Source organism: Reyranella humidisoli (assembly GCF_019039055.1).
GTDB classification, from domain to species: Bacteria; Pseudomonadota; Alphaproteobacteria; order Reyranellales; family Reyranellaceae; genus Reyranella; species Reyranella humidisoli.
On sequence record NZ_JAHOPB010000001.1, the window covers coordinates 2,617,235 to 2,670,676 of the forward strand.

Annotated in this window: 60 protein-coding genes (2 of these 60 only partly in view); 34 read left to right on the plus strand and 26 right to left on the minus strand. The window is 68.2% G+C overall.

The window, feature by feature from the left end:
- A protein-coding gene (locus tag KQ910_RS12545; RefSeq protein WP_216960409.1) for a hypothetical protein crosses the window boundary here: on the minus strand, positions 1 to 884 show its 5' portion. Its footprint begins 76 nt before the window's first position; 884 of the gene's 960 nt are visible here — the first part of the coding sequence; its start codon is at positions 882 to 884; its stop codon lies off the left edge, out of view.
- 171 nt (positions 885 to 1,055) lie between these two features.
- On the opposite strand from KQ910_RS12545, the gene KQ910_RS12550 reads away from it, so the two are divergent.
- Both KQ910_RS12550 and KQ910_RS12555 read left to right on the plus strand, forming a co-directional pair.
- Positions 1,056 to 2,051, plus strand: coding sequence for an AraC family transcriptional regulator (locus KQ910_RS12550; RefSeq protein WP_216960411.1), 996 nt, complete (start codon positions 1,056 to 1,058; stop codon positions 2,049 to 2,051).
- A gap of 163 nt (positions 2,052 to 2,214) precedes the next feature.
- On the plus strand, positions 2,215 to 4,599 hold the full coding sequence (locus KQ910_RS12555) for a M10 family metallopeptidase C-terminal domain-containing protein (RefSeq protein WP_216960414.1): 2,385 nt from the start codon (positions 2,215 to 2,217) through the stop codon (positions 4,597 to 4,599).
- A 37-nt stretch (positions 4,600 to 4,636) separates the two neighbouring features.
- On the opposite strand, the gene KQ910_RS12560 is transcribed toward KQ910_RS12555, so the two are convergent.
- A complete protein-coding gene (locus KQ910_RS12560) occupies positions 4,637 to 5,227 on the minus strand; it encodes a hypothetical protein (RefSeq protein WP_216960417.1) in 591 nt (196 codons plus the stop codon).
- A gap of 191 nt (positions 5,228 to 5,418) precedes the next feature.
- On the opposite strand from KQ910_RS12560, the gene KQ910_RS12565 reads away from it, so the two are divergent.
- Complete coding sequence (locus tag KQ910_RS12565; protein ID WP_216960420.1) at positions 5,419 to 5,814, plus strand: hypothetical protein; 396 nt, start codon at positions 5,419 to 5,421, stop codon at positions 5,812 to 5,814.
- Positions 5,815 to 5,850: 36 nt separating this feature from the next.
- Here the strand turns inward: KQ910_RS12565 and KQ910_RS12570 are convergent, their stop codons facing one another.
- Both KQ910_RS12570 and KQ910_RS12575 read right to left on the minus strand, forming a co-directional pair.
- Positions 5,851 to 7,122: a type II toxin-antitoxin system HipA family toxin gene (locus tag KQ910_RS12570; RefSeq protein WP_216960423.1), complete on the minus strand. Its 1,272-nt coding sequence runs from the start codon at positions 7,120 to 7,122 to the stop codon at positions 5,851 to 5,853.
- The gene (locus KQ910_RS12575) at positions 7,112 to 7,450 is read right to left on the minus strand and encodes a helix-turn-helix transcriptional regulator (RefSeq protein WP_216960426.1); all 339 of its coding nucleotides are present in this window, start codon (positions 7,448 to 7,450) and stop codon (positions 7,112 to 7,114) included. Before KQ910_RS12575 ends, KQ910_RS12570 begins: the two co-directional genes overlap by 11 nt.
- Positions 7,451 to 7,826: 376 nt before the next feature.
- Between KQ910_RS12575 and KQ910_RS12580 the strand changes: the two genes are divergently transcribed.
- Together KQ910_RS12580 and KQ910_RS12585 are read left to right on the plus strand one after the other, a co-directional pair.
- The gene (locus tag KQ910_RS12580; RefSeq protein ID WP_216960429.1) at positions 7,827 to 8,792 is read left to right on the plus strand and encodes a hydroxyacid dehydrogenase; all 966 of its coding nucleotides are present in this window, start codon (positions 7,827 to 7,829) and stop codon (positions 8,790 to 8,792) included.
- A gap of 83 nt (positions 8,793 to 8,875) precedes the next feature.
- Complete coding sequence (locus KQ910_RS12585) at positions 8,876 to 9,664, plus strand: HpcH/HpaI aldolase family protein (protein ID WP_216960432.1); 789 nt, start codon at positions 8,876 to 8,878, stop codon at positions 9,662 to 9,664.
- A gap of 35 nt (positions 9,665 to 9,699) precedes the next feature.
- Here the strand turns inward: KQ910_RS12585 and KQ910_RS12590 are convergent, their stop codons facing one another.
- Together KQ910_RS12590 and KQ910_RS12595 are read right to left on the minus strand one after the other, a co-directional pair.
- Positions 9,700 to 9,984 carry a hypothetical protein gene (locus KQ910_RS12590; protein ID WP_216960435.1) on the minus strand — a complete coding sequence of 95 codons (285 nt, stop codon included), beginning with the start codon at positions 9,982 to 9,984 and terminating at the stop codon, positions 9,700 to 9,702.
- A gap of 23 nt (positions 9,985 to 10,007) precedes the next feature.
- A complete protein-coding gene (locus tag KQ910_RS12595; protein WP_216960438.1) occupies positions 10,008 to 11,354 on the minus strand; it encodes a S8 family serine peptidase in 1,347 nt (448 codons plus the stop codon).
- 241 nt (positions 11,355 to 11,595) lie between these two features.
- On the opposite strand from KQ910_RS12595, the gene KQ910_RS26975 reads away from it, so the two are divergent.
- Positions 11,596 to 11,727 (plus strand): hypothetical protein, encoded by a 132-nt coding sequence (locus tag KQ910_RS26975; RefSeq protein WP_255560194.1) that lies wholly within the window; start codon positions 11,596 to 11,598, stop codon positions 11,725 to 11,727.
- Positions 11,728 to 11,923: 196 nt separating this feature from the next.
- Positions 11,924 to 12,259, plus strand: a complete 336-nt coding sequence (locus KQ910_RS12600; protein WP_216960440.1) for an H-NS histone family protein — start codon at positions 11,924 to 11,926, stop codon at positions 12,257 to 12,259.
- A 297-nt stretch (positions 12,260 to 12,556) separates the two neighbouring features.
- On the opposite strand, the gene KQ910_RS12605 is transcribed toward KQ910_RS12600, so the two are convergent.
- The 4 genes from KQ910_RS12605 to KQ910_RS12620 all read right to left on the minus strand — a co-directional run bounded on the left by KQ910_RS12605 (position 12,557) and on the right by KQ910_RS12620 (position 15,314).
- Positions 12,557 to 13,420 (minus strand): class I SAM-dependent methyltransferase, encoded by an 864-nt coding sequence (locus tag KQ910_RS12605; protein ID WP_216960443.1) that lies wholly within the window; start codon positions 13,418 to 13,420, stop codon positions 12,557 to 12,559.
- Between the two features lie 55 nt (positions 13,421 to 13,475).
- The gene (locus KQ910_RS12610; RefSeq protein WP_216960447.1) at positions 13,476 to 13,892 is read right to left on the minus strand and encodes a hypothetical protein; all 417 of its coding nucleotides are present in this window, start codon (positions 13,890 to 13,892) and stop codon (positions 13,476 to 13,478) included.
- Between the two features lie 14 nt (positions 13,893 to 13,906).
- Positions 13,907 to 14,542: a hypothetical protein gene (locus KQ910_RS12615; protein ID WP_216960449.1), complete on the minus strand. Its 636-nt coding sequence runs from the start codon at positions 14,540 to 14,542 to the stop codon at positions 13,907 to 13,909.
- A gap of 259 nt (positions 14,543 to 14,801) precedes the next feature.
- Positions 14,802 to 15,314, minus strand: coding sequence for a hypothetical protein (locus KQ910_RS12620; RefSeq protein WP_216960452.1), 513 nt, complete (start codon positions 15,312 to 15,314; stop codon positions 14,802 to 14,804).
- A gap of 146 nt (positions 15,315 to 15,460) precedes the next feature.
- Here KQ910_RS12620 and KQ910_RS12625 point away from each other — a divergent pair, with 146 nt between their 5' ends.
- Positions 15,461 to 16,318, plus strand: coding sequence for a transglutaminase family protein (locus KQ910_RS12625; RefSeq protein ID WP_216960455.1), 858 nt, complete (start codon positions 15,461 to 15,463; stop codon positions 16,316 to 16,318).
- A gap of 89 nt (positions 16,319 to 16,407) precedes the next feature.
- Here KQ910_RS12625 and KQ910_RS12630 read toward each other — a convergent pair whose 3' ends face one another.
- On the minus strand, positions 16,408 to 16,623 hold the full coding sequence (locus KQ910_RS12630) for a cold-shock protein (protein ID WP_216960457.1): 216 nt from the start codon (positions 16,621 to 16,623) through the stop codon (positions 16,408 to 16,410).
- A gap of 655 nt (positions 16,624 to 17,278) precedes the next feature.
- Here KQ910_RS12630 and KQ910_RS12635 point away from each other — a divergent pair.
- The 3 genes from KQ910_RS12635 to KQ910_RS12645 all read left to right on the plus strand — a co-directional run bounded on the left by KQ910_RS12635 (position 17,279) and on the right by KQ910_RS12645 (position 20,141).
- Positions 17,279 to 18,715, plus strand: coding sequence for a YcjX family protein (locus tag KQ910_RS12635; RefSeq protein ID WP_216960460.1), 1,437 nt, complete (start codon positions 17,279 to 17,281; stop codon positions 18,713 to 18,715).
- Positions 18,712 to 19,653: a YcjF family protein gene (locus KQ910_RS12640; RefSeq protein WP_216960463.1), complete on the plus strand. Its 942-nt coding sequence runs from the start codon at positions 18,712 to 18,714 to the stop codon at positions 19,651 to 19,653. The genes KQ910_RS12635 and KQ910_RS12640 overlap by 4 nt, the downstream gene beginning before the upstream one ends.
- Before the next feature lie 173 nt (positions 19,654 to 19,826).
- Complete coding sequence (locus KQ910_RS12645; RefSeq protein WP_216960466.1) at positions 19,827 to 20,141, plus strand: hypothetical protein; 315 nt, start codon at positions 19,827 to 19,829, stop codon at positions 20,139 to 20,141.
- Between the two features lie 1,413 nt (positions 20,142 to 21,554).
- Here KQ910_RS12645 and KQ910_RS12650 read toward each other — a convergent pair.
- Together KQ910_RS12650 and KQ910_RS12655 are read right to left on the minus strand one after the other, a co-directional pair.
- Entirely contained in the window at positions 21,555 to 22,214 is a 660-nt protein-coding gene (locus KQ910_RS12650; protein WP_216960469.1) for a hypothetical protein, read from the minus strand.
- A 291-nt stretch (positions 22,215 to 22,505) separates the two neighbouring features.
- Positions 22,506 to 23,261, minus strand: a complete 756-nt coding sequence (locus KQ910_RS12655) for a S24 family peptidase (RefSeq protein WP_216960471.1) — start codon at positions 23,259 to 23,261, stop codon at positions 22,506 to 22,508.
- A 95-nt stretch (positions 23,262 to 23,356) separates the two neighbouring features.
- On the opposite strand from KQ910_RS12655, the gene KQ910_RS12660 reads away from it, so the two are divergent.
- Together KQ910_RS12660 and KQ910_RS12665 are read left to right on the plus strand one after the other, a co-directional pair.
- Positions 23,357 to 23,551 (plus strand): hypothetical protein, encoded by a 195-nt coding sequence (locus KQ910_RS12660; protein WP_216960474.1) that lies wholly within the window; start codon positions 23,357 to 23,359, stop codon positions 23,549 to 23,551.
- A complete protein-coding gene (locus tag KQ910_RS12665; RefSeq protein ID WP_216960477.1) occupies positions 23,551 to 23,802 on the plus strand; it encodes a hypothetical protein in 252 nt (83 codons plus the stop codon). The genes KQ910_RS12660 and KQ910_RS12665 overlap by 1 nt, the downstream gene beginning before the upstream one ends.
- Here the strand turns inward: KQ910_RS12665 and KQ910_RS12670 are convergent.
- A complete protein-coding gene (locus KQ910_RS12670) occupies positions 23,775 to 24,500 on the minus strand; it encodes a hypothetical protein (RefSeq protein ID WP_216960479.1) in 726 nt (241 codons plus the stop codon). The two genes, KQ910_RS12665 and KQ910_RS12670, sit on opposite strands and share 28 nt — an antisense overlap.
- Before the next feature lie 84 nt (positions 24,501 to 24,584).
- Entirely contained in the window at positions 24,585 to 25,139 is a 555-nt protein-coding gene (locus tag KQ910_RS12675; protein ID WP_216960482.1) for a thermonuclease family protein, read from the minus strand.
- Between the two features lie 116 nt (positions 25,140 to 25,255).
- Between KQ910_RS12675 and KQ910_RS12680 the strand changes: the two genes are divergently transcribed.
- The 3 genes from KQ910_RS12680 (at position 25,256) to KQ910_RS12690 (ending at position 26,262) form a co-directional block, all read left to right on the plus strand.
- Positions 25,256 to 25,522: a hypothetical protein gene (locus KQ910_RS12680; protein ID WP_216960485.1), complete on the plus strand. Its 267-nt coding sequence runs from the start codon at positions 25,256 to 25,258 to the stop codon at positions 25,520 to 25,522.
- On the plus strand, positions 25,522 to 25,929 hold the full coding sequence (locus KQ910_RS12685; protein WP_216960488.1) for a terminase small subunit-like protein: 408 nt from the start codon (positions 25,522 to 25,524) through the stop codon (positions 25,927 to 25,929). Before KQ910_RS12680 ends, KQ910_RS12685 begins: the two co-directional genes overlap by 1 nt.
- A 156-nt stretch (positions 25,930 to 26,085) precedes the next feature.
- On the plus strand, positions 26,086 to 26,262 hold the full coding sequence (locus KQ910_RS12690) for a hypothetical protein (protein ID WP_216960490.1): 177 nt from the start codon (positions 26,086 to 26,088) through the stop codon (positions 26,260 to 26,262).
- A 219-nt stretch (positions 26,263 to 26,481) separates the two neighbouring features.
- Here KQ910_RS12690 and KQ910_RS12695 read toward each other — a convergent pair whose 3' ends face one another.
- Positions 26,482 to 26,856, minus strand: coding sequence for a hypothetical protein (locus KQ910_RS12695; RefSeq protein WP_216960493.1), 375 nt, complete (start codon positions 26,854 to 26,856; stop codon positions 26,482 to 26,484).
- Positions 26,857 to 27,192: 336 nt separating this feature from the next.
- Here KQ910_RS12695 and KQ910_RS12700 point away from each other — a divergent pair, with 336 nt between their 5' ends.
- The 4 genes from KQ910_RS12700 to KQ910_RS12715 all read left to right on the plus strand — a co-directional run bounded on the left by KQ910_RS12700 (position 27,193) and on the right by KQ910_RS12715 (position 31,564).
- Positions 27,193 to 28,113 (plus strand): carboxypeptidase-like regulatory domain-containing protein, encoded by a 921-nt coding sequence (locus KQ910_RS12700; RefSeq protein ID WP_216960495.1) that lies wholly within the window; start codon positions 27,193 to 27,195, stop codon positions 28,111 to 28,113.
- The gene (locus tag KQ910_RS12705) at positions 28,110 to 29,660 is read left to right on the plus strand and encodes a hypothetical protein (protein ID WP_216960499.1); all 1,551 of its coding nucleotides are present in this window, start codon (positions 28,110 to 28,112) and stop codon (positions 29,658 to 29,660) included. The genes KQ910_RS12700 and KQ910_RS12705 overlap by 4 nt, the downstream gene beginning before the upstream one ends.
- A gap of 8 nt (positions 29,661 to 29,668) precedes the next feature.
- Positions 29,669 to 30,712, plus strand: coding sequence for an autotransporter outer membrane beta-barrel domain-containing protein (locus KQ910_RS12710; protein ID WP_216960501.1), 1,044 nt, complete (start codon positions 29,669 to 29,671; stop codon positions 30,710 to 30,712).
- Positions 30,713 to 30,778: 66 nt separating this feature from the next.
- Positions 30,779 to 31,564, plus strand: coding sequence for an alpha/beta hydrolase (locus tag KQ910_RS12715; protein WP_216960504.1), 786 nt, complete (start codon positions 30,779 to 30,781; stop codon positions 31,562 to 31,564).
- A gap of 222 nt (positions 31,565 to 31,786) precedes the next feature.
- Here KQ910_RS12715 and KQ910_RS12720 read toward each other — a convergent pair whose 3' ends face one another.
- Positions 31,787 to 32,242, minus strand: a complete 456-nt coding sequence (locus KQ910_RS12720) for a YccF domain-containing protein (protein WP_216960506.1) — start codon at positions 32,240 to 32,242, stop codon at positions 31,787 to 31,789.
- Positions 32,243 to 32,420: 178 nt separating this feature from the next.
- Between KQ910_RS12720 and KQ910_RS12725 the strand changes: the two genes are divergently transcribed.
- The 8 genes from KQ910_RS12725 (at position 32,421) to nhaA (ending at position 41,121) form a co-directional block, all read left to right on the plus strand.
- Positions 32,421 to 33,038 (plus strand): class I SAM-dependent methyltransferase, encoded by a 618-nt coding sequence (locus tag KQ910_RS12725; RefSeq protein ID WP_216960509.1) that lies wholly within the window; start codon positions 32,421 to 32,423, stop codon positions 33,036 to 33,038.
- A 76-nt stretch (positions 33,039 to 33,114) separates the two neighbouring features.
- Complete coding sequence (locus tag KQ910_RS12730; protein WP_216960512.1) at positions 33,115 to 33,861, plus strand: SOS response-associated peptidase family protein; 747 nt, start codon at positions 33,115 to 33,117, stop codon at positions 33,859 to 33,861.
- Positions 33,862 to 33,874: 13 nt separating this feature from the next.
- Entirely contained in the window at positions 33,875 to 34,762 is an 888-nt protein-coding gene (locus KQ910_RS12735; RefSeq protein ID WP_216960515.1) for an SGNH/GDSL hydrolase family protein, read from the plus strand.
- Positions 34,763 to 35,111: 349 nt separating this feature from the next.
- The gene (locus KQ910_RS12740; RefSeq protein WP_216963812.1) at positions 35,112 to 35,330 is read left to right on the plus strand and encodes a hypothetical protein; all 219 of its coding nucleotides are present in this window, start codon (positions 35,112 to 35,114) and stop codon (positions 35,328 to 35,330) included.
- An 11-nt stretch (positions 35,331 to 35,341) separates the two neighbouring features.
- Positions 35,342 to 36,292 (plus strand): SGNH/GDSL hydrolase family protein, encoded by a 951-nt coding sequence (locus tag KQ910_RS12745; RefSeq protein ID WP_216960518.1) that lies wholly within the window; start codon positions 35,342 to 35,344, stop codon positions 36,290 to 36,292.
- Positions 36,293 to 36,412: 120 nt separating this feature from the next.
- On the plus strand, positions 36,413 to 38,002 hold the full coding sequence (locus KQ910_RS12750; protein ID WP_216960521.1) for an ABC transporter substrate-binding protein: 1,590 nt from the start codon (positions 36,413 to 36,415) through the stop codon (positions 38,000 to 38,002).
- Between the two features lie 17 nt (positions 38,003 to 38,019).
- A complete protein-coding gene (locus KQ910_RS12755) occupies positions 38,020 to 39,516 on the plus strand; it encodes a M81 family metallopeptidase (RefSeq protein WP_216960523.1) in 1,497 nt (498 codons plus the stop codon).
- Between the two features lie 405 nt (positions 39,517 to 39,921).
- A complete protein-coding gene (nhaA, locus tag KQ910_RS12760; RefSeq protein WP_216960526.1) occupies positions 39,922 to 41,121 on the plus strand; it encodes a Na+/H+ antiporter NhaA in 1,200 nt (399 codons plus the stop codon).
- Between the two features lie 277 nt (positions 41,122 to 41,398).
- On the opposite strand, the gene KQ910_RS12765 is transcribed toward nhaA, so the two are convergent.
- The 3 genes from KQ910_RS12765 to KQ910_RS12775 all read right to left on the minus strand — a co-directional run bounded on the left by KQ910_RS12765 (position 41,399) and on the right by KQ910_RS12775 (position 42,752).
- The gene (locus tag KQ910_RS12765; RefSeq protein ID WP_216960529.1) at positions 41,399 to 41,599 is read right to left on the minus strand and encodes a hypothetical protein; all 201 of its coding nucleotides are present in this window, start codon (positions 41,597 to 41,599) and stop codon (positions 41,399 to 41,401) included.
- A gap of 30 nt (positions 41,600 to 41,629) precedes the next feature.
- Positions 41,630 to 42,031, minus strand: coding sequence for a hypothetical protein (locus tag KQ910_RS12770; RefSeq protein ID WP_216960533.1), 402 nt, complete (start codon positions 42,029 to 42,031; stop codon positions 41,630 to 41,632).
- Between the two features lie 82 nt (positions 42,032 to 42,113).
- Positions 42,114 to 42,752: a cell envelope biogenesis protein TolA gene (locus KQ910_RS12775; RefSeq protein ID WP_216960536.1), complete on the minus strand. Its 639-nt coding sequence runs from the start codon at positions 42,750 to 42,752 to the stop codon at positions 42,114 to 42,116.
- A gap of 288 nt (positions 42,753 to 43,040) precedes the next feature.
- Here KQ910_RS12775 and KQ910_RS12780 point away from each other — a divergent pair, with 288 nt between their 5' ends.
- Positions 43,041 to 43,433, plus strand: a complete 393-nt coding sequence (locus tag KQ910_RS12780) for a hypothetical protein (RefSeq protein ID WP_216960539.1) — start codon at positions 43,041 to 43,043, stop codon at positions 43,431 to 43,433.
- A gap of 10 nt (positions 43,434 to 43,443) precedes the next feature.
- Here the strand turns inward: KQ910_RS12780 and KQ910_RS12785 are convergent, their stop codons facing one another.
- Both KQ910_RS12785 and KQ910_RS12790 read right to left on the minus strand, forming a co-directional pair.
- A complete protein-coding gene (locus KQ910_RS12785; protein ID WP_216960542.1) occupies positions 43,444 to 45,936 on the minus strand; it encodes a YbcC family protein in 2,493 nt (830 codons plus the stop codon).
- 53 nt (positions 45,937 to 45,989) lie between these two features.
- Positions 45,990 to 47,561: a proton-conducting transporter transmembrane domain-containing protein gene (locus tag KQ910_RS12790; RefSeq protein WP_216963815.1), complete on the minus strand. Its 1,572-nt coding sequence runs from the start codon at positions 47,559 to 47,561 to the stop codon at positions 45,990 to 45,992.
- Positions 47,562 to 47,724: 163 nt separating this feature from the next.
- Here KQ910_RS12790 and KQ910_RS12795 point away from each other — a divergent pair, with 163 nt between their 5' ends.
- On the plus strand, positions 47,725 to 48,624 hold the full coding sequence (locus KQ910_RS12795) for a LysR family transcriptional regulator (RefSeq protein ID WP_216960545.1): 900 nt from the start codon (positions 47,725 to 47,727) through the stop codon (positions 48,622 to 48,624).
- Between the two features lie 224 nt (positions 48,625 to 48,848).
- Here the strand turns inward: KQ910_RS12795 and KQ910_RS12800 are convergent, their stop codons facing one another.
- The 4 genes from KQ910_RS12800 to KQ910_RS12815 all read right to left on the minus strand — a co-directional run bounded on the left by KQ910_RS12800 (position 48,849) and on the right by KQ910_RS12815 (position 51,573).
- Entirely contained in the window at positions 48,849 to 49,223 is a 375-nt protein-coding gene (locus tag KQ910_RS12800; protein ID WP_216960548.1) for a hypothetical protein, read from the minus strand.
- Between the two features lie 226 nt (positions 49,224 to 49,449).
- Positions 49,450 to 50,634 carry a sensor histidine kinase gene (locus KQ910_RS12805; protein WP_216960551.1) on the minus strand — a complete coding sequence of 395 codons (1,185 nt, stop codon included), beginning with the start codon at positions 50,632 to 50,634 and terminating at the stop codon, positions 49,450 to 49,452.
- A 90-nt stretch (positions 50,635 to 50,724) separates the two neighbouring features.
- Entirely contained in the window at positions 50,725 to 50,907 is a 183-nt protein-coding gene (locus tag KQ910_RS12810; protein WP_216960554.1) for a hypothetical protein, read from the minus strand.
- A gap of 114 nt (positions 50,908 to 51,021) precedes the next feature.
- Positions 51,022 to 51,573, minus strand: coding sequence for a hypothetical protein (locus tag KQ910_RS12815; RefSeq protein ID WP_216960557.1), 552 nt, complete (start codon positions 51,571 to 51,573; stop codon positions 51,022 to 51,024).
- A gap of 424 nt (positions 51,574 to 51,997) precedes the next feature.
- Here KQ910_RS12815 and KQ910_RS12820 point away from each other — a divergent pair, with 424 nt between their 5' ends.
- The 4 genes from KQ910_RS12820 to KQ910_RS12835 all read left to right on the plus strand — a co-directional run.
- Positions 51,998 to 52,273: a hypothetical protein gene (locus tag KQ910_RS12820; RefSeq protein WP_216960560.1), complete on the plus strand. Its 276-nt coding sequence runs from the start codon at positions 51,998 to 52,000 to the stop codon at positions 52,271 to 52,273.
- On the plus strand, positions 52,270 to 52,464 hold the full coding sequence (locus tag KQ910_RS12825; RefSeq protein WP_216960563.1) for a hypothetical protein: 195 nt from the start codon (positions 52,270 to 52,272) through the stop codon (positions 52,462 to 52,464). The genes KQ910_RS12820 and KQ910_RS12825 overlap by 4 nt, the downstream gene beginning before the upstream one ends.
- A gap of 166 nt (positions 52,465 to 52,630) precedes the next feature.
- Positions 52,631 to 53,077: an Hsp20 family protein gene (locus tag KQ910_RS12830; protein ID WP_216960572.1), complete on the plus strand. Its 447-nt coding sequence runs from the start codon at positions 52,631 to 52,633 to the stop codon at positions 53,075 to 53,077.
- 127 nt (positions 53,078 to 53,204) lie between these two features.
- Positions 53,205 to 53,442, plus strand: partial view of a response regulator gene (locus KQ910_RS12835; protein WP_216960576.1) — the start only. 293 nt of this gene lie beyond the right edge of the window; 238 of the gene's 531 nt are visible here — the first part of the coding sequence; it begins with the start codon at positions 53,205 to 53,207; its stop codon lies off the right edge, out of view.

A 53,442-nucleotide genomic window follows, 5' to 3' on the forward strand; every position in this document is an offset into this window, starting at 1 on the left:
GTGTTGTAGTTCACGCCGAGCGCGCGGAAGCCGAGCAGGGCGGCGATCTGGTAGCCGGTGAACTGCCAGTCGTAGGAATAGACGGCGAGCGCCTGCCAGCTCAGCGAGTTGGCGAGGTTGAAGCCGCCGATGTCGCCGCGCAGCGTGATCATCTGGTTGGGCGCGAGCTGGTGGCGCAGCCGCAGGCCGACCAGCGGATCGACCCATTGCGTGGTGCCGCTGTCGGCCAGCGCGAAGCCCGCGCTGCGGCTGAGATTGAAGCGCGTCGTATTGGCGGTGATCAGCGCGTCGAAGGTGCCGGCCAGGTTGACGTTCCAGTAGCGGAAGCCGCCCACCGCCTCGAGCGTCGTCGCGTTGCCCGAACCGCCGTTCCAGCGCGCGAGTTCGTAGACGCCGCCCACCTCCATCACGAACATCTGCATGGTGAGGGCGGCGTTGGCCGTGGCGCTGAGCTTCAGACCCGCGATCGGATTGCGATAGGCCGCCTGGCTGGTCGTGAAGCCCATCTTGGTGAAGACGAAGTCGGCATAGACGCCGACCGGTCCCTTGTCGGCCTCGAGATAGGCCATGAAGCCGATCAGCGAATCGCTCTTCTGCATCAGGTCAATGAAGCTCGCATTGGTATCGACCGTCTGGCCGTGCGTGGTCGTGCTGCCGCTCACGCTCATCAGCCAGCCATAGGTCGCGGCCTGGAAGCGCCAGCCGTCCGAATCGGCCAGAGGAGCGGGGACGGGAGCGGGGACGGGCGCGGTCATCTGAGGCACGGTCGCGACCTCTGTCGCGGCCCCTGTGTTGGCAGCCGCCGGATCGCCCGCCATCGCCGCGCAGGCGCAGACCAGGCCTCCCCCGAAGGCAAAAGCGGCGGCCGCCAACTTCCTGATCACGAGACCTCTCGAAAGCTACTGGACAAAGGTCGAAGCCGGGATTTGCCAAACCGTCCGGCGGGAGGCCATGATATTTTGCGCCAAAAGTGCAATCATCCACGCGTGACACTTCAGGAGACTCTGGCAAGCGGCCACGAGGCACTGCGACGGACCGGGGACAAGAACCGGACGATGCGGGTCGGCCCCATGATGGGGCTACCCGCTCTGCTGGCAGGGTTCGGCGTCGAGCTTGCGCCCTTGCTCGCCGAGAGCGGCCTGCCGCCCGACAGTTTCGGGGACCCGGAGAATCGCTGGCCGGTCGACCGATTGCTGCACCTCGCCTCGCGCGGCGCCGAGGCGACGAACTGCCCGCATCTCTGCCTGCTGCTGGCCGCGCCGGTCGGGCCATCGGCGCTGGGCGCGCCGCTCGCCCGGCTGCTGGCCGGCGCGCTCTCGGTCGAGCGGGCGCTGCGCGGGCTCACGATGAACCTGCATCTCAACGGCGAGGCGCTGGTGCCGGCGCTGGCCACCGGCCCTGACGGGGCGCGCTTCAGCATCATGCCCTACGCCCTTCATCGGCAGGGCAACGACCAGCTCGAGGATTTCGCGCTGGCAACCGTCGCCAACATCCTGCGGTTCCTGTGCGGGCCGCGCTGGGCGCCGCTGCGCGTCACCTTTGCGCGGCGCGAACCCGCCGATCGCCGGCCCTACGATTCCTTCTTCAGGGCGCCGCTGGAATTCGACGCGCCGCTCGGCGCCGTGTTCTTCGATGCGGCGTGGTTGTCACGGCGTCCCGAGCCGTCGCCGCACGGACTGGCCGCATCGCCGCTGCCGCTCACGGCCGAGGATCTCGATATCGCAATCCGCGCGCGCCGGGCCGTCATGGTCGGCCTTGCGCAGGGCAGCGTCGGTGTCGATGCCGTCGCCGTCGCGCTCGGTCTTGGTCGGCGCACCCTCAACCGCCGGTTCACCGAGCGCGGCACCTCGATCCGCGAACTCATCGCGACGGTCCGGCTCGAGATCGCCCAGCGTCTCCTGCGCGACACCGACCTCACCATCGCCGACATCGCCAGCACGCTTTGCTATTCCGACGTCGCTGCCTTCTCGCGCGCCTTCAGTGCGGGCATCGGCCGGGCGCCGGCGGCGTGGCGCAACGCCCAGCGGGCACCGCTCTCCGACCAGGGGTGATTCGAACCCTGCATCGGCGGCGCTTCAGAGCGTCCGCAATCCGCGGACGGATCGTCGCGGCGCGCCGCAATCGAGCGACCTTGCGGGCCCACATCATTGACAAAAAATACACGCAGCCAAAGGGTTTCTGCCAATTCCCCTCCGGATTGTAAGGACGTGAACCATGGCCGCTGTCTACAACACACCCAAGGGAGGCCTCTACGGAGGCCCCTTCGATTCTTCGGGTCTCGAACCCAACGTCCGCGCCGTCCTGATGGATTATCGCTGGACGACGGCCTATGGCGGCGACACCGCCGCGACGCTTGCCACCTTCTCGTTTCCGAAATCGGCGCAGGATTATCTCGTCGTGCCGGGCTATCCGAGGGTCGAGCAGGTCTCCGAATTCTCACCGATGAACCAGTACGAGAAGGACGCGACGCGCATCGCCTTCAACCTGGTGTCGTCCTACACGCAGCTCAAGTTCACCGAGGTCGCGTCGGGGCTTGCCACGGATGCGACCTTCCGCCTGGCCCGCGACATCTCGATGTCGATCTCCAATTTCCCGCCGAACGAGGGCACTTACTCCGCTTCGGACAGTCGGGCCGCCGGCGACACGTTCATCGGCAAGGACAATGGATGGATCGTGCCGGAGCCGGGCGAGGTGCCGATCTTCTTCGGCACCGACCAGTTCACCACCATCATGCACGAGATGGGGCACAGCTTCGGCCTGAAGCACGGTCATGACGACAGCTTCAACGGCAAGCTCGCGGACGCGCGCGACGACGTCGAATTCTCGATCATGACCTACGCCGCCTATATCGGCGCCGACGTGGGGGGCGCCGAGCCGGCCCATATCGGCTCGTCGGCGCAGAGCTACATGATGTACGATATCGCCGCGCTGCAGGCCTATTACGGCGCCAATTTCGACGCCGTCGGCGTCGCGCGCACCTACACCTGGGACAACTCGACCGGCCAGCAGTACATCAACGGCAGCGTGGCGGCGAACACCGGCACGACGGCGACCGGTAAGATCTTCTCGACCGTGTGGACGCAGGGCGCGACCACGACCTACGACCTCAGCAACTTCAGCGGCAACCAGGTCGACGACCTGCGGGCCGGGCAATGGCTGAATTTCTCCAAGGCGCAGATCGCCGACCTCAACATGAACGCCGCGCCCGGCACCACCGCCTACAACAACCTGGCCAACGGCAACATCTACAACACGCTGCTCTACAACGCCGACACGCGCTCGCTGATCGGCAACCTGATCACTGGCGCCGGCAACGACCAGATCACTGGCAACGAACTGAACAACATCCTCACGGCCAATGGCGGCAACGATGGGCTGAACGGCGGTGGCGGCATCGACGTGCTCTATGCCGGCGACGGCGACGACAGCCTGGCCGGCGGCACGGCGATAGGCGGCGTCAACCAGCTTTGGGGCGGAAAGGACACCGACACCGTCACCTACGAAGCGCAGACCGTGGTCGTGTATGTCGATCTCGGCGCCGGGGCCGGCTATCTGAAGGAGGACGGCGTGCTGGTCCTCACCGATGCGCTGGACTCGATCGAGAACGCCACCGGCGGCAGCAACAACGACACGCTGATCGGCGACGAGGGCAACAACTTCCTGGACGGCGGCGCCGGACAGAACGCGCTCTACGGGTTGGACGGCAACGACAGCTTCGCCGGCGGCACCGCGACCGGCGGCACCAACCAGCTGTGGGGCGGCGAGGGAACCAACACGGTCGACTATACGGACATGGCGGCGGCGGTGCGGGTCGATCTCGGCGCCGGCGCCGGCTACGTACTGAGCGGCAGCGTCTTCGTCCTCGCCGACCAGATGAGCAACATCGACAACGCCATCGGCGGCGCGGGGAACGACCGGCTGATCGGCGACGGGGGCAACAACCGGCTGGAGGGCGGCCTCGGGTCGAACGCGCTCTACGGTCTCGGCGGCGACGATACCTTCGTGGGCGGCCTGGCCGCCGGGCTGGGCAAGACCGCCGATCCGGACGCCGACCCGGTGTATCCGCCGGCGGCCGATATCGACGTCAGCCAGCTCTGGGGCGGGACCGGCGTGAACACCGTCGACTACTCGGCGCAGACGCGCAGCGTCTATGTCGACCTGGCGCAGCAGCTCGGCTGGGTCTGGTACAAGGGCGTGCTCACGCTCACCGACCAGATGAACTCGATCCAGAACGCGATGGGCGGCACGATCGGCGACACGCTGATCGGCAACGGCGCGATCAACTACTTCGAGGGGCTGGGCGGCGCCGACAAGCTCTATGCCGGTGGCGGCGTCGTGACCTTCGGCTACCAGAGCTATGACGACAGCAACCTGGAGACGGGCTACGACACGATCGTCGATTTCATCCTCGGCACCGACAAGATCGACCTCACCGCGTTAAACAAGGACTTCGAGCATGTCTGGATCGAGAACGCCGGCACGTCGCACTCGGTCTATGTCGTGCAGACGCCCGGCGAGTTCAACATCCTGACCGACCTCGCGATCAGCATCAGCAGCACCGTCGCCGGCCAGCTGACGGAGCAGGACTTCCTCTTCTGAGGGCCGGGATCGGCTGACGGCGGGGATCTTCCGGCCGTCAGGCCGGGCCGGTTTCCCCGCCCACGGCGCCGCCGCCCGTGCCGGCTGCCGCGAAGGCGCGCGGCCGGTCCTTCGCGGAGTGGCGGAACATCAGGTTCCACAGCACGTCCTTGCCCAGCACGCGGCTGATCTCGCGCAGCGCGAAGAACGGCAGCAGCGACACCGCGATGGCGGCCCACGCCGCGGCGATGCCGCTCCACGAGCCGCCGCCGATCTTGGGAATGCTGGCCCGTGCCGTCGCGCCCGAGAGCAGGCCGACCGCCATGCGTTCGACAATGTGGAAGAGGATGAACACGACGGCGAACAGGCAGGATTTGTAGAGCACCGACCAGAACAGCGGCAGGTGCTCGAAGCGCCGGCCGAGCTTCAGGTCCTCGGCGACCAGCATCACCTTGCCCAGCACGGCGGCATTGATGACGGCGAAGCCCTGCAGCATGAGATGGCCGTGCTGGTGGCCCAGCGCCACATACTCGTTCAGCAGGAACAGAGCGAAGACCACCCAAAGATAGAGGAACATCACCGTGAAGCGGTGGAATTCCTCGATGCCCTTCTCGGCCAGCCGGTGCATCCGGCCCTTGTCCTGTTCCATGGATCGCAGTCTTTCGTCGCGGCGGGAGTGCTGCCTTAGCGGGCGAGGCCCCACGCCCGCAAGCGGGCGGGCGGGCGCAACTCCGGCGGCCCGAAAGCGTTTTCGGGGAGAGACGATGGCCGACCCCGCCTTGGTTTGGCCCGAGACCTTTCCGATAATGGCGCTGCCCGCGAGCGGGCCTGGAGGGAGCGATGCCGAGGATTTCCGTGGGACGTGCGTCTTTGAACCTCATGCCCGTGCGACTGGCGCTGGTGGCCGGCCTCGGCCTCGCGCTGGCGGCCTGCCAGGGCGACGGCTACGGCGCGCCGAGCGGCGCCTATCCGGCCGCGCCGGGCTACTACAACACCAACTACGCCCCGCCGCCGGCCCCGCGCTACGGCTACGCCCAGCCCGCGCCCAATTACTACTACGGCAACCAGCCTCAGCAGAACGTCCGGTACAATCAGGCCGACGGCCGCCGCTACACCAGCGTGACCGTGGTCAACCGCGGGCAGAACGGCTACCGCGACGACGTGGTCCAGCAGCAGGTCGTCTGCGGCAGCCAGTATTACGACGGCTACCGCACCCGCACCGCGCCGCGGTGCTGAGCGCACGTAGTCTCCTCGACGCATGGAAGAGGAGGGCTACGTCTTCAGCGAAGAGGGCAAGCCCTCGAAAGCAAACGGATTGAGGAACTGCCGCCGCCAGAAATAGCGGCGGTCAGTGGTCGACAGATTTGCCTCGTCGCAGATGGCGTCCCATCGCTTCTTCACGACGTCGACCTGGTGTTTCACGATCCGGCGCGCCTCGGCGGGTTTGAGCAGGAACGAAGACGCGGCCTCGAGGCAGAGCGAAAGCTGGCTTTGCCGCTCGTTGCCAAGGATGAGCATTGCCTGCCCCGCTTCGGTGCCTGTTCGGGGCTGCGGGCAGATGTCGTAGGCCGGCGTCAAGGCGAGTTCCCGTCCATCCCAGAAGGCGGCGTGGTTGCGCGCATGATCGTCAGTGTTGCCGCACAGGACGTTGAACACCATGCGGGAGAAAAGTTCGCGGAGCGTTTCCCGCGGTCCGACGAAGCGATGGCGGACGATCGAAGCCAGGTCCTCGTAGCTGGCATAGCGCGCCAGCATCTCGTCCAGGGCCAAGAGCGTGAGCGCGGACACCATGGCACGCCTCGTCCAGCCGGACGCCTGCCGGCGGCGATCGAAGCGCTTGATCAGCAGAACATCCTTGCCGTCGACGCGTTGCAGGCGGACCGGCGCGACGTCCAGGCCCGCCTCGGCCGCGAGGCGCATCGCCACATACTCTGCCTTGACGACGCTGTAGACGTCGCCCTGCGCGGAGAATTTCGCGATGTACTTGCGGTCGCCCTCGACAATCAGCGCCTTGGGGCGCGCACCGCCGATCGAGGTGCCGTGGAACAGCGCCTGGTCGAGATCCGGATTGAGCGGCACGCCGCGCTCGACCTTGGCCGCGGCCGTCAGCAGTTCCTTCATCGTGGCGTTCGATGCTTCGCGCGGGACGTACTCCGTTGGCGAGTGCTGGAAGTCGAGAGCGCCGATCCGGTCCGATCCCGAGTCGAGCAGGTAGGTCAGCTCGTCGAGCCGGGCCGTGTCGATGTTCCGCCCGTGCATGCCCAGCTTGCGGTTGATGATGACGCGGCGGCCCCAGGCGTCTGGCGCCGCGTCGCGCAGGCAGCCCGGCATCGAAAGGTTGTCGAGCAGCGGCAGGCTTCCGCGTCGCAGCGGCAGCTCGGGGTCGTAGATCGCGATGGCGTCGTCGCGCGCCAGATAGCTGCGGCCATATAGGAACCGGAGCGTGTTGCCGTCGGCCGACAGCCGGCCGGCGACGACCGGCCCGGTCGCGCCGGGAAGCCAGATCCAGACATAGGCTTCCCGTGGGGTCTCCCTAGAAGTCATCCTCCTCCTCCTTCCGCGAGGGGCGGACGGACTTGGGGAGCAGGCCGAGCACGGTGTCGTTGGTGCCGATCGCTTTCCTTATGGTGCTGGCATCGGCATCGAAAAGGCGGACGCCGAGGATGGCGGCGATCTCGAACACCGCGCCGATGGTGCAGCCCGGATCGCCCCGCTCGATGCGCTGGATGAGCCCACGCGACACGCCGGCCCGCGTCGCCAGTTCCCCGGCGGTTAACTTGCGGTCGATGCGGGCGCGCCGGATAAGCTGCCCCAGCAGCGTCAGCGCATCCCGGCTGTAGCGGGAATAGGGCCGGTCAGATGGCTTGGACATGATGGTCTGTTAATAGATCATAAACAAATAATAAGATCTATTTATAGATCAATTTCACTTGAATTCAAACAACGTGTTCTATTAATCGGTCTTTAAATCGATATATGCTCTGTTCATTAATCATATTCCTTTATCCACGCATAAGGTTGTTCTCGTCACCTGAAGTGTACTTTCTTGACGAGATACCTTTCGAGAAAGGTCTGCCTTTACTTCTTCTGCCCTTCGTCATTGTCACGCTCTCCCTATTGGCGGTTTGACGTGCGCGAGAAGGGCGGCCCGGTGTCGGATGCCGAAAGCGGCGCGACCCACCCTCTCGCTCCAACCCGCCAATCCCGCTAAACACCACCCTCATGCTGCGTCGGGGGAGGGTGCGCCAATGAGAAACGGACCGCGGATTATCGTGAATTCGGACGTGCTGGCACCCGCCGCGATGGCGTTGCTCGAGGCGCGCGGCGCCGAGGTGCGGATGTTGCCGACGCGGGCCTCCGAGGCCGAGATGATCGCGGCGGTGTCCGAGGCGCCGACCCATGCGATCCTGGTGCGCACCACGCAGATCACGCCGGCCGTCTACGACGCCGCGCCGGACCTGCGCGTCGTCTCCAAGCACGGTGTCGGCTACGACAATATCGACGTCGCGGCCGCGAGCGCGCGCGGCATCGCGGTGCTGCGCACACACGGCGCCAATGCCCGCTCGGTGGCCGAGCTGGCGCTGGGCATGATGCTCTCCGTGCTGCGCTACATGGTGCCGTTCGACACGGCGCTGCGCCAGGGCACCTGGCCGCAATCGGCATTCATGGGCCACGAACTGTCGGGCTCGAAGCTTGGCATCGTGGGCTGCGGCGCCGTCGGCTCGTCGCTGGTCGCGCTCTGCCGTCCGTTCGATCTCGAGATCCGGATCTACGATCCCTACCTCTTGCCCGACGCGATCCCCGAAGGCGTCGGCCGCGTTTCGGTCCTCGACGAGCTGCTGGGCTGGGCGGACATCGTCACTCTGCATTGCCCGCTGACCGATGAGACCGACCGCATGATCGACGCGGCGGCGCTCGCCCACATGCGCAAGGGCACGTTCCTGGTGAATGCCGGCCGCGGCCCGCTGGTCGACGACGTGGCGCTGGTCGCCGCGCTGGAGAGCGGCCACCTGGCCGGCGCCGCGCTCGACACCTTCATCGTCGAGCCGCCCGATCCCGACCATCCGCTGTGGAAGCAGAAGAACGTGGTCTTCACGCCGCATATCGGTGGCTCGACGCGGCAGTCTCTGGAGCGCGTCGCCGTGCAGGCGGTCGAGAACATCTTCTACGTGCTCGACGGCAAGCCGCCGCTCGCGAAGTGCGTGGTCGGGTGACGATCGATCCGTCATGTCCCTCTCCCCCGAGTGGGGGAGAGGAGTCTGAAAGCAGAATCCAAAGTACAGAGAGGAACAGCCAGATGGCCATCCGCCAGAACGTCATGAAGGCCGCGATGAAGAGCGGCCGCACCGTCGCCAGTTTCAACGTCAACCGCTGGCGCAGCGTCGATGCCGCCGAGATCGCGAAGTTCGCGGGCTTCGAGTGGATGTTCCTCGATCTCGAGCATTCGACGCTGAGCGAGGATCTGGCGGGGCAGATGTCGATCACCGCGCTCGCCACCGGCGTGACGCCGATCGCCCGCGTCGGCATGGACCAGTTCTACCAGGCGGCGCGCCTGCTCGATGCCGGCGCCCAGGGCATCGTCTTCCCGCATGTCGACACGGTCGAGCAGGCGACGCTCGCCGCCGCCGCCACCAAGTATCCGCCGATGGGCACGCGCTCGCTCACCAGCCCGCTCGCCCAGGCCGAGTTCCAGCGCAGCGGCGATCCGCAGTCGCTGGCCCAGCTCAACGCCGAGACGCTGACCATCGTAATGATCGAGACGCGCACCGCCGTCGCCAATGCCGCCGCCATCGCCGCCGTCCCGGGCGTCGACGCGCTGATGATCGGCACCTCCGACCTCACCGCCGACTTCGGCATCCCCGGCAGTCAGGGCCACGCCGACATTGCGGCGGCCTATGCGACGGTCGGCGCGGCGTGCAAGGCCAGCGGCAAGTTCTTCGGCATGGGCGGCGTTTATTCGAAGGAGCTGATCGAGAAGTTCCTGAAGCACGGCGTCCAGTTCCTGCTGGGCGGCGCCGACGTCTCCTTCGTCATGGACGGCGCCAAGGCCCGCCGCGAGATGATCGCGGCCGCGGGAAAGGCATAGAGGGCGCGGCTCCCAGGCCGGGCCCCGCCGGCATTTCAGGATTTGGAGTCAGGGTCCTTGTCTCCCGACGCGGGCGACAGGGGTTCGATGCGCGGATTGGAGAAGGGCCCGCGATAGGGAGCCGTGCCGGTCGGTTCCTGCGGCAGGCGATCGGCTCGGACCTCCACCACATAGGTGCCGAGAGACCTGTCGATGGGAACGACACCGAATTCCGGATTCAGGTCCGCCGAGGCAACGCCGAGCAATGCCGCCGCTTCGGCGATGCTCGGCGACACCTCGCCGGCCGTGATGGTCATAAGCGCCATTGCAGGAACTGGCATTGGCGTGCCCTCCAAGGAGGCGGTCAGACACCCAGGCTATGGGCGGCCGCATCCGGGTCGAGAATGCCATAGCCGTAGTCGCCATTCCATCCGGCTGGCATGCCGGCGGCAGGTCGCGCCGTCGTCCGAAGCTGGGAGAAAAGATTTCCCGGCGGAGCGGCAGCGGGCGAGAGCCGGGTACGGAGGGCTGCGACACAGCCTGCTGCGACGGGACAGGCGGCGGACGTGCCGCTGTCCGGCGAGCCGGCGCCGAAAGCCTCGGAACCAAGGAAGTGCGTGTAACTCACCAGATCAGGCTTCTGGGGGAACATGTTGGGGATCGAGGGTCCTTGCGAGGAGTAGCCGACGCGCAGATTCGTCGTGTCGCAGCCGCCCACGGTCAGGACGTCCCGGTAAGCGCTCGCGCCCATGATCGAATGGACCGTGCGATTCTGGCACCGGCCATCGGGGCAATTGCTGCCACAATTGCCCGCCGCGAAGAGGATGTCCGCGCCATTGCGGGCCAGGAGGGAGAGAAACGCGTAGAAGGGGTGGCCGGGATTGTCGATGAACCGGCCCGGGTGACCGACCGGGAAGTCCCAGCTGGGATGGAATATCCCCCAGCTGTTGTTGACGACGAGACCGCTGTAGAGCGGTGCTCCTCCGGGAGAGAAGGAGACGGCCCAGAACGCAATCAAGTGCGCGTAGGCCTGAACAGCGACACTCAATGTACTGCCGACCATTGCCCCGCCGGGCGCATTGCCGCTCAGCACCGGATAGTCGAGAAGCGTGGCCTGGGGGGCGGCAATCAAGGCGTCAAACGCGCACATCGTGCCGTGATGCACGGGGTGCAGGCCCGGCGCGGTTGGATTTCCGGGAGCCGACCACGAGTTGGCGGCATCGAATCTGGGAGGCGCGCCTCGCTTTGCCGCGAGATGGGCGAGATTGATGCCGGTGTCCATGATGGCGACGGCGACCTTCTTGCCATCGAGACCCCGTGCGGCCAGTGCGGCGATGTTCAGCCGGGCCTGGACATTTGGAACGCCCCCTACCGGCGGGTCTCCACCGCAGGTGAGGAACGGTGCAATCGGCGGATCGGCGAAAAGGCGCACACCATCGACAGCTTCCGGAACGGCGTCAGCGTTTTCCACTTCGACCGTGCCTCGAACGACGAAGTTCTCCGACGCTTTGGGCTGGATGGCCTCCAGCGAAAGAAAGTCCCGGTTCGCGGTGCCCACGGGTACGGCTGGAAAGCTGTAGTCCACCTGCAGTCGCGCGGGTGTCCGTGCCGTGTCCAGCGGGATAGCGGGTTGTCGTCGCAGGGCCGAGGCAATAGCCGATTCGACCAGAGGCTCTTGCGACGGTAGCACGGCCAGGACTGGAATACGCATGTTGAAAGTCTCCCTTCTTCAGCTCGTCGGTTCCGCCACACTTCATCCCTCATGGGTATGAACCCAGGCCGCGCGCCCCTTGTGGCTCCCCGTATGGTGGAACCCGCTTGGGAGTGACGCCTGCGCGAGAGTGTCGGACGCTCAGACGAGTTTGCGCCTCTGTGCTTCGATGGGATGTGAGAAATGCCACCTTGCGCCAGACAAAGAGACGGGAGCCGGTTACGACTGGCGATACCGCGTCATGACGTTCCTGAAGGAAATGGAACCGCGCGATGGCGGTTGTTTCCTCGGCAGGATCGGCGCCGACGTCTCCTTCGTCATGGTCGGCGCCAAGGCCCGCCACGAGATGATCGCCGCCGCGGTGAAGGCGTAGAGGGCGCGGCGTTAGGTGATTCGCTCGCTTTCGTGATGCGGGAATGGTGTAGCGGCAAAGCTTTGCGAAAGGCTTTCTTGAGCCTTTTGTGACACACTCTGTGCGGAAACCGGAAAGAGACGGGCTTGCATGGGCCCTGTTTCATCACTAGACGAAAGCGCGCGGGGCTTTCCCTCAAACCAATTTGGTGTTTGCAATGAAGCGACTGGACTCGATGGACTTCGACGAGCTGCTGGCCCTCAAGGCGAAGGTCGAGGCGGCCATCGCGGCGCGCGTCGAGAAGGAGCGCAAGCGGCTCACCGCGTCGCTCGAGCGTCTCGACGCGATCGGCATGGGCGGTGCGCCCGCGCGCGGCAAGCGCGGCCCGCGCGCCGGCGCCGGCAAGGGGCGCAAGATCGAGCCGAAGTATCGCAATCCCGAGAACGCCGACGAAGTCTGGGCCGGCCGCGGCAACCGTCCGCGCTGGCTGGTCGCCGCGCTGAAGGGCGGCCGCAAGAAGCTCGAAGACTTCGCGGTCGCCGCCGCGAAGTAAGACGCCTCTCATGCTCCTCCCCCTTCACAAGGGGGAGGGCTATCGCCTATGACCTGGAACGTCGGAATGGCCGGCGTTCCTGAAGAAGGCCAAGGGTCCCTCACTGCGTTCGGGATGACAATGTTGCTGGGACTGGCGCAGTGCGCCGATCAGGCAAACGCTGTCATCGCGGGCGGGGCAGCCCCCGCCTTGGAGCGGCGCGAAGGAGCTTAACGCCCGCGGCGAAGGCCTTCGGTCGTTCCGTCAGGTCCTTCGCTGCGCTCAGGACGACAGTTGGCAGCCTGACGGCATTGCGCCTCAGGCGGCGGCGTCGAGGACGTCGAGCAGGCCGGGGCGGACGCCCAGTTGCTCGACGAGCTGGTCGAGCTTGCGGCGCGCGAGCGGGTTGGCCTGCTGGTGGCGCGTCGCGAGGATCAGCTCGTTCTTCAGCGAATGTTCGAGGCCGGTGAACTCGGTGACCCTCACCTTGTAGCCGTGCGCCTCCAGCACCAGCCCGCGCAGCACGTTGGTGGCATGCGCGCCGAACTCGCGGCGGTGCATCGGATGGCGCCACAGCTGGTCGATCGGCGCGGGCTTCGCGCCCTCCAGCAGCGACGCGACCTCGGCCTGGCAGCACGGGATCAGCGCGACCACCTTCGCCTGGTGGCGCAGCGCGAAGCGGATCGCGTCGTCGGTGGCGGTGTCGCAGGCATGCAGCGCCGTCACCATGTCGGCGCGGCCGCCGGGCAGCGCGATGTTCACGATCTCGCCCGCGACGAAGGACAGGCGATCGAAGCCGCATTTCTGCGCCAGCGCCTGCGCGCGCTCGACCAGTTCGGCACGCACGTCGACGCCCACCAGCGAGCCGTGGCCGGCCGGCCCGACGACGAGATCGTAGAGCAGGAAGCCGAGATAGGATTTGCCGGTGCCGAGATCGGCGAGGATCGCGTCCGGCCGCTCGGCCAGCAGAGCGTCGAGCGATGGGCGCAGCAGCTGCACCAGATGCAGCACTTGCTTCAGCTTGCGCCGCGAATCGAGGTTGAGCCCGCCGTCGCGCGTCAGCACGTGCAGCGCCTTCAGCAGCTCCACCGAACTTTTCCGCGCGCCACCGGGCCAGACCTCGGCCAGGACCTTCTGCGCGGCGATCACGTCGGGACGTTCGCGGGATGAATGCTTGGACATGAGGGTGCTTGTGGGCGAGCAGCAGCGCGGGCGCAAGTCCGCGCCCTGCCGCGTGTCAGGGTCCCGGCGGCGGCAGGCGGAGCCAGGCGTTGATGTCGGCGACGTCGTGGATCCAGGGCGGTTCCTCCTGCGGCGGCAGGTCCTCGGTCGTCATCATCTGCGTGACCTGCACCGTCTCGGGGCCGGGCAGCGAATCGCCCGGCTCGTCCTCGGGCTCCTCGCCGCAGATATAGAGCAGGTGGAAGCGGCGGCCGTCGGTGAGGCTGACGACGCAGCCGAGGAACGACAGCTCCGCCTCGAGCTGCGACCAGTAGGCTTCGACCCGTTCGAGATCCTCGACGCCGAATCCGTACGGCTGCTCCGACGCGAGTTCCATCGCGCGCAGGATCAGGTCGGCCTCGATCTCGTAGGAGTCGGGCGCGCCGGCATCGAGTGCGTCGATGTCGGGCTGCAGGAGGGGAAGGACGGACATGGCCTCGCTCGCTTTCACAGGTGATGGTTGCCGCGGCAGCCGTTCCAGAACCAGGCACGGTGTTCCTTCTCGGCCCACACGATCATCACGCCGGCATGGTTCACGGGATCGCCCACGGTCGGATGCGTCTTCTCGATCAGCCGCCCGGCCGAGAGATGGGCGGTGTAGGACCAGGCGCCGGTGCTGCGCTCGAAGCGGTAATGCTGCACGACCTCGCGCAGCATGCCGGTGGTGCGGCCCCAGGCGAGAATCTCCTCGTGCTCGGCCTCGCGCCGCTCCCATTCGATCGCCACTTCCTCGCGCGTCGCGCCCTTGTGGCTGTTGGCGCGCAACCGGTGCAGCCCGTTGGCCAGCGCATGTTCGGCGAACAGAGCGGCGGGCTCCGGTTCGAGGAAACGGATGGTGGTGATGCCGTTGAAGTTGTTGAGGCGGTATTCGCCCAGCTTCTGCAGCGTCACGTTCACCCCGGCCTGCTCGTAGGTGAGCCAGTGGCCGCGCTGGATGACCTGGGTGGCATGCGGATAGACGCGCTCAATGTCGGCGGCGTTGACGAGATAGCCGCGCGCGGTCGGACTCTGGTCGCGCGGGATTCGGCCGCGCTGGGGTCCGGGCGGGCGCACGAAGGGAGGAGGGGGCGAGGTGTCGGTCATGGCGCGCCTCACCGCGCCCGGATGAAGGAGCGCGCCTGCGCGAGCGTGCGCCGGTCGCATTCGATGTCGACGGGCCGCGTGCCCGTGGCGACGTCATGAAGCGTCAGTCCAGCCATCCGTCACCTCCTTTCTGGAGGTGACTCGTAATGGAACAAAACAAGAACAACAAGCCACGGGATATGGGGCGTGAAAGCCATGAAAGCACGCCAGATATGGGTTTTTTGCGTGTGGGCCGAGGGTGAACCGGTCTCTGTCGCCGTCACGCCGCGCGGATCGGCCGCTCCGGGTCGCGGCGATCGGAGGATCCGAGCTTGCCGTCCGGCATGAACTGCAAGATCAGCACGCAGAGCGCGATCGCGAGCGCGGCCCAGGCAAGCCAGGCCGGGAGTCCGGCGCGCGGCTTGGCCGAGGCCGGCGGTGGGCCTGCGGTGGCTGATGCGGCGCGCGCGGCCTGGCGCATCTCCGCAGTCTGCGGGATGGCGGCGACGGCGCCCTTGGGCAGCAGCGCGATCAGGCGCGCGGCGATCTTCACCGCCTCGACCGCCGACCACGGATGGTCCGGCAGTTGTGCGATGTGGCGGGCCAGCGCCTCGACCGCGGCCTCGCGCGGCAGCGCGGCCAGACGCTCCGCCTCCTGCCACGGATCGAGGCCGAGCCGCGTCAGCGCCGAGAGCACGGTGAGGTCGATGCCCGAAGAGTCGGCGCCCAGCGGACCGAACAGGAAATCGTTGTAGGCCGAATGGCCGAGGGAATATTCCGGACGCAGGGTCATGGGTCTCCTCCGGACAGGGGTCGCAGACCATGGCCGCATTGCCGCCGGTTGCCAAGCGGTGCTGCGCCTGCGATGCCAGTCGAACTCTTCGGGCACGGGCCCTCGGGGCCAGGGCGCGCGCAGGGTGCGCCGCAGGTGGAGATCGCATGCTCACGCTCAGGATCCGCCACCGCACGACCTATCTCTATCATTCGCCCGTGCGGCTGGGGCCGCACCGGCTGATGCTGCGGCCGCGCGAGAGCCGCGAGCTGCGTCTGGTGTCGCACGCCGTGACGGTGACGCCCGACGCCGCCGTGACCTGGGCACACGACGTGTTCGGCAATGCCGTGGCGACCGCATCGTTCGAGGGCACGGCCGACCGGCTGGTGGTCGACAGCGAGGCCGAGCTGGTGCTGGGCGCCGACCCGTGGCCGGTCTTCGACATCGCCGCCGCCGCGAGCTCCTATCCCTTCGCCTACACCGACGCCGACTGGCGCGATCTCGGCGCGCTGGTGGTGCCGCAATATCTCGATCCCGAGCGCCGGCTGCTCGCCTGGGCCGAGGGCTTCGTGCGCAGCCGGCCGACCGACACGCTGTCGCTGCTCAAGGACCTGAGCGCGGGCGTGGCGGCGCGCGTGGGCTACGAGAGCCGCGAGAGCGAGGGCACGCAGACGCCGCTCGAGACGCTGGCGCGCGGCCTGGGCTCGTGCCGCGACCTCGCCGTCCTGTTCGTCGAGGCGGCGCGCTGCCTGCGCTTCGGCGCGCGCCTCTGCTCGGGCTATCTGTACCGGCCCGAGCGCCTCGAGTCGGAGATGGAATCGACCCATGCGTGGGCGGAAGTGTTCGTGCCGGGCGCGGGCTGGATCACCTTCGATCCGACCAACCGCAGCGTCGGCGGGCGCAATCTCATCCCCGTCGCGGTGGCGCGCGAGATCTGGCAGGTGACGCCGGTCTCGGGCGCCTTCACCGGCGCGGGCAACGCCTATCGCGGCCTGTGGGTCGAGGTCGCCGTCACGCCGCTCTGAACACAAGAAAAAGCCCGCCCCCTTCGCGAGAAGGGAACGGGCCCGGCAGTCGTCGGGGGAGCGCCCGCGAGGGCGGCTCCCGAAGAGGCTTACGCCTCGACGTTGCGCAGATTCTCGGCCGACATCTTGCCGCTGCGGCGGTCGGCGACCAGCTCGAACGAGACCTTCTGGCCCTCGTTCAGCATGCCGAGGCCCGAGCGCTCGACGGCGCTGATATGCACGAAGGCATCGGCGCCGCCCTGGTCCGGCTGGATGAATCCGAAGCCCTTTTGGGCGTTAAACCACTTCACGGTTCCCGTCGTCATGGGATACCCTTTCACTACAATAGAAATGCGCTCCCGCCGCACCTGCAGGCGTGGCTGGAGTGTCGAACTTGCGATTTTTCAGGATCAAACGCGGTGGAGCGAGCTGCCCGGCTCTCACCGGTAACGCGGACCAAAATCAGATGTCCGTCTTTCGACGGCCGCTGTATGCGCTCTTCGGCCGGCGATGGCAAGCGAGGTGCGGAAAGCGAAAGATCCCTCGCTCACGCTCCGGGGCCGGGGGGTAGCCCGCCCGCGATGACAACATTGTTGGAGCGGGCACCGTGCGCCGATGCGTGGGAATTGGCGCAGTGCGGCGGGGCCACGCGTTCGGGTAAGCGCCCCAAACTTCACCTCATCCTGAGGAGGCCGCAGGCCGTCTCGAAGGATGGGCACGCGCACCTTGCCTGTTGCCCATCCTTCGAGACGCGCCGCTTCGCGGCGCTCCTCAGGATGAGGCTATCGGGGCTTTTCATGGCCTGTTGTTTTGGCTCCTTTGATTTCGAGTCAGACTCTCGGGATGAGGTCGTTGTCGAAGTGCCGGAACGCCGGACGCCGCGGGCGCGGTGCGCCTGCGAGGCAACGGCCGCCTTTCTTCTGACACGGTGGGTTCCCACATCGGCGGCCGGGCTGGCCGAACCTCGATGGGCATGATTTCGTGACACCGCTTTCGCGTCTGAAGACCGTGGCCGACGCCGCGCTGGAGAGCGTGGGCGCGGCGCTCGACGCCTCGCCGCTGTCGCACCGCCGGCATCGCATCGCCGTCACCGGATTGCAGCGTTCGGGCAAGACCGTGTTCATCACCGCGTTCGCCCATGCGCTGCGCACGGCCGCGCAGGCGCCGATGGCGGCCTTCCCGTTCTTTCCCTGGCGCGAGCATGTGCGCGCGGTCGAGCTGCTCGAAATTCCGGGCGTGCCGCGCTTTCCCTTCGAGGAGCGCTTGGCCCAGCTGCTCGGCGAGACGCCCGCCTGGCCCGCGCCGACCACCGGCCTCAGCGGCCTGCGCGTGCGTATCCGCCACGACGATGTCGGCCTGCTGCGCTCGGTCGTCTCGTCCACCGTCACGACCGATCTCGATCTCATCGACTATCCCGGCGAATGGCTGCTGGACCTGCCGATGCTCACCCAGTCGTTCCGCGACTGGTCGCGGCAGATGGAGGAGCTGGCCCACAGCGCGGGCCGGCGCGATCTCGCGGCGCCGTGGCTCGACGCCGTGCGCGCGCTCGATCCCGACGCGCCCGAGAACCAGGCGGAACTCACGCGCATCGCCGGGCTCTATCGCGACTATCTCGTGCGCTGCCGGCAGGAGCGCGGCCTCTGCTTCGTGCAGCCGGGGCGCTATGCGATTCCCGGCGACGCGGCGGTCCTCGATCCGCACGCGCTGTTCTTTCCGCTCTCGACCGTGCGCCCGGGATTCGGCGCAGGTCTGGGCGCGGCGAAGCGCGGCACCATGGGCGCGGCGCTGCTGCGCCGTCACGCCACCTATCTGAAGCAGGTGCGCCAGTTCTACGGCGACGTCTTCGGCCGCCTCGGCAAGCAGGTGCTGCTGGTCGATCTCCTGTCGGCGCTGCAGCAGGGCCGCGAGCCCTTCGCCGATCTCGGCCTCGCCATCCGCAGCATCAGCGACGCCTTCGAGGACCTCAAGCATCCGCTGCTCAAGCTGCTGCCGATGGCGAAGGTGGAGCGGCTGGCGCTGGTCGCGACCAAGGCCGACCACGTCACCGCCGACCAGCACGCCAACCTGGTCAACCTGCTGCGCGACATGGTGGGCGAGCCGTTCCTGCTCGCGACCGCGCGCCAGTCGGGGCTGCTGGCCGTGGCCTCGGTGAAGGCCACGACCGATCTCAAGCTCAAGGTGAACGACCTCGCCACGCCCTTCCTGCGCGGCATCCCCGCCGGGCGCGCCGAGGTTCTGGACATCCAGCCCGGCGTGATCCCCGGCACGATCCCGGCGGCCGACCAGTGGGACGAGACCGGCTTCAACATCCGCCGCTTCGAGCCGCCGCGCCTCGGCCCCGGCTTCGCCGACCGGCCGCTGCCGCACGTCAATCTCGACAAGGTCCTCCAGTTCCTTCTCGCCCGGACAGGCCCATGAGCATCACGCCCACCACCGACGCCTCCACCCCGCGGCCCCGCCGCCTCGTCGACATGGAGTTCCGGCCGGGCGAGCTGCCGCCCGCGGAGACGCCGTCGATCGACGCGCCACTGTCGGGCCTGCCCGACGCCGCGCCGCGCCCGCCGGCGATGCGCTGGCCCGCGCGCCTCGCGCTGGGCTCGGCTGCGCTCCTGCTGCTGCTGGTGGTCGTGGACGGCGCGGTCTCGCTGCTGCGCGGCGCGATCGAGCGCGGCAGCCTGCTCGACCTCGCGCAGTTCGCCGTGCTGGTGGCGCTGCTGGGCTCGACGCTGTGGCTGGTGGCAGGCCAGGCCCGCGCCTATGCGCGCCTGAAATCGGCGGAGCGGGCGCGCGAGCTCGCCGAGCATCTGACGCGGCTGGGTGGCGTCGGCAGCGGCGGCCGGCTGATCGGCGTGCTGAAGGCGCTCTATGCCGGCAACCCGGCGGTGCGGGACAGGCTCGACACCGTGTCCGCCGCGCTGCAGCCGCAGCACACCGACGCCGACGTGATCGATCTTCTCAACCGCGAGATCTTTGTGCCGATGGATCGCCTGGCCGACGAGCGTATCCAGCGCGCAGCCCTTCGCGCCAGCCTCGGCGTCGCGGCCTGCCCGCATCCCGCGCTCGACGCGCTGGTCGTGGTCGGCATCGGCCTCGCGCTGGTGAAGGACCTGATGCAGATCTACGGGCTGCGGCACGGCGCGCGCGCCGTCTGGCGCATCGTCTCGCACGTCCTGTTCTCGGCCTCCTCGACCGCCGTCATGAGTACGGTGGTGGAGTTCGCGATGAAGGCCGCCCAGGACCGCATCGCCGCCGCCGTCGTCGGCACCGCCGGCGAAGCCCTGGTCGTCGCCCGCCGCATCTTCGCGCTCGGCGTGCTGGCGAAGGCGGAGATCCGGCCGCTGCCGGTGGTGAGGTGAGGGGCGTTTAGGCCAGGAGAGGAACGACTCGGGTCATTTGATCCGCATGGACTTCATCGTCCCCGGCGATATCGTGCGAGCGGAGGCGCGCGATGTCCGTGGAGTTCAAACCCATTCTCAAGCTCGACACGATGTACGGTCATTGCGACGAGCTGAAGATCTAGTTCCGCGACATGGATCTGATCGCCAGAGTCCAATACTACCGGACGGCCGGCACCTTCAGCCGGACCTTCACTTTCGGCTTCGTGGAAGCTCACAGCCTCTATTCGGAGATGATGCTGCCGCTGACGGCGCGCCACTGCCACGATCAACTGTGCCAGGTCGTCGGCTCCGACTGGGTAAAGCGGCTCGCGCAGAATGTGTCGTCGAATCTTCGCGACTTCCGGCACTACGCGATCCGCTTTTCCAAATGCGGATACCTCAAAGTGCTCAGCCATGGACTTGAAATCGGACCTGAGATTGCGTTCGCAGATAGCGATCAGGAATAGCGGGCGATACCGCACAGCCTAGCCCGATTCCGAAGAATGAGCGTGACCGCGTTGTATCAGGACAAGAGGAGTTTCTTGCCGGCGTCGGTCCAGCGACCCATGATTCGATTCTCGGTGGCGTCTTCCATCATCCCGTATTCAACCAGCGCAAGAATGGCGGACTCGTCGGCGCCCATGGCCCTACTGTCCAGCGTGCCATCGCGGTCTCATTCTCCGTCGTATGTGCGGAGGTACTGGTCGACCATGCGCGCCAGTGCAAACAGCAGCTTCTCTTCTCCTTCACTCATGATCGTCACCTGCAAAAGAGGATTGGAAGTTATGGTCCCGTGAGGGGCATCCGCTTATCGAAACTGCGTTCCCAAAAGTAGCCCTGTCAGCTTTGGTCCTGACAAAAATCGTCAATTGGAAATTATTATTTAAAATCAATTGATTAGTTGAATTCACAATCGTTCGGTTTCATGGCGGTTGCACGGTACCTGCCGGCGTGCTTGTATGCGCCAAGAAAAATAATGTACCGTAGGAAAAATAATGTACCGCAGGTTATTATGCCCTCACCGCCTGAATTCCGAGCGGCCTTCCTAGCTGCGTTGAAGGCTGCCCTACCGCAACTGATTGAGACAGCTTGGGAGAGCGTGGAGCAGCCGTCCGCCTCAAGGCCCCTGGCGACTCCTAGGCTACGCGCGGCGCGGGCGTCGGGCCGCCGCATACAGAAGGGACGTGTGCGAGTAGCGGTGCATGAGCTCATTACTCAAAACGACGATAGGGGCCTCAGTCGGAACGACATCAGGAACCTAATCGCTCATCACCTCAATCTCGCCAGTCCAATTAGTGAGAGCACTTTGAAGCAGGCTCTGATGGTTCTGCGAGCTGAAGAGAAGATCGAAACACGCAACTCGCGATGGCATCTCGCGCCTCCAGCCTATCAACAAGGAAAGCGCTAGCCGCAAAAAGAAACGGCGGCCGTTAGGCCGCCGCTCGATCGAGTGTCCAAGGTGCGAACCTTCCACAGCAGCACCAAGGGCAGAACCCCCAACGAACACGCAGCCCGTATGGAGAGTGCGGATATGAGAAGACCATAAGACTTACATATCCGCCATGTACTCAGCTTAGGCCAAGTACATGGCGGACTCTTACATCATCGGGCGCTCATCTAGCAAAGCAAGATGAGACCCGCGACAAGATGAACTCGACATAGTTAGGAGAGTGAATCTTGAACGCGATTTCGCATGTGCGCTTTTGAAGGGCATTGCGAGAAAGGAACCGGAAGGTGGCGACTAAGGCCGCCACCTACTTCTATCTCGCTCCCATCACTAAGAGAAACAATCATGACTAAGAACGAGAAGTCCTCGTCAAAACTTGGAACCATTGCATCGAAAGCGATGACGAAGCCTGCTTCACTGTCCAACGCTCAAATCAGGAGTCTTGGGGCGTCTGTGCTGACTCAACGGCCTGATCGGCCGCCGGCAAAACGTTCGAAGAAGTAAGGCAAGTAGCGACGCGCGTTGGGCGTGCTTTATTCGATTCCCGACGCGCGTCATTGCTCTCGTGAGCATGGCGACTAAAAATCTCGTCAAAGCTTTGCGCTTTTTGCAAAGAAATTGATCCGTTTGGTGTTCTACGCGTTTGTCGATAGCGCTCGACCTGGCCCACGAACCCGCTCCACAGCTTGTGACGCTTGGCTATCCAGCGTTGACGCTCGGGTTCCCGCCAGCATTTGAAGGGCACGCCATTCCACGGCGTGCGCTTCTCGCCTTCGTGGGTTTGCAGGTGTGACAGCCAAACCAGGGCGGTGCCGGCGTGGGCTTCGTGGGGGAACTGGCCGAGTTGTTCGCAGTCGGGTTCGAGCCAGCGGTCGAAGGTGAGGCCGAGCGTGCGTTCGACGCGGGTGAAGTCGCGGCTACGGTGGGCGATCTCGGCGTGACAGGCGGCGACGGCTCGGGCGCGCCAGCTTCTCCTGGCGGCGGCAGGATCGTCGGCGCCGGTCGCGAAGGCGGGCGCGGGGAGGGGACGGCGGTGGCGGCGGATGAGGTCGGTGACGGTCTCTTTTGGGTGTGGGGAGAGACTGTCGGGCATCCGGACAGTATCGGATTGGAGTCCGGATTTTTCAAGGATAATCCGGATGCAAGTCCGGATTTGGTTCCGTCGTCCGGAGCGCTGGGAAGGGCCTTGCGAGGCGCTCGGCAGACTCTCGGGCGGGCGGGAGATCCTTCGCTTCGCTCAGGATGACGGGGGCGTGGGTGGTCGTTCTTTCACCGACGCTCCCGGACATTGCCGCGCAATGTCTTGATGCTAACGGGCTGAGCTTTGCTCAGCTCAGCCCTGACGCTAACTGGCGATAAAGGAGGCGAGCCTTGCTCGCCTCCTTTATCGCCCACCCTTCATCAACTCATCCCACTCCAGCACGCGGTACACGCGGAAGACGGTCTTGCGGTCGACCTCGAATTCCTTGGCAGGGCGGTACTGGGCGAGCTTGAGGCGGTTGCCGGAGAGGCCGACCAGAAGCTTCACCACGGTCTGGCGCACGCTGGAGCCGGCGATCGGCCTGAACTCGACCACGACATGGTCGTTGACGCTGGGCGCGCGGTCGCGCTCGACGTAGATCAGGCTGTTGGGCTTGCGCCACGGCCACATCGAATCGCCCACCACGTTCAGCGCGAATACGTCGCCGCGGCCCTGGATGCCCGGCGGGCGCGCGACATGGTCGATCACCGTGCCGTTCATCTCGAACTCGCCGTTGCCGTCGCCGCCCATCGCGGTGCCGTAGAGCGGCACGTCCTGCAGCATGTGGCCGATCATCGGTCGCGCCGGCGCGTCGAAGGCGGGCGCGACGTTGCCCGCGATGTCGCCGATCGCCCCGCTTGCAGAACCCACGCTCTCGTCGGCGGTCTCGCCCTGCAGCTCGGCGACGCCGACGGCGCGGCCGGTCTTGCGCGCCGCGCCCGCGGCCAGCTTCGAATAGGTCTTGTCGGTCAGCGTCTTGGCGCCGGTCGGATCGTCCAGGAACTTGCGCAGCGTGCCGTCGCCGAGGCCCGAGAGGGTCTCCCACTGGGCGACGTTGAGGCCGGCTCCCTCCATGAAGCGGCGGAGTGCGCGGCGGCGCTGGTTGGCATCGAAGGCCATGCCCGCACTATGCCAGAGTCAGGAATAGAATCCGAGCGGAGTTTTTTCCGGAATCCGTCTTGTGTAGGAAAAGAATCCGGATATGCTTTCGGGCCATGACCTCACCCACGACCCTCGCCGTCGCCCGTGTCCGCCGCTGGCTCGCCGCCACGATGATGCCGCGCGGCGAGGTCGCGGCCCGCGCCGGGGTCGACGAGAAGACGCTGCGGCTGGCCGCGCGTCCCGGCTGGAACCCGACGGCCAACACGCTGGCCCGGCTCGAAGCCCTGATCCCGCCGGAGTGGACGTGATGCGACGCACCGACATGAAGCGCCGCGCATCCGCGACCGCGCCGGCGCATCCGCTGCTGGTCGAGGATGCGCGCGACTGCCTGGGCTTCGAGCGCGAGGCCGGTTTCTCGGCGCGGGCCGCGCGCCTGGCGACGCGCGACATGCTGGCCGACCGGGCGCGCGAACTGGGCATCGCCGAGCGCGACGTCGAGCGCGCGGTCGATGCGGCGCTGGCGGCCGCGGCTCAGCCGGCGGCGCGGGCCGCGAGGTGACGCTCGGTCGCTTCGAGATGATGGATCAGCGGCACCAGAGTCTCGCGCACCGGCTCGTCGCGCAGCGTGACGTCGAGCCAGCGGGCCAGCGCCCCGGCATCCTGCGCGGCGGCCTCGGGCGGGCGGAACCGGGTGCGGGCGGTCTGGAACGCCCAGCGCGCGCGCTCCAGCATGTCGAGATCTTCGAGACTTTCGACCAGGTCCTCGAAGTCGGCAGTGACCTCGCCCGCGTCGCCGATGCGCCGCAGAACGCTGCGCGCCGCCTCGAAGCAGGGCGTGCCCGGTTGCAGCCCATCGGCGGCGAAGCGCGGATTCGTCACCAGCGTCTCCAGTTCGAGCAGCAGCGTGCGCAGGCGCGCGACATGCAGGCCGGCGACCGCGGCGCGACGGCGGCGGCGGGCGTGGTCGGTCCACTGGCCGACCGCCCAGCTGCTGAACACGCTGATGCCGGTGACGAGGATCGCCGCCCCGGTCAGCAGGAAGGCGGTGCGCACGTCGCCGCCGGCATGCGTGGCGCCGGTCGCCACGGCGAGGCAGAAGCCCGCCACGAGGCCCAGGCTCGCCGGCGCGGCGATGCGTTTGATCCCGTCGCGCCAGCCGGCGGCAGGACCCAAGGTTGTAGGCGGCCGCAGTCCGGCCGGCGTGTCGGTCGATGCGTCGACACGGCCGTCCCCGGCCGTGGTCGTTCCCAATGTCATGCGGATTCCCCAATCCCCGCATCCAGACAAGCACCGGTCGGCGGTGGAGTCGAGGGGGGTATCCTCACACCGCTCGGGACAATGTCATTTTTCCCCGAGCCAGGCCGGCCACATGCCCTTGCGCGCCTTGCGGGCCTCGAACTCGGCATCGGCGTAGCGCTGGCTGGCACGCGGCTCCCAGGCCAGCGCGTCCTCCAGCTCGTGGCCCCAGGCCACGCCCGAGGCCAGCATCGCGCCACCGAGATCGACCGGCTGCGCCTCGTCGAGCGCGCATTGCGCCACCAGGCGACAGTCGGAATCGAAGCGGGCGATGCGGCACTTCACCTTGTGGTCGGCGCGCGCCAGCAGGTCCTCGAGAGTCGCGCGCGCGCGCATGCCGCCCACCGTCTCGGCCTTTGCCGCGTCGCGCAGCGCCGGCGCCTGCAGTCCCCACAGCTTCAGCGGCGCTTTCAGCCCGACGCCGCCCAGCTGCTCGCCGTCGATCGCATAGGCCTGGCCCGACCAGTTCTGCGGCAGCGTGCCGGCGCTGGCGCAGGCGGCGGGCTTCGCCGCAGCGGCCGGCGGTGCGGGCGGTGTCGCCGGTTTGGTCTGCGCGAGCGCGGGGCCGGCGAACAGCGCCAGCGCGAGCGGGAGAAGCACGGATCTTTTCATGCGCCGACGGTGGCGCGCGTTTGCGGCGACGACAAGGCCGCGCGGAGGAGCGACATGCCGAACGACATCGCGACCACACATCGGGCACGGGCGGGAGGCGCGCCATGAGTCGCGGCCGTCCCTGGAGCGCCGACGATGCCGCGCGGCTGCGGCGGCTGGTGGCCGCGGGCTGCACCGACGGCGAGATCGCCGGGGCGATGGCGCGTCATCCCGACCTGATCCGCCGGCGCCGCCGGGAGGCGGGGCTGTCGCCCGGCCAGTCGCGCGCCGCCACGGTCGCGCTGATGCGCGTGAACCGTCGCCGCCTCGGCCGGAAGGTGGCCGGCCGCGCCGAAGCGGCGCCCGGCGAGCCAAGGGGGGAGCCAGGGTGATGGACGACCGTCCGGTGCGCCTCACGGATGCGCTGGCGGCCGAGATCTGCCGTCGCATCGCCGAAGGGAATCTGCTGCACGAAGTCTGTCGCGCGCGGCGCATGCCGCTGGCCGGGACCGTCCGGCAATGGCTGCGCGAGAACAGCGCGTTCCGGAGCCGCTATGCGCTGGCGCGCGCGACGCTGGCCGACGCGCTGGCCGAGGATGCGATCCGCGTCGCCCGCGAGGCCACGCCGGCCGACGCCACCGCGCGCCGTCTCTATGTCGATGCGATCAAGTGGTACGTCGCGCGCATCGCGCCGGGGAAATACGGCGAACGTCCCGCACCCGATGCGACGCCGCGCGGGACGGTGGGCGATGCGATCGAGAAGGGCCGCGAGCGGGTGAAGCGCCTGCGCGAGGTGTGAGAAAGAATGCCGCCGCGTCGGTCCGGTGGCGGACCCTGTGCCACGATTCATCTTTGCGACTCATCTTTGCGACAGTGGGCAACCGGTTCGTCGAAAGGGCCGTTCCTTCGGTACAAGCGCCGCCGTCCCGGCCGCGCACATCGGATGGAGATTTCCTTGAACAACAACAATCAGAACCAGACTCCGAACCAGAACCAGACCCCGAACCAGCAGCGGGAGCAGGCTCAGAAGGAGCAGCAGCAGAACCAGAAGCAGAACCCGGGCGACAAGCAGCAGGGTTCGGACAAGAGCCAGGGTCAGGGCCAGAAGCCCGGCCAGTCCGAGAACCGCTAGAGTCTTTCCGAGTAGGATAGAATCACCAACACCAACCTCATGCTGAGGAGCGCTCCGCAGGAGCGCGTCTCGAAGCATGGGCACGAGCACCACGTCCGTTGCCGATCCTTCGAGACGCGGCCTGCGGCCGCTCCTCAGGATGAGGTGCGCGGGTTGACTTGAAGCGGACAGACTCTAACCCGACGAGACGAAGCCCGCCGCAAGGCGGGCTTTTTCTTTTCAGGCTTCCGTCTTCAGGATCCAGCGGCGCGCCGGTGCGATCCGGCGGAAAAGCCGCATCGGTCGTGGCGCGGCCGCGACGAGTCCGAGCATCCGCCGCAGCTCCGGCTTCTCGGCGCCGGTGGGCATCACGAAGGCCAGCGGGCCGACATCCTGAGTGCGGGTGGCCTCGCGAATGCGGACGCCGATCGCCTCGACGTCTTCTGGCGTCAATCTTCCCTGGCCGTTGCGTGCGTCGAACAGCTTGCGCCATCGCACCAGGTCGGCACGGACGAGAAAGGCCAGGACCTCCTCGACGTCTGCTTTCGTGACATCGCCCTCGGCGACGATGGTGACGAGCGGCGGATTGGATTGTGCGGTCCAGTGGAGCGGCATGTTCCGGCGCTACGCGCGAGCGAAATCGGGGTAACGGCAAGTGTAGCAGCGACCAGTCGCCGCCGGCAGGACGAAAACGACAAAATGCCGGACCAATGAGTCCGCACCTGCCAGCGCGGGTTTCAGCCGGTCCCTGCACATCGCGACGCGGAAGGCGGCAGTGCGGATTTGCCCGCGTTCCTTGTGCGGTTTCATGGTTTCTGCAAAAACTCGCTTTGTCAGCTTGCCTACCGTTGAGATCTGAAGCCGTGGGATCGGTACTCTGCGGGCAACGACCTTCCCAAGTTTGCTGCGGACCTGACCGTCGATCTCAATTCGAGCGAGGCTGCGATGCGCATGGGTAAAAGGTCTCCAGGGGCATCGTGCGCCTCGCGGCGTGCTGCTGCCGGTCTCTCGACACTCCTGGCCGCGGGCCTCGCGCTTGCCGCGTCGCCCGCCCTGTCGCAGGGCGCGATGGGACCGGGCGGCGGGGCGATGACGCCCCAGCCGCGCGTCGCCCCGGCGGCTCCGCAGGCTCCCACGATGACGCCGCAGGCGCCGGTCGTGACGCCGCAAATGCCGCCCCCGATGCCGGTCGTCGCGCCGTCGATCCCCCAGCCCGTCCCCCAACCTCAGACGCGCAGCGCGACCAGCACCTCAAACCGCGATCACATCGATCAGGATGCCCAGACGGACATCAAGAAGCTCACGACGTCCGGCGGAAGCCAGGTCAATACCGGCAGTGTTGACATCAAGAGAGGACTCGCGACGCCCGGCGGTCAGGCCGGTCCCGCGAATCCGGTGGCCAACAATTCGAACAACCCGATCCCCAGCGTCAACGTCATGGTGCGGAAGCAGTCGGGCGCCGGTCCCATTTCGACGGCGAAGACCGACGGCAGCGGGCAGACGACCTTCAGGCAGCTCGAGCCCGGCACCTACGACGTGGCGCTGCCGATTGTGCCGGGCGGCACGGTGAGCATGACGACCTTCGTCAACGGCACGCCGGCCTCCCGCACCGACTTCCCGGTGGGCAGCGAGATCGGCACCTTCACGGTCGCCAAGGCAAGTGACACGGTCATCCTCAAGTTCCAGACCAACATCCCCGGTAACCCGACCAACGGTATCGGCGGCACCGGGGGCGGCAGATTTCAGACGAACCTGAAACAGGATCCGATCAACGGCGTCGGCGGCACCGGGGGCGGCAGATTTGAGACGAACCCGGGGACTACGCCCAACGGCTACGGCGGTACCGGCGGGGGAAGGTACACCGTCAAGTGAATCGCGGATCGCGGGGCCGCCTGCTGCCTCTGCTCGCGGCGGGCCTCGGCCTGCTGGGATCGCCGGCGCTTGCCCAGGGCCCGATGGGACCGGGCGGTGGCGGCATGGCGCCCCAACCGCGCGTCGCACCGCCGCCTCCGCCCCCACCACCTCCGCCGCCGGTCGTGGTGCCGGTGGCGCCTGGCCTGCAGCCCGGCGCGCCGGCCGGCATCGCGCCGCGCACCGGCTCGGCCTCCGGCAGCGACGTCCAGCCTCAAGCTCCGGTTCCGCCCGCGCCCGTCCAGTCCACACCCGTTCAGCCGGCGCCGCGCGATCGCCCGCCGGCGACGACAAAGACAACGACGACGGGAACCGCGCCGGTCGCCGCGCCGGCCGTTCCGTCCGTGACCCGCTCGACGGCGCTGGTCTCGGCGAGCAAGGGGCTGCGGCCGGCGCGCGATGTGCCGCTGGTCAGCACCGACGACAAGGGCGGCAACCGCACACCGCTCCGCACCGACGGCAAGGGCCAGTTCTCGCTGGGCCCGCTCGCGCCCGGCGTGCGCGACATAGCGCTCCCGCTCGCCGACCTGCAGCGCGCGCTGCCCACCGGCACCAAGCGTCTGCCCAGCGTGACCGTCAGCCTGGTCGTTCCCGCCGCGCCCGGCGCTGGGCCGCGCGGCAATCTCGTCATGCACACCTATGTGCGGCCCGACCCGAAGAAGGACATTCGCGCCCGCATCACCGTGCCGCGCACCGGCGGCGGCACCATCGTCGACTGGGGCGACGGCACGCCGCCGGTCGACACGGTGCGCGACGGCTGGCCGGTGAATGTGGGAGGCGGGCGCGGACCCGTCGACACGATCGGCACGGTCTCGTTCGTGCGCAAGTTCGAGAAGATGGGGTTCATCCAGATGGACCCCTGCACCCCGTGGTGGCAGTGCGCGCCGCCGCCCGATCCCGATCCGCCGCCCGATCTGCCGCCGGAGGATCCGTGGACCGAGATCCTGCCCGAAGGCGACCCGCCGCCCGACGATCCCATCATCGAGATCGTCGAGCTCGACGATCCGCCGAAGGACGATCCGCCGAAGGACGATCCGCCGCGCGACCGTCCGCCCTGGGAAGATCCGCCGAAGGACGATCCGCCCCCGCCCCAGATCGGCGAGAAGGGCACCTTCGACGTCGGTCCGCTGCAGCCGGGCATCCGCGAGATCAGGCTGGGCCTGCCGATCGCCGAGCCGCCGCGGCCGCCGGTCAAGGTGGCGCTGCTGCTGCCGGTCGAGCCGCGCGCCGCCGTCGAGGCGCTGAACGCCGGCGGACGGCCGCCGCGCGTCGGCGAGAAGGACCGGCTGCATCTCGTCGAGCACATCTACGCGCCCGACACGACGGCCCAGACGCTGCGCGTCCGCATCTCGATGGCGAAGGACGGCAGCGGCGCGCTGGTCGACTGGGGCGACGGCACGCCCGTCACCGACGTCAAGCGCGACGGCAAGCCCATCGCCGCCGCCAGCGTCGACCGCGAGGCGGTCGGCCGCATCCTCTTCCTCGGCTCCAAGAAAAAGCAACCATAGGACATCAAATGAGTAAGAAACTGATCGCGCTCTCGGCGCTCGCCTCGGGTGCGGTGCTGGCCTCTCCGGCGCACGCGCAGCTCTCGCCCGGGACGACGACCGTCGCCGCGCCGGTCTCGCCCTCGACCACGGCGCAGAGCACCGCCGTCAGCAGCGGCATCCAGAGCCAGACCAACACCACCGCCTACGTCACGCTGCCGGGCATCAGCTCGGTGATCCAGCAGACGCTGATGGGACCGTCGCTGCCCGGCCCGCGCTCGACCTCGGGCCTCGCGCCGCTGCACAGCGGCGTGTCGGCGGGCGACGATCCGATGAGCTGGCAGGTCTGGGCGCAGACCGGCGGCGGCCAGGCCACCAACACGCTGGCGACCGGCGGCTACTCGATCGGCAGCTACGGCGCGCAGCTCGGCGTGCAGAAGCAGATCACGCCCAAGCTGCTGCTCGGCCTCAGCGGCGCATGGCAGGGCTCGAGCGGCACGCTGAGCGGCGGCTTCGCCTCGACCAACTCGACCTTCGGCGTCACCGCCTATGCCGGCTACCAGCTCGACGAGCACTGGAACGTCTCGGCGATGGCGGGCTTCAGCGCCGGCACCAACGCGATGACCAACTCGGGTTTCAACTATCGCGCCAACTACGCCAGCAGCCAGTGGAACTTCCAGGGCGGGCTGAACGGCTACTACAAGGTCGGCGCCGTGGTGCTGGCGCCGATGGTCTCGATCCTCTACTCGCCGATCAACAGCTACGGCTACACCGACAGCAACCTCGTCGTCGTGCCCGGCCAGACCACGGCGCTGACGCGCGGCTCGGCCGGCGGTTTCATCAGCCTGCCGCTCGACAAGTGGCAGCCCTACATCCGCGCCACCATCGAGCAGGATTTCTACGCACCGACCGGCAGCGGCGCCAACGGCTACACCGGCGGCACCGTGGGCGCGGGCGCGACCGTCCCGCTGAGCGACGCGCTCTGGGCCTCGATCGACGGCGGCTACAACTCGATCGGCCGCTACGCGCTGTCGTCGTGGTCGGGCAGCGTGCGCCTCAACCTGCGCTTCTGAGCGGCCATTCCGATCGGGCTTCCTTCAGCGGCTGTCGTCGCGGCACTCGTTGCGCTCGCCGCGACGGTGTCCGCCTGCAGTACCGGCGGAGCAGGGCGCGACGAGACCGCCGCGGGGATCGCACGCGCGGCGAGTCTTGAAGCGGCAACGTCGACCGGCGCGGGCTTCGATCTGCAGACCTGGCGGCGCGACGACGGACGGCCCGGCCCGCTGTTCGTCTATGTCGAGGGCGATGGGCTGGCCTATCTCGACGCGCGCACCCCGTCCTCCGATCCGACGCCGGCCGATCCGGTCGCGCTGCGCCTCGCCGCCGCCGATCCCGGACCCGCCGTCCTCTACATCGCGCGGCCCTGTCAGTTCGCGGCCGGCCGCGCCGATCCACGCTGTAGCGTGCGCGCGTGGACGACCGGCCGCTTCGCCGCCGATGTCGTGGCGTCGGTCGACGATGTCGTGACGCGCGAGCGCCTGCGCCATCCCGGACGCGAGCTGGTGCTGGTGGGCTATTCCGGCGGCGGCGTGATCGCATCCCTCGTCGCGGCGCGACGCAGCGACGTGGCGCTGCTCGTCACCGTGGCCGCGCCGCTCGACGTGGCCGACTGGACGCGCCGCCTGGGCGTGTCGCCGCTCGACGGCGCGCCGCTGCCGCTCGACCGCATCGACCGCCTCTCGCGGGTGCGCACGGTCGCGTTCGCCGGACGGCAAGACAAGGTCGTGCCCGTCGCCTCGGTCGCCTCGGCCGTCGACAAGCTCGGCGCATCGGCGACACTGATCGTCGAGCCGGACTTCGACCATCGCTGCTGCTGGGCACGCGACTGGCCGCGCCTGCGCGCGACCGCGCTGGCCGCGCGATAGGGTCATTCCGGAAGAACAGGAATCGTTCTCCTCTCCCTACAAAGGGCCAGGGTGGATGGCGTTCTGAAGAAAGTGAAAGGTCCCTCGCTCACGCTCGGGATGACACCACTTGTTTGGTCGGCGCACTGCGCCAATCCCGGCAAAATTGTCATCCCGAGCGTAAGCGAGGGACCCTTAACTCTTATGAGTAACCCTGCGACGACGAGGGGCTACGGCGCCGCGTCAGCCGCGCCGGCGGTCGATCTCGACGGCGGCGTTGCGGCGGGCCATTTCCTCGGCGACGGCGGAGGGGACGCAGACCTTGTTCACCGGGTTGAGCACCGTGCCCAGCGACTTGGCGATCACCAGCGCGACCGGGATGCCGACGATGGAGAAGCACAGCGCGAACACCTGGATCGCGTTCAGGATGACGAACAGCACGCCGAACGGCAGGTAGAGGATCATCACGATCGTCGAATAGGCTTCCCACACCGGGTTCTGCTTCACGTTGAGGCTGGCCTTGCTCACCATCTCGTTGCCGAATGGCGCCAGCAGGAACTTGCCGAACTCCATCAGCCCCAGCCCGAGCGGCGCGGTGACGACCAGCAGGGTGAGCACCAGCCCGAGCAGCCAGTAGAAGGCCGCCGTCAGGAACCCGAGGAACGGGATGTGCCACAGGATGTTGCCGAGGGTCCGCATGTGTCTTTCTCCAGCACCGGCCGCCGGCGCGCGCCGACACCTTGCCCTGCCGGTGCCCTTCGCTCAAACGCCGCATTCTCGGCGCCGGCGGCAAAATGGATTGGGCTGGCAGTCGCCCCCGATTGGCAGCAGGGTTGGCCGGCTTCTGGCGCGTGTCGCCGGATGAAAGGAGGCACCCATGAGCGGCACGCGCAGCCATTGGGAAGAAGTCTATTCGACGAAGGCTGATACGGCCGTGAGCTGGTTTCAGCCGCACTCGGTGCGGTCTCTCGAACTCATCGAATCGGCGATGCCCGATCGTGCGTCGGCGATCGTCGACATCGGGGGCGGTGCATCGCGGCTGGTCGACGACCTGATCGCCCGGGGCTACACGGACCTGACGGTTCTCGATGTGGCCGAAGCTGCCCTGGAGAAATCCAGGACGCGGCTCGGGAGAGAGGCCGGCAAGGTCGCGTGGATCGCGGCCGACATCACCCAGTGGCGCCCGTCCCGCGCGTTTGCCGTCTGGCACGATCGCGCGGTCTTTCACTTCCTCACCGAGCCGGACAGTCAGGCCGCCTACCTCTCGGCCCTGGAGGCAGGAACATCGGCGGGCTCCATTGTCATCATGGCGACGTTCGCGCTGGACGGTCCCGACAAGTGCAGCGGCCTTCCGGTACAGCGCTACAGCCCTGCAACGCTGGCGGCGCGCGTCGGCCCCGCGTTCAGCCTGACCAACGAAGCCTTGGAAACGCACCGGACACCCTGGGGGACGGAACAGCGGTTCAGCTACGCGATCCTGAGAAGACGGGCGTAGAGAGGAATCTGCAGCGGGCCGCGCGATCGCCGGGCCGCGATGGCGCGGGCGGCGGAAGCGATGCTAGCGTGGCGGCATGTGTGGCAAGTTCACGGCCCAGGCTTCGTGGCGCGAGGTGGTCGCCTTCTCGCAACCGCTCTCCGCGGACGGTGGGCACGACGCAGGAGGCGACGGTGACGGTGGGGGGACGACCGGTGAGGACGGCATCGTCACCTATCGCGTCGGCGCGGCGGTGCCGGTGATCGTGTGGGATGCCGAGGCCGGCCAGCGTCGCGTGGTGCCGATGCGCTGGGGCTTTCCCGATCCGCGCGACTGGCGACGCCCGCGGCCGATCCATGCGCGCTCCGAGACGATCGACCAGAAGGAGCCGTTCCGCACGCCGTTCCATGCCGGCCAGCGCGGCATCGTCGTCTTCCGCACCTTCAACGAGGGCGAGGAGGTGACGAAGCCTTCGGGCGCGACCGCGACGAAGCAGTGGACGATCGATCCGCGCGACGGCCAGCCGCGCGGCTTCGCCTTCGTGTGGCGGCGCTACGCGATCGAGGGCCAGCCCGCGCCGCTGCTGTTCTGCGTCATGGCCACGGTGCCGGCCAACGAACTGATCCGCCGCACGATCAAGAGCGGCGAGGGCGATCCGCGCATGCCCGCGATCCTTGAGGACGGCGATCCCGCCTGGTCGACCTGGCTGGGCGAAAACGGCGCCGACGCGATGGCCGCCAAGGCGCTGCTGCGCACGATGGAAGGCGTCGACTGGACCTCCGCGCCGGAACCGCCGAAGCCGCGTTCGCCGAAGCCCGGTTCGCCGGCGCCGCGCGACGCCTGACGCCGGTAGCGCCATGGCCGACAAGGTCCTGCATGTCCACGACGTCGAACTCGGTTACGTCCCCCGCCCGGGCGTGAGAGGGCATGTGCGGGACGGCGGCGCCGTCACCATCGACGCCGACGGCTTGCGTTTCACGGGCGAGGTGGCGGCCGCCGCCGGTTCACCTCTCGTGCTGGCGGTCGGCGATTCCTTTACGTACGGAGAGCATGTGGGCGACCTCGACGCGTGGCCCGCGCAGCTCCAGCGCCTGATCGGGCATCGCGTTCTGAACGGCGGCGTGAGCGGCTATGGCTTCGACCAGACCGTGCTGCGCGCCGAGCGGCTGGCGGCCCGGCACCGGCCGGACGTGATGATCGTCGGCCTGATCGCCGACGACGTGCGGCGAACCGAAATGCGGCGGCTGTGGTGGCACGACAAGCCCTGGTTCGACGTCGAGCACGACCGGCTGGTTCCGCGCGGCGTGCCGGTGCCGGATCGCGCGCTTCTGCCGGTCGCCCTGCGGCGCATTCTGGAGCAGATCCTCATCGGCCTGCCGCCGGGGCTGCAGCATCTCACGGGCTATTCGGTGCGCGTGCATCCCCCAGGCGCGGGAGCATCCATCAGCCGGCTGCTGGTCGACCGGCTGGCGGCGCTGCAACGGACGGAAGGCGTGCGCATCCTGCTGCTGGCGCAGTACGACGTCCGGGTCTGGGCAGGCGGTGGCGCGGCAGAGGCGCAGCGTCGCGTGCTGCAACCGCTGCTGCAGCGCGCCGCGGCGCTCGGCCTCTCGACGTTCGACACCTTTTCCCGCCTCGCCGCCGAGCCCGAGCCGCGCCGCTTCTACGGGCCCATCCACATGAACGCGCGCGGCAATCGGCTGATCGCGGGCGTGCTCTCGGCGCGGCTTGCATCCTTGCGCTAGAGGCTTTCGGTCTCCTGTCGCCGCGTAACCGCACCACCTCATCCTGAGAAGGCCCGAAGGGCCGTCTCGACGGACAGGCAACGAACGTTGTCCTCGTGTCCATGCTTCGAGACGCGCTCCTGCGTTTACCCCAAGGTACTCGAGAGGGAGCGCTCCCCGGCATGAGGTTGGGTGTGACTAACGTCTGCTCGAAAAGACTCCAGGGCGCCAACCGTCCGCCGATCGCGTTTCACGATGCCTCCGCGTGGAACTCCTCGCGCGATGTGCCGTTGTGGTCGATCCCACACGGAGACACGGCATGGCGGCACGAAAGAAGGCAGCGAAAAAGAAGGCAGCGAAGAAGAAGAGCGTGAAGCCGGCGAAGCGCGAGGGCGCCGCGAAGTCGGCCAACCGGCGTGAACTGATCGACACCGGCACGAACAAGCTGTTCGTTCGCCGCAACGAGCGCGGGACTTCCTTCAAGGAGGTCGTCGACGTCAGCGGGTCCCTGAGGTCCGATCGTCGCCAGAAGGCCAGGACGGTCAGCAAGCCGGGTCAGGGCGACCGCGGCGATCGAGGCCGGCGCTGATCCTCGAAAGAATGAAGAGCTGGGTTCTGGCGGGGGCGATCAGCCTCGTCGCGGCCGTCGTTGCGGCGCTCGCCTTCGGCGCGTGGAAGAACAGCGACTTCGTGGACGGCCAGAGCGACCGGCTCCGCATGGAGGGGACGTTCGTCAACGGATTCTACGACCAGGGCATCGAGGACGTGGGCTTCATCGCGCAGCCGGACAAGCACGTCACCGCCCGCAGGCTGCTGGATTCGCGCGTCATCTACGACGCCTCTTACACGACCGGCCCCGATCGCTTTCGCGTCGTGCCCAAAGTGGAGGGCGCGCTGCGCTGCCTGCTGCAGTTCGGCGATTCCTTCACCTTCGGCGAGGGTGTCGACGACGACGAGACTTCGGCGGCGCAGATCGTCGCCCGGAGCCGGGGAGAGGTCGAGGTCAAGAGCCTGGGGATCGGCGGCTGGGGACCGCACCAGTTCCTCGCCGGACTCCAATCGGGCCGTTTCCAGCGCGTGATAAACTGCAAGCCGACCGATGCCGTCTATCTGTTCATTCCGGCCCACACCGCCCGCGCCGCCGGGCGCGGGAAATGGGACAGGTTCGGTCCGCTCTTCGTCGTGGACGACAACGGACGGCCGGTGCGAGAGGGCAACTTCAACACTGTCGGCAGGAGCTGGCGTGAGCTGATCGGCTTCAATCGCTTGACGGAGGAGGAAGAGGAGGAACTGGCGGCAGCGCTGATCGCGGAAGCGTCCCGTGAACTGGAGCGGCTTTACCCCGGCATCCGTTTCCACGTCTTCACCTGGGATGGCACGACCGCAGGCGTGATCGCCCGGCTGACCGCGCAAGGCCTGCGCGTGCATACGATCCGCCAGATCATTCCCGATTATAGCGACGCCTATCTGATCGCCCCGCCATACGAGTATCACCCCACGCCGGCGGCTTACGAACGGGTGGCAGAATACTTCCTCACACTCGGCCGGTAGATGACGCGCGGTGCCTGGCACGAGTTCATGAGATGAAGGAATGAACCTTCGGGACGAATGAATTTCACAGCGTCGGCCTGTGGCCCCAGCATCTTCATCGTGTGTGAAGAGGAGAGGGCGATGGCGAGACGCAAGGTCCTGGGTTGGCTGGCGGCGGCGGCCGTGGCGACGGCTTCGGCGCTGGTGCTGCCGGGCGAGACCGTGGCGCAGCAGCCGAAGACGCTGCGGGTCGTGATGCATTCCGATCTCAAGATCCTCGACCCGATCTGGACCTCGGCTTTCATCGTGCGCAACCACGGCTACATGGTCTACGACACGCTGTTCGCGCTCGATAGCGACCTGAAGATCAAGCCGCAGATGGTCGAGACGTGGAGCGTCACCCCCGACAATCTCACCTGGACCTTCACCCTGCGCGACGGGCTCGAGTTCCACGACGGCCAGCCGGTCACGACCGAGGACGTGATCGCCTCGCTGAAGCGCTGGGCGGTGCGCGATTCGGTGGGCCAGATCCTGTGGTCCAAGCTCGCCGAGGCGAAGGCCGTGGATGCCAAGACCTTCCAGCTCGTGCTGAAGTCCCCGACCGGCGTCGTGCTGCAGTCGCTGTCCAAGCCCTCGGGCAATCCCTTCATCATGCCGAAGCGCGTGGCCGAGACCTCGCCCAACGACCAGATCAAGGAGTTCGTGGGTTCCGGTCCGTTCATCTTCAAGGCCGACGAGTGGAAGCCCGGCGACAAGACCGTCTATGTGAAGAACCCGAAATACAAGCCGCGCTCCGAGCCCGCCTCGGGCCTCGCGGGCGGAAAGGTGGCCAAGGTCGATCGGGTCGAATGGATCGCCATGCCCGACCAGCAGACCGCGGTTAACGCGCTGCAGACGGCTGAGATCGACATCATCGAGGCGCCGCAGCACGATCTCTATCCGCTGATCAAGAAGGATCGCAACGCCGAGCTGATCAACCCGAGCAAGTGGGGCAACCAGTACATCTATCGCTTCAACCAGCTCCACAAGCCGTTCGACAATGCCAAGATCCGGCAGGCGATGCTCTACGCGCTGAATCAGAAGGACTTCCTCGAGGGCGTCATCGGCGAGCCGGAATACTATCAGGTCTGCAAGGCCATGTTCATCTGCGGCGGTCCCTACGAGACCAACGTGGGCTTCGAGGACAAGTACGAGAGCAACTTCGCAAAGGCGAAGCAGCTTCTGGCCGAGGGCGGCTACGACAACACGCCCGCCGTGCTGCTGCATTCCACCGATCTCTATGCGCTGGCCAACATGGCGCCGATCGCCAAGTCGCTGATGGAGAAGGCCGGCATGAAGGTCGACATGCAGTCAATGGACTGGCAGACGCTGGTTGCCCGCCGCGCCAAGAAGGATCCGCCGGACAAGGGCGGCTGGAGCGTGCTGATCACCTCGACCTCGGCGCCCGATGCGCTTGATCCGCTGGCGCTGGGCTTCATCGTGGCGACCTGCGACAAGGCCCCGTTCGGCTGGCCCTGCGACGAGGAACTGGTGCGCCTGCGCAGCGCTTTCGCCGACGAGCCCGACGAGGGCAAGCGCAAGCAGATCGTCGAGAAGATCCAGCTCCGCGCCGCCGAGGTGCCGACGCACGCCTTCCTCGGCCAGTACACGAGCGCGATGGCGCGCCGCAAGGCCGTCACCGGCAACGTCACCTCGCCGGTGACGGTCTTCTGGAACGTCGAGAAGCGATAGGGACGGGAAGAAGCGCCATGGCGAGCCGGGTCCTGATCGCGCAGTTCATGCACGAGACCAACACCTTCTCGAAACTGTCGACGACGCTGGAGGACTATCGCCGCCAGCGTCTCGTGGAAGGCGAGGCGATCGTGCCGAACTTCACCGGCACGCGGAACGAGCTGGGCGGCTTCATCGATGCCGCGAAGCTGCACGGCTGGACGCCGGTATGGGGGATCGCGGCCAACACGATTCCCTCGGGCCCGCTCACGCGCGAAGCGTGGGAGCACATCAGCGGGCGTATCGTCGATGCCGCACGCAGCGGCAACGTCGATGCGGTGTGCCTGTCGCTGCACGGCGCGATGGTGAGCGAGACCGAGGACGATGCCGAGGGCGCGCTGCTGGAGGCGCTGCGCGTCGTCGTCGGCCCCGACGTGCCGATCGTGGCGACGCTCGACCTGCACGCCAATGCGACCGAGCGCATGGCGCGCAACGCCAACGCGCTGGTGAGCTATCGCACCTATCCGCACATCGACGGCTACGAGCGCGCGGTGCAGGCCGCGCAACTGGTCGAGGACGCATTGAAGGGCCGCAAGCATCCGCGCTGCCTGCTGGTGCAGCCCGCGATGCTGAAGGGCGCCGACTACGGGCGGACGACGCAGCCCGGCATCATGCGCGACCTGCTGGCACGCGCCGAAGCCTTCGAAAAGCAACCGGGCCTCAACGTCGTCTCGATCCAGGTGGGCTTCACCTGGTCCGACATCCCGTGGGCGGGACCGTCCATCGCGGTGAGCCACGAGCCCGGCGCCGAGGAGGCGGCGCGTGCGGCGGCCCGCTCGCTGATCGACGAGATGTGGGCGCGGCGCACCGAATTCTCCTCCTCCTATCGCTCGATCGCCGAGGCGGTCGAGGCGGCACGCGCCGGCGGCGACCGGCCGCTGGTGCTGGCCGAGGGCACCGACAATCCGGGCGGTGGCGGCTACAACGACGCACCCAACCTGCTGCGCGCGCTGCTCGAGGCCGGTATCCCCAACGTGGCGGTCGGCACGATCTACGATCCCGGCACGGTGCGGCAGGCGCTGAAGGCGGGTGTCGGCGCGCGCATCGAGGTGGCGCTGGGCGGCCATACCGATCCGTCGCTCGGCGCGCCCGTGCAGGCGACGGCGGAGGTGATGCACCTCTCCGACGGCAACTTCCGCAACGACGGGCCGATGAATGCCGGCGTGCAGGTCGCGCTGGGACCGACCGCGGTGCTGCGACTGGGCGGCCAGGGCAGCGCGGGTGGCATCGACGTCGTCACCACCTCGACGCGCATGCACACGATCGACCTGCAGGTGTTCCTGAGCCAGGGCATCGATCCGCTGCGGAAAAACGTGCTGGTGGTGAAGAGCTCGCAGCATTTCCGCGCCGCCTTCGAGCCGATCGCGCGCCAGGTCCTGCTGGTCGATGCGGGCGGCCTCTGCTCCACTGACGCCTCGCGCTTCACCTACGCCAAACTCCGCCGCCCGATCTGGCCGCTCGATCCGGTCGATTGATGTAAAGGGCGCCTCGCTGTCCCGCAGGGCTGTCGGGGTATAATGGCGCGCGATGTCGGCAAGGGAAAAATTGTCATCCCGAGCGTGAGCGAGGGACCTTCAGGCTACCGATAAGGGTCCCTCGCGGCGCTCGGGATGACAACGTGCGTGCAGATCGATCGGTACCCTTGCAGCAACCGCGCTGACATCCGGTGCTGGGCTACGGCGAGGGCCTCGAGCGGGAACTCGCACTCGCCTGGGAGCAGGCGGACAATTGAAGCCGGGGAAATCGCGCGGACACGCCCGCCGGTTCCTGTTGCCCTGTGGCGCCACATCGGCCACAAGAAACGCGGGTGTCCGCACATCGGTGCTGGCAGGGACTAGCGCAGGTCGGGCCGCCAGCGGGCCCATTTCCGTGCGAGACCCATGACCCGCAATCCCCACGTGCGTTCGACCCTGCTGCGCCGCTTCATCGACAACGAAGCCTCGGGCGGCATCGTGCTGATGGTGGCCGCGGCGCTGGCGCTGATCGTCGCCAATTCGGCCCTGGCCCCCACCTATTTTGCCGCGCTCAAGACCTATGTCGGGCCGCTCAGCGTCTCGCACTGGATCAACGATGCGCTGATGGCGGTGTTCTTCCTGCTGGTCGGGCTGGAGATCAAGCGCGAGATCGTCGACGGCCAGCTCTCGACCTGGTCGCGGCGCATTCTGCCCGGCCTCTGCGCCGCCGGCGGCATGGCGGTGCCGGCGCTGATCTTCGCCGGGTTCAACTGGAACAATGGCGAGGTGATCCGCGGCTGGGCGATTCCCACCGCGACCGACATCGCCTTCGCGCTGGGCGTGCTGTCGCTGTTCGGCAACCGCGTGCCGGCCTCGATGAAGGTGTTCCTGACCGCGCTCGCGATCATCGACGATCTCGGCGCGGTGCTGATCATCGCCGTCTTCTACACCGGCAATCTCGATCTCGCCGCGCTGGGTGGCGCGGCCGCCGTGGTTGTGGCGCTGCTGACGCTCAACCGGATGAAAGTGCGGGCGCTGTGGCCCTATCTGATGCTGGGCGCGGTGCTGTGGCTGCAGGTGCTGCTGTCGGGCGTCCATGCGACGGTCGCGGGCGTGGCCCTCGCGCTCACCATTCCGCTCACCCGCGCGACGGGAGGCGGTCACGAACGCGGGGTCGATTCGCCGCTGCATCGGCTGGAGCACGCGCTGGCCAAGGTCGTGCCGTTCGTCGTCATTCCCATCTTCGGCTTCGCCAATGCCGGCGTGTCGCTGGCCGGCTTCGACGCGCGCGCCCTGATCGATCCGCTGACGCTCGGCGTCGCGGGCGGGCTGGTCATGGGCAAGGTGGTCGGCGTCTACGGCACGGCGCGCGCGACCGTGAAGCTCGGCTGGGCCGCGGCACCGGTCGGCGCGGCGCCGTCGCATGTGCTGGGCGTGGCGCTGCTTTGCGGCATCGGCTTCACGATGAGCCTGTTCATCGGCCTGCTCGCCTTCCCCGACAACGCTGCCCTGCAGGACGGCGTCAAGATCGGCATTCTGTTGGGCTCGCTCGTCTCGGCCGTGCTCGGGGCCGTGGTCCTGATGCTCAGTCCGAAGCCGGGCGGCGCCGAGGCGCGGGCCTTCTGAGAGTCCGATTCGCACTGAAGCAGCTCGAACGACAGGCTGTGAAATGCCCCCAATGACCTCACCCTGAGGAACGCTCCGCAGGAGCGTGTCTCGATCGCGCGGGGTAACCCCCGCGCTTTGGTGGGAACGCGCACCTTGCCTGTTGCCCATCCTTCGAGACGCGCCAATTCTCGGCGCTCCTCAGGATGAGGCCAGTGCATGAATCGATTCAATTCGTTTCGAGTCAGATTCTGAGACCGGCCGCGACCGGTGAAGGTCGCGGCCTCGTCGTCCCGGATCAGACGTTGTGGTCGGTCAGGGTACCGTCCTTGAGGATCAGGCCCTTGGCGGTCGGATAGCCGAAGGAGAGCAGCTCGCCCAGCTTGTCCTTCTTGCGTGTCCCGACATGGTCCTCCAAGAGCCGCAGCGAGACCGACGGGAGATTGTCTCCCGCCGCAACCGAATGATCTCCCCGATCGAGGTTACGTCTGCACTGCAACGATCCCCTGCCAAATCGGCAACGGAGAGATCAGGACACGGGCTCGGGAAGGCTGGCGAGGATGGAGGGCGAGTTCAACCAGCGATAGGCCTGCTTGGCGGTCTTGAAGATCCGCATCGGCCGCCGCGGCGCCGCGAGCATGCCGAGGACGCGGCCGAGCAGCACGTACTTGTCGTCTGTAATGACGACCGCGAGCGGTCCAAGTTCCACATCGCCCTTGTGCAGGCTGCGCATGCGCACGCCGATGTCGGTGATTTCCATCGCGCCCATGCGGGTCTCGCCGCGCGTGCCGTCGAAAAGCTTGCGGTAGCCCAGCGCCCGCGCCTCCAGCATCGCGTCGAGCATGGCATGGACCTCGTGCCCTTCGACATTGCCCTCACAGACAGTGTGGAAGAGGCGCGCTTGGGGATCGATGGTCCAGTGCAACGACATGATCAGGCTGTACAACAGACCTAAAGTGATTGCATCATCGGTGAAGACAAATTCACAATCATTTTAAAATGCATGAAGAATGCTAGTACCGCCGCGCCCGATGCAGGGCCTCTTGCAACCGGTCTTTTTCCCGCGACCAGCGGCGCGCCTCTGCCTCCGTCCGCCGGTCGAGGGCCGCTCGTTCCCGGTCGAGCCCGCTGGCCGTCCGATCGTGCGCCGCCTCGGCCTGCCGCAGCGCCTCTTCGGCCGCCGCAACCGCCCGTTCGCGGCGGGCCGCCGCCCGGCGCCGCTCTCCCTTCTCGCGCTGCTCCTGGAGCGCCCGGCGCTTCTCCTCTCTTTCGTAGGCGAGGGCGGCGGCACGATCGGCGGCGGCGGTGCGCGAAGCGGGACGCTTCGGGGCAGCGTTTTCGGTCTTCGGCTTCGATTTTGGTTTCGTCCTCGCTGCCATCTTCCTGCGGCCGTGCCCGACCAGCGCGCGCTCGGAAATCTCGGCGGTCTCGCCGTAGGGCTGGTCGGTGCCGACGGGCCGGCGCAGCACGAGGCCGGGCCGGGCCATCGTGGCCGCAACGATTTTCGCGTCCCGCGTCTCGCGGGCGAAGCCCTGGTGGAAGAGATCGCTGTCGGCGCCCCAGGCGGCGAGCGCGGCCTTCATCGAGGGGGCGGCGACCGCGAGATCGAAGAAGCCCGCCGAGGTCATGAAGGCCTTGAGCTTCCGGGGCATGGCGGGTGGGCTCTAGCTGCAGGGGAACTCGAGCCCGCTCCCGAGGTGTGTGTTTGGGAAGGGAGCGGGCTCGCTACGCGTTGCGCACCTCGGGGATCGAAAGGGCGCTCCGTTCGATACGACGCATTGGGGACGGAGAGGTTGCACCCGGCGAGCGGGAACAATCGACGCCGGCACCGCAATCGGGCGAGGTCATCCGCGCTATATGCACTACTGGTGCGCAATCTTCATTGCCTCCGGCACGGCCTCTGTTAGCTTCCGAACTGATCGTCAGGGACAACCGCCCGAATGCCGCTCCACTGGACCATCGATTCGAAGGCCAAGCTCCTTGCGATGGTCGCCGACGGACCCATCGAACTGGCCGAACTCCATCGCCTGCTGGATGTGACGACGGCCCTGAAGCTCGAAGGCTACCGCAAGCTGTTCGACGGCAGCCGGGGCGAGTCGCAATTGACCGATGCGGAGCAACTCGCGGTCGGCGTGCGCTTCCGCGACATGCACGCCAACACGCCCCGGCTCGGGCCTCTCGCCGTCGTCGTGCGTGACGAGAGATACCAATTGGTGGCGCGCATGCTGGGAATCCTCGCCGTCCCGAAGCGCCCGATCCGCGTGTTCACCGACCTGGCCAAGGCCCGCGCCTGGCTCGATTCGCCCGCCATCGTCGCATCCGTGCCGGACTGATCCGCGACCGTCAGCCGGCAACCGGATCCATCGCCGTCCACCGCAGGCCGCCGGCATAGCGCCAGGCCATGCGCCCGTCGCCGTCGAGCGCGAACAGGTTCAGCCAGCCTTTGTCGAACAGTTCGCGCACCGCGTCGTGACGCGCGAGCACGCCCGCGATCGCCTCGCGCGGCGCCTCGATGCAGACCGACAGGCGTAGCGGCTCGTGCGCCGGGGCCTCGCCGTCATGGACCGACTGCCAGGGCAGGCCGGCGCGCAGCAGCCCGCCATTGCCCTCGACCACGCCGATGCCGCCGGTGACGTTGTGCAGCAGCTTGTTGCCGCCGCCGAACGGGCCGGGCGCCACGGTCGATCCGTAATATTGCAGGCTGATCCAGCTCGCCACGACGACCGGCGCGGTCAGGATCAGTTCCAGCACGCCGAAGCCCGTATCCTGCTGCCAGTCGTAATCGTGCAGGAAGGCGCGGCCGCCCAGCGAGCGTCCCGTCGTGCGTGTGCGCGGTGCGGCGATGAAGGCGCTGCATCCCGCCAGCCCCCATTCGGGCCGCGTCTCGGACCAGTCGCGGCCGCGCCTGGCGACGGCGGCCGCGTTGCCCGCCCGCGGCAGCCGCAGCGCACGCTCGGTGCGCGCCAGCGTGCCCGCCGCCTCGAACCAGGCGCGCGCCCGCGCGAGGTCGGCGCGATGCGTCGCGGACGGCGCATCCTCGTAGAGCGTCATGCCGTCTGCCGTGGTGTCGTGCAGTGCGGCCACGAACAGCGTGTCGTCGGGCAGCGCGCGGCCGCGCGTGGCGAGGCCTGCCCGCACGTCGCGGTCGTTCAGCAGCGCGGCCAGCAGGCGCGCATTCACCTCGCCGGAGTAACCGCCGCAGGCGCCGCATTGCAGGGCGCTGGCATGCGGGTTGTTGACCAGCCGTGCGCCATGACCCGCCAGCACCACCAGCCGCGCGAAGGGCGGTGCGAGCGACATCGCGCCCAGGATCTTCTCCGCCGCATCGATGCGCGCCGCGAGATCGGGCGCGGCATCGTGATCGTGCGCGTGCCCGTCACCGTGAGCATGAGCGGGCACGAGGCGCGGCGCGGGCTCGTCGGGCGTCGCCGCGACGCGGCCCAGCGCATCGCTCAGGATCCGCCCGACATGCAGCGGCCCGGTCGCCTCGACGAAGGCGAAGGACGAGACGGCGGCGAGCTTGAAGCGGCCCCAGGCGCGCTTGGCCCGCGCCGCGATCCGCGCCGAGCGGTCGGCCTCCGCGTCGGCGGCGCCGCCCGCGCAGGAATGCAGCGCCGGCGCCAGCAGCACCGGCAACCGCAGTTCCTCGACGTCGGAAGCGAAGCGGCGATGCGCGGTGGCGATGCCGAAGAAGCCCGCGAAGCCCAGGGTGCGGATGCCGGGATCGAGACTCTCCAGCGCGCGCCGGAACGGCTCGGAGCGCACGTCGATGCAGAACGCCGCCTGCAGCGCCGGCCGCGCGTCGGGCGATGAAGAGGGTGTCGGCGCGGGTGCGGCCAAGGTCGCGGCCAGGGTCGCGGCCAGCGCACGCTGCGCGGCGCGTTCGGCCGCTTCCTGCAGGATCGCGTCGATCACGAGGTCGGGCGAGGGCGCGACCGGCGCGGCATGCGCCACGACGATCTCCGCCCAGCGCTTCGCGATCGCCGGGGCGTAGCGCGCGAACAGCGCCTCCTCCCAGACCAGCCGGATCGCCAGCAGGTCGGTGGTCGTCGCATCCCGTCCGCCGGCCAGCTCGGCCTGCCATCTCTTGTAGCGCGCATACTGGGCCCAGCCGCCGAGCGTCATCAGCAGCCGGTGGAAACAGGTGTCGAGCGCGGCGTCGGAGAGGCCAAGCCGGTCGCTCGCGCGCGCGATCAGCCTGAGCGGATTCACGGGCACTTGCGAGACGTGCAGCGCGAAGCCCGCGAGGCCCGCGATCTCCGGCGAGAGATCGTGCGTGGCCACGGCGCGCCACGCGGCATAGGCGCCGTTTGCATTGCGCGGCGCGGCCCACAGCGCCTGGCCTTCGTCGAAATGGCCGGCTGCCCAGGCGCCGATGCGCTCTGCGATCAGCCCCGGCCAGTCGATGCCCGACACGTCGGCCGCGAGATCGGCGACCGTGGGCAGCGCGACCGGCGGCGGCAGGTCGCGCGCGGCCGCCTGCTTCAGTGCCGCGAGATCGGCCGGCCGCAGATGCGGCGGCGCGTTGGTCCAGGCCGCGAGAAGGTCGGCGTCGGCGATTGCACCGGCCTCGATCTTCGCGCGATAGGCCGCGCGCGGCAGGGTGACGGCGGCGCCGGCCACGCGCGCGAGCCGCGCACCGGCGGTGGCGAGATCCTCGCCGCTTTGGCCGAGGAAGGGATTGACCGCGACGCTCGAGGCCAGCGGCCAGGCCGGCGGGATCGCCAGCGCCGCGCGATCGGCTGCCGCCGCGATGCGCGCGAACGCGTCGTCGTTGCTGTTGGCGGGCGCGGGGACGGGATCGTCGGTGGCGAGAGGGGCGGCGGCGAGCGACATGGTCGGGGCTCCGGTGCGATCTGATAGTGGTTCGGTCGGGCGGCGGTGCGGGCTCAGGGGCGGGCGGCAGCGCGGTCGCGGCGCCCGCGGCCGCTCCCCGAGTGTTCGGTGCGCCAGCCGCCGGTGATCCGGTCGAACAGGGCGCTGGCATAGAAGCCGTTGGAGAGATGGACGCGCAGCCCGGCGGCGGCGGGGTGATAGGCCCACAGCGGGAACATCGCCTGCACGATGGCCACCAGGCCGAAGCTCGCGACCGCCAGCACCAGCAGCCCCGCTTCGAGTGGCCCCGGCGAGGGCGCGGCCGGCAGCACGCCCTGGGTGACGAAGACCGCGGCCGCGTGCAGCGCGAAGTAGCCGACCGAGGTCGCGAGCGCATAGACGGCGGTGCGCCGTGTCAGCGCGCGCGGCGCGGCGTCGGCGAAGCCCTGCGCCAGCATGTAGGCCACGCCGAAGATCAGGATGCCGCCCAGCACCGCGGCCTGCGGCGAGTTGTGCGTGATCCCGAAGGCGAGGCCGACCACGACGTAGACCGCGAGCGCCGCGCCGAAGGCCCGCGCCACCGCGGCGGCATCGGGCACCGCGACGGGACCGGGCCGCCGGATCGCCGCGACCCGTTCGACCGCGACGCCCGAGGCCAGGAAGGCGTGCGCCTTGTAGAGCGAGTGCGCCACGATGTGCAGCAGCGCCAGCGGAAACAGCGCCAGCCCGCATTGCAGGATCATGAAGCCCATCTGCGCCACGGTGGACCAGGCGAGCGAGGTCTTCACCGCGGGCTGGGTCAGCATCACCAGGCAACCGAACAGGGCGGTGAAGCCCCCGGCCACCACCAGCACCGCGAGCGCGCCCGGCGCCAGCAGCATCACGTCGGCGAAGCGGATCAGCAGGAAGCCACCGGCATTGATCACGCCGGCATGGAGCAGCGCGGAGACCGGCGTCGGCGTCTCCATCACCTCGGTCAGCCAGCCATGGCTGGGGAACTGCGCCGACTTGAGCAGCGCCGCGAGTGCCAGCAGGCAGGCCGCGGCCACCGCGAGCCCGCCGCCGTCGCCCGTCCGCGCCGCCGCGAGGATCGTGCCGATGTCGGCCGTGCCGTAGGCCAGCGCCAGCAGAAGCGCGGCGCTGCCGAGCGCCACGTCGCCCAGCCGCGCGGTGACGAACTTCTTGCGCGCCGCCCGCTGCGCCGCCGCCCGCTCGGGATAGAACAGCAGCAGCCGGTGCAGCAGCAGGCTGGTCGCGATCCAGGCGGCGACGAGCTGCACGAGGCTGTTGGCCGCGACCAGCGCCAGCACCGCGGCGAGCGTCAGGCAGAGCCAGCCGGTGAACGGACCCTGCCGCGCCTCGCCGTCGAGATAGGTGCCGGCGAAGCGCACGACGATCCAGCCCACGAACGTCACCAGCAGGAGCATGGTGGCGCTCAGTGCATCCAGCCGCATCGTGGGGCCGAGCCGGCCGGGCCCGAGCACGATCAGCGCGACCGTGGCGGCCAGCGCGGCGGTGAGCGCCAGCAGCGCGGCGGCCTCGGCCAGGCGCGGCAGATGCGGCGGCCGGCGGCGCTCGCCCTGCGCGAAGCCGAACCAGGCGACGGCGAGCAGCGGCACGAACAGCGGCAGCAGGAGCAACAGCACGGAGGTCGGCAGGGGGACGGGCAGGAGCGGGAGGGCGGGCGGCACGGGCGGTCCCCTGGAGGCGCGGATCGGGTTATGGATCTGTCGGGGCTCTAGGTAGGGCGGCGGGCGGTTCGTGAAAAATTCATTGTTCCGTCGTTATCGTTCGTTTTAAGTGAACGATATGCCGGACCTCAACTTCAACCATCTGCGCTACTTCTGGGCCGTGGCGCACCAGGGCAACCTCACGCGCGCGGCCGAGCGGCTGAACCTGTCGCAGTCGGCGCTGTCGGTGCAGATCCAGAAGCTCGAGCGCCAGATGGGCCATCCGCTGTTCGAGCGGGTCGGCCGCCGGCTGGTGCTGACCGAGGCCGGACAGATCGCGCTCGATTATGCCGACACGGTGTTCGAGCAGGGCGAGGAGCTGCTCAGCACGCTCCGCGGCCAGCCGGCGGCCAGCCGCCGCGTCCTGCGGGTCGGCGCGCTCACGACGCTGTCGCGCAACTTCCAGCTCGAGTTCCTGCGGCCGCTGGTCGGCCGGCCCGACGTCGAGCTGATCGTGCGCTCGGGCAACATCCGCGACCTGCTGGCGCAACTGGAGGCGCATGAGATCGACGTGGTGCTGGCCAACAGCGCCGCCCCGCGCGACGCGCGCTCGCTCTTGCGCAACCACCTGCTGGCCGAGCAGCCCGTCAGCCTGGTCGGCCGGCCGCGCGCGAAGTCGGCGCGGCGCTTCCGCTTCCCCGAGGACCTGCGCACCGAGCCGCTGCTGCTGCCGAGCCTCGACAGCGACATCCGCGTGGCCTTCGACCGCATCCTCGAACGCGCCGGCATCCGGCCAGTGATCCTGGCGGAAGTCGACGACATGGCGATGCTCCGCCTGCTCGCCCGCGAGCGCGAGGGCGTGACGCTGGTGCCGCCCATCGTCGTGCGCGACGAGCTGAAGGCCCGCGTCCTCGTCGAGCACTGCCGCATCGCCGGCGTGACGGAAAGCTTCTACGCCATCGTCATGAAGCGCCGCTTTCCCAACCAGCTCCTGCTCGACGTGCTGACCGCCAAGGTTCCCTCGCGAGGCTCGCGCTGACCGATTCGCCGGAAGGGTCGCCGTGCGCCGATGACAACATTGTCTGAACTGGCGCAACGGGCCGATGAAGCAACAGGGGGCATCCCGAACGGAGTGAGGGACCTTTCGCTTTTCTCGCAACGTCGACCGCCCCCATCTCTGGCAATGCGGGACTCGCAGCAACGGGGCGCCGAGGAGCGCCCCGTTTCACGTCATGTCGGTGTCGGTATCGGCCGTCGCCAGCCCTAGCAGCGCGGGGCGGTGCGGTTGCGGTAGCCGTCGTAATAGGAGCTGCCGCAGACGACCTGCTGGGCCACGACTTCGTCGCGGTTGCCGTTCTGGCCGCGGTTGGTCACCGCCACGGTGGTGTAGCGCCGACCGTCGGCCTGGTTGTAGGTGCCCGGATAGCCCTGCTGTTGCTGCTGCTGGTTGGCATAGTAGGGATTGGGCTGCTGCTGGTTGCCGTAATAGGGGTTGGGCTGCTGCTGCCCGTAACGCGGCGGCGGCGGGCTGTTATAGCCGTTGTTGTAGGCGCCCTGCGGGCCCATGCCGTCGTTCTGGCAGGCCGCAGCCATCAGGCCGAGGCCCACCGCAATGACAAGTCCCGAAATCCTCAGCATTTCCATACCTCCGGCCCATGTGTGAGCGAGCGCCCTCGTGGGCGGCTCTCCAGGCCAAGGCGGGCTTTTCCATTCCTGATGCGCGGCAACGTGCGGATGGCGGCGGGGTTGCGGGGCGGCGGCTATCCGCGCCTCGGCGTCAGAAGCGTGTCGGCTTGCTCCTCCATGTGAGGGATCCTTAACTCGGTACGACGACTGATGTTTCGTCGCGTCCCGGCCACCCCCATCAACTGATGATCGGGAATGTCACCATCGTCGTCGTGCCGGAGGACGAGCTTTCGATCTCGACCTGGCCGCCGATCTGGCGGGCGAGGGACTCGATCAGTTTGAGGCCGGAGCCGGTCGGGTTCTTCTTCTGGATGCCCTGGCCGTTGTCGGAGACGGTGAGGCGGCCCTCGCCGAAGCCGATGCCGGCCTTCAGCTTGATGGTGATGCGGCCGCCGCTGCCCCCCGCATGAGCGGGGAAGGCGTGCTTGGCGCTGTTGGTGGCGGCCTCGTTCAGGATCAGGCCGAGCGGCACGGCGCGGTCGATCGAGAGTTCGACCTCGTCGGCCTCGATATCGAGCGCCACGTCCTCGACCTGCTGCTCGATCGAGGCGCACAGCGCGCGCAGGTAGCGCGCGACGTCGACCGCCTGCATGTCCTGGCGCGGCGCGAGCTGGTCGTGGGCGAGCGAGATGGCGTTGATGCGGTTGGTGATGTGGTCGAGCGCGCGATGCGTCTCGCCCTCGGGGAAGCGGCGCTTCTGCAGGCCGATCGAGGCCAGGATGAGCTGGAAGTTGTTCTTCACCCGGTGCTGCAGCTCGCGCAGCAGGATCTCGCGGTGCTGCGCCTGCGCCGCCGCTTCGGCCAGCGCCGCCGCCTCGCCGCGCGAGGAGGTGTCGTCGCGCAGCAGCGAGCCGATGATCGCCGCGGCCGCGACCATGAACTGTACCGAGTCCTGCGTGAAGTCGCGATGCACCGTGCTGTCGACCTCGAGCACGCCCCAGGCCGCGCCGTCGGTGAGGATCGGCACGTTGGCCAGCGAGACGATGTCGTGCTCCTTCAGTGTCTGGGAGATCGCGAACTCGGGCACCTTGTCGAAATCCTCGATGCAGATCGGCTCACCGGTCTGGAAGCTCCAGCCGGGCGGCGACTTGAGGTCCGAGGCGAAGGTCGCGGATCGCACCACGCCCTCCTTCCAGCCGGTGCCCGCCACCATCAGCAGGTCGGCTGTGGCGCGGCGATAGCGCAGGATCTTGACGTGATGAATCTCGATGGCGCGCCCGACCTGCACGACGGCCTGGTCCAGGAAGCGCTCGGGGTTGGTGTGATGGCCCGCCATACGGCCCAGCTCCACGAGGATGCGGACATGGCGCCGGAGCTTGTCGACGTCGGACGGCGGCGCCGCCCCGGCTGGTCTGGCTGACATGGCGGGTGAACGCCGCGGGATTGGCAGCGTTGCCTGTCCGGAGTCCGGAGATCGTTCCGCGCGGCCGGAACCGGGCCTTCGCGTGCGTCGTCAGGATGCGGAACCGCCGGGATCGTCCTTTTCCTTGAAGCGCGGGATGCGCGGTCCGTCGAACTTCGCCAGCTCCTCGGCCAGCATCCGCTCGGCGAACCGCCGCTGCGCTGCGTCGAGCTGGTCCCCCGCGAGCTGCTTGCGGAAATTCTCGATGTTCTTCTGGCGGACGAAGTCCTGCATGCGGGCCTCCCTGAGCGGGAACGCAGCCCATTAGCCGCCGTCTTCGCCGTCATATCAACCCAGGCGCGCCGGCCGGAGTCGCTGTGTCCGGTTACGCACACAGCGCGCTTCGGTTCAGCGCAGGATGCGCAGCGAGTCCAGGAAGGCGATCACGGTGGGATCGTTGCGGTCCTCGACCCGGGTCGCGGCCAGCATCTCGTAGAGCCGCCCGTCCATCGTGTAGACACGCATGGCGATTGTGTGCGGGCCGAAGCCGCGATTGGAAGCGACCGTCATGGAAAAGGCGACACCCTCTGCAGGCCCGCTGCGGACATCGCGATAGTCGGCGAGGAAGGAGTTGGGATAGCGAGCGGCCATGGCGCGCTGCGCCGCCTGCACGTCGATGCGCTTCGTCGAGCCCGGCGGCGGATCGACGACCGCAAGATCGATGGCATTGTATTGCCCGACCGCGTCCTTCCACAGGTAGCTGTATTGCAGCATCGTCCCGCCGTCGGGACGTGGCGACGTCTTCGTCGTGTAGCCGCGCGGCAGGTCGATCGTGAAGCGGCCGTCGTCGCCGGTGACGCGCTCCATCGGCGCGGCCTGCGCGTGGACGGGGCCAGGCACGGGCAAAGGCGCCAGCGCCGCGAGCCCCAGGGCGCCGAACGTGCGTCGTGTGAGTGGCATGGTCTCCTCCCGTGGCCGGGACGTTAGACCGCCGTTCGCCGGCCTGTCGAGAGGACGGGCACGTGTTCGCGCGACGGTTGCGTCACCCGCCGAATGCAGCGCCCAGCGTGCCGATCAGACCGCCGATGACCAGAAGATAGGCGAAGGTTCCAAAGAGAAGCTGGCGCGAGCTGTCGTCCATGTGCGGTAAATCCCCGGTTCGTTTTGCCGTGAACGACGGAGACTCCGCGGCGTTGCCACGCCGCTGCGTGGGCGTGGGCGGAAGCGGCGGGCCTGTGGCGCGGGCGCCACAGCGGCGGGACTTGGGGCGGGCCGTTTGCCGCGCGGGGGCCAAAGCCCTAGGGTCTTTCCCATTGGCGCGTCCGCTCGCGCAACCCGGCGCGCGCCCTCCGGCCGCGGACGCGTCGCCCGAGGAGGGACCGCCATGACCGACAAGCCCATCATCCTGGAGGCCAGCGAGGAGATCACGCTGCGCCGCGTCGCCTTCGGCGAATCGCCCGAGCGCACGCTGCGGCGCGAGGACATGCTGCGGCTGCGCGGCCTTCGCCTCGTCACCGACGGCAAGGACGGGCCCTGCCTGACCGCGAGCGGCCGCGCCCATTTCGAGACCTTGGCCAAGCCGGTCGGCGCCGAGCGCGGCCCGGGCAGTTTCCAGGCCGAGATCGAGCGCATTCGCCGGACGGGGCCCCGCGAGGCATGATCGCAGCGACCCGCTACCGGCTCGACGTGACGCGCGGCGGCGCGGCCGACCGGCCGTTCGGCTGGCGGGTGCTGCGCCGCGACGACGCCGTCGAGGTCGAGCGCTCGACCGAGACCTTCGGCTCTCGTCCCGAGGCCATGGCCCATGGCGTCCGCCACGCCATCGCCTGGGAGAGCGGCACCCACGAGTGAGAGCCGGCCCCGCCGGCGGCGGTGGATGAATTTTTTTCGCCCGCTCGCTTGAACCTTTTTCGGGCTCACCTAGATCGTTTCCCGGCGGCGCTGAAAGCGTGCCGCCCGGCGGTCGCCCTGCGGGGGATCGCTTCGCAAACCCATCGCTCAGGAGTGGAGGATGAACATGCGTACGACTTTCGATTTCTCGCCGTTCTATCGCGACACGGTAGGCTTCGACCGGGTGTTCCACATGCTCGATTCGGCGGTCAGCCAGGGCTCGCAGGGCTATCCGCCGTACAACATCGAAAAGGCGGGCGACGACAGCTACCGCATCGTCATGGCGGTCGCGGGCTTCGGCGAGGCCGAGCTCAACATCACCCAGAAGGAAGACGAGCTCCTCGTCACCGGCAAGGCCCAGCCCGGCGCAGAGGAGAAGCAGTATCTCTATCGCGGCATCGCCGCGCGCGAGTTCGAGCGCCGCTTCCAGCTCGCCGACCACGTCAAGGTGGTGGGCGCGGGCCTCGCCAACGGCCTGCTGACGATCGAGCTGAAGCGCGAGATCCCCGAGGAGAAGAAGGCGCGCGCGATCCGCATCGAGTCCGGCGCCACGCCGCGCATCACCCGGCAGTAGGTAAGCAAGGGCGAAGGCCCGCGTTGGGGGAGGGGCGTCCGTCGCGCAGGCGCGGCGGTCGCCTCCCCGGACGGCGGTGCCGCCGATCGTCGCCCGTGCATCGTCGATTATCGAAAGGAGGTTCGTCATGATCGTGAGATCGGCAGCCTACCGGCCCGATCGTTCGTCCGACCTGTTCGCCCCACAGGCGCAGGTCGACGGTGCTCCCGTTTTCCCGCCAGCGTTTGCGAAGCCCTTCACGATCGACCAGCCGCCGCGCGGCCGCGTGCTGATCGTCGAGGACGAGATCCCGGTCGCGCTCGATCTCCAGAAGGCGCTGCGCGATGCCGGCTATCGCATCGTCGGTCCCGCCGGCAGCCAGAGCG

Coding starts and splice junctions, on each gene's coding strand:
- KQ910_RS12670 (WP_216960479.1), bottom strand. CDS start 24,500: ATGACATTGGGAACGACCACGGCCGGGGACGGCCGTGTCGACGCATCG.
- KQ910_RS12820 (WP_216960560.1), top strand. CDS start 51,998: ATGACCGACAAGCCCATCATCCTGGAGGCCAGCGAGGAGATCACGCTG.
- KQ910_RS12650 (WP_216960469.1), bottom strand. CDS start 22,214: ATGCCCGACAGTCTCTCCCCACACCCAAAAGAGACCGTCACCGACCTC.
- KQ910_RS12730 (WP_216960512.1), top strand. CDS start 33,115: ATGTGTGGCAAGTTCACGGCCCAGGCTTCGTGGCGCGAGGTGGTCGCC.
- KQ910_RS12710 (WP_216960501.1), top strand. CDS start 29,669: ATGAGTAAGAAACTGATCGCGCTCTCGGCGCTCGCCTCGGGTGCGGTG.
- KQ910_RS12700 (WP_216960495.1), top strand. CDS start 27,193: ATGGGTAAAAGGTCTCCAGGGGCATCGTGCGCCTCGCGGCGTGCTGCT.
- KQ910_RS12575 (WP_216960426.1), bottom strand. CDS start 7,450: ATGTCCAAGCCATCTGACCGGCCCTATTCCCGCTACAGCCGGGATGCG.
- KQ910_RS12625 (WP_216960455.1), top strand. CDS start 15,461: ATGCTCACGCTCAGGATCCGCCACCGCACGACCTATCTCTATCATTCG.
- KQ910_RS12770 (WP_216960533.1), bottom strand. CDS start 42,031: ATGTCGTTGCACTGGACCATCGATCCCCAAGCGCGCCTCTTCCACACT.
- KQ910_RS12800 (WP_216960548.1), bottom strand. CDS start 49,223: ATGCTGAGGATTTCGGGACTTGTCATTGCGGTGGGCCTCGGCCTGATG.
- KQ910_RS12755 (WP_216960523.1), top strand. CDS start 38,020: ATGGCGAGCCGGGTCCTGATCGCGCAGTTCATGCACGAGACCAACACC.
- KQ910_RS12775 (WP_216960536.1), bottom strand. CDS start 42,752: ATGCCCCGGAAGCTCAAGGCCTTCATGACCTCGGCGGGCTTCTTCGAT.
- KQ910_RS12780 (WP_216960539.1), top strand. CDS start 43,041: ATGCCGCTCCACTGGACCATCGATTCGAAGGCCAAGCTCCTTGCGATG.
- KQ910_RS12815 (WP_216960557.1), bottom strand. CDS start 51,573: ATGCCACTCACACGACGCACGTTCGGCGCCCTGGGGCTCGCGGCGCTG.
- KQ910_RS12665 (WP_216960477.1), top strand. CDS start 23,551: ATGCGACGCACCGACATGAAGCGCCGCGCATCCGCGACCGCGCCGGCG.
- KQ910_RS12655 (WP_216960471.1), bottom strand. CDS start 23,261: ATGGCCTTCGATGCCAACCAGCGCCGCCGCGCACTCCGCCGCTTCATG.
- KQ910_RS12630 (WP_216960457.1), bottom strand. CDS start 16,623: ATGACGACGGGAACCGTGAAGTGGTTTAACGCCCAAAAGGGCTTCGGA.
- KQ910_RS12725 (WP_216960509.1), top strand. CDS start 32,421: ATGAGCGGCACGCGCAGCCATTGGGAAGAAGTCTATTCGACGAAGGCT.
- KQ910_RS12825 (WP_216960563.1), top strand. CDS start 52,270: ATGATCGCAGCGACCCGCTACCGGCTCGACGTGACGCGCGGCGGCGCG.
- KQ910_RS12570 (WP_216960423.1), bottom strand. CDS start 7,122: ATGACTTCTAGGGAGACCCCACGGGAAGCCTATGTCTGGATCTGGCTT.
- KQ910_RS12805 (WP_216960551.1), bottom strand. CDS start 50,634: ATGTCAGCCAGACCAGCCGGGGCGGCGCCGCCGTCCGACGTCGACAAG.
- KQ910_RS12555 (WP_216960414.1), top strand. CDS start 2,215: ATGGCCGCTGTCTACAACACACCCAAGGGAGGCCTCTACGGAGGCCCC.
- KQ910_RS26975 (WP_255560194.1), top strand. CDS start 11,596: ATGACGTTCCTGAAGGAAATGGAACCGCGCGATGGCGGTTGTTTCCTC.
- nhaA (WP_216960526.1), top strand. CDS start 39,922: ATGACCCGCAATCCCCACGTGCGTTCGACCCTGCTGCGCCGCTTCATC.
- KQ910_RS12745 (WP_216960518.1), top strand. CDS start 35,342: ATGAAGAGCTGGGTTCTGGCGGGGGCGATCAGCCTCGTCGCGGCCGTC.
- KQ910_RS12580 (WP_216960429.1), top strand. CDS start 7,827: ATGAGAAACGGACCGCGGATTATCGTGAATTCGGACGTGCTGGCACCC.
- KQ910_RS12660 (WP_216960474.1), top strand. CDS start 23,357: ATGACCTCACCCACGACCCTCGCCGTCGCCCGTGTCCGCCGCTGGCTC.
- KQ910_RS12735 (WP_216960515.1), top strand. CDS start 33,875: ATGGCCGACAAGGTCCTGCATGTCCACGACGTCGAACTCGGTTACGTC.
- KQ910_RS12680 (WP_216960485.1), top strand. CDS start 25,256: ATGAGTCGCGGCCGTCCCTGGAGCGCCGACGATGCCGCGCGGCTGCGG.
- KQ910_RS12695 (WP_216960493.1), bottom strand. CDS start 26,856: ATGCCGCTCCACTGGACCGCACAATCCAATCCGCCGCTCGTCACCATC.
- KQ910_RS12620 (WP_216960452.1), bottom strand. CDS start 15,314: ATGACCCTGCGTCCGGAATATTCCCTCGGCCATTCGGCCTACAACGAT.
- KQ910_RS12565 (WP_216960420.1), top strand. CDS start 5,419: ATGCCGAGGATTTCCGTGGGACGTGCGTCTTTGAACCTCATGCCCGTG.
- KQ910_RS12720 (WP_216960506.1), bottom strand. CDS start 32,242: ATGCGGACCCTCGGCAACATCCTGTGGCACATCCCGTTCCTCGGGTTC.
- KQ910_RS12795 (WP_216960545.1), top strand. CDS start 47,725: ATGCCGGACCTCAACTTCAACCATCTGCGCTACTTCTGGGCCGTGGCG.
- KQ910_RS12685 (WP_216960488.1), top strand. CDS start 25,522: ATGGACGACCGTCCGGTGCGCCTCACGGATGCGCTGGCGGCCGAGATC.
- KQ910_RS12605 (WP_216960443.1), bottom strand. CDS start 13,420: ATGTCCAAGCATTCATCCCGCGAACGTCCCGACGTGATCGCCGCGCAG.
- KQ910_RS12590 (WP_216960435.1), bottom strand. CDS start 9,984: ATGCCAGTTCCTGCAATGGCGCTTATGACCATCACGGCCGGCGAGGTG.
- KQ910_RS12550 (WP_216960411.1), top strand. CDS start 1,056: ATGCGGGTCGGCCCCATGATGGGGCTACCCGCTCTGCTGGCAGGGTTC.
- KQ910_RS12610 (WP_216960447.1), bottom strand. CDS start 13,892: ATGTCCGTCCTTCCCCTCCTGCAGCCCGACATCGACGCACTCGATGCC.
- KQ910_RS12560 (WP_216960417.1), bottom strand. CDS start 5,227: ATGGAACAGGACAAGGGCCGGATGCACCGGCTGGCCGAGAAGGGCATC.
- KQ910_RS12810 (WP_216960554.1), bottom strand. CDS start 50,907: ATGCAGGACTTCGTCCGCCAGAAGAACATCGAGAATTTCCGCAAGCAG.
- KQ910_RS12750 (WP_216960521.1), top strand. CDS start 36,413: ATGGCGAGACGCAAGGTCCTGGGTTGGCTGGCGGCGGCGGCCGTGGCG.
- KQ910_RS12595 (WP_216960438.1), bottom strand. CDS start 11,354: ATGCGTATTCCAGTCCTGGCCGTGCTACCGTCGCAAGAGCCTCTGGTC.
- KQ910_RS12615 (WP_216960449.1), bottom strand. CDS start 14,542: ATGACCGACACCTCGCCCCCTCCTCCCTTCGTGCGCCCGCCCGGACCC.
- KQ910_RS12585 (WP_216960432.1), top strand. CDS start 8,876: ATGGCCATCCGCCAGAACGTCATGAAGGCCGCGATGAAGAGCGGCCGC.
- KQ910_RS12830 (WP_216960572.1), top strand. CDS start 52,631: ATGCGTACGACTTTCGATTTCTCGCCGTTCTATCGCGACACGGTAGGC.
- KQ910_RS12600 (WP_216960440.1), top strand. CDS start 11,924: ATGAAGCGACTGGACTCGATGGACTTCGACGAGCTGCTGGCCCTCAAG.
- KQ910_RS12640 (WP_216960463.1), top strand. CDS start 18,712: ATGAGCATCACGCCCACCACCGACGCCTCCACCCCGCGGCCCCGCCGC.
- KQ910_RS12645 (WP_216960466.1), top strand. CDS start 19,827: ATGGATCTGATCGCCAGAGTCCAATACTACCGGACGGCCGGCACCTTC.
- KQ910_RS12785 (WP_216960542.1), bottom strand. CDS start 45,936: ATGTCGCTCGCCGCCGCCCCTCTCGCCACCGACGATCCCGTCCCCGCG.